This is a genomic window from Sphaerisporangium cinnabarinum, assembly GCF_055567015.1.
Genome location: NZ_JBVHRG010000006.1, coordinates 80,713 through 138,383, shown reverse-complemented (window position 1 = coordinate 138,383; position 57,671 = coordinate 80,713). Strand labels below are relative to the sequence as shown.

The 57,671-nt window shown below is 74.2% G+C and carries 39 protein-coding genes and 1 pseudogene (1 of these 40 running past the window's edge); 27 read left to right on the top strand and 13 right to left on the bottom strand.

All coding sequences use genetic code 11. From position 1 onward, the window contains the following. The 4 genes from ACZ4MO_RS10620 to csrA all read left to right on the top strand — a co-directional run. Window positions 1-750, top strand: the 3' portion of a protein-coding gene (locus ACZ4MO_RS10620) for an EscU/YscU/HrcU family type III secretion system export apparatus switch protein (protein ID WP_175007699.1). Its footprint begins 384 nt before the window's first position; only the last 750 of its 1,134 coding nucleotides appear in the window; its start codon lies off the left edge, out of view; it ends in the stop codon at window positions 748-750. Between the two features lie 106 nt (window positions 751-856). Continuing rightward, window positions 857-2,923, top strand: coding sequence for a flagellar biosynthesis protein FlhA (locus ACZ4MO_RS10615; protein ID WP_175007700.1), 2,067 nt, complete (start codon window positions 857-859; stop codon window positions 2,921-2,923). Further along, entirely contained in the window at window positions 2,895-3,746 is an 852-nt protein-coding gene (locus ACZ4MO_RS10610; RefSeq protein WP_175007701.1) for a hypothetical protein, read from the top strand. The genes ACZ4MO_RS10615 and ACZ4MO_RS10610 overlap by 29 nt, the downstream gene beginning before the upstream one ends. Window positions 3,747-3,815: 69 nt before the next feature. After that, the gene (gene csrA, locus ACZ4MO_RS10605) at window positions 3,816-4,055 is read left to right on the top strand and encodes a carbon storage regulator CsrA (protein ID WP_074808677.1); all 240 of its coding nucleotides are present in this window, start codon (window positions 3,816-3,818) and stop codon (window positions 4,053-4,055) included. 108 nt (window positions 4,056-4,163) lie between these two features. Here the strand turns inward: csrA and ACZ4MO_RS10600 are convergent, their stop codons facing one another. Together ACZ4MO_RS10600 and ACZ4MO_RS10595 are read right to left on the bottom strand one after the other, a co-directional pair. Next, entirely contained in the window at window positions 4,164-5,432 is a 1,269-nt protein-coding gene (locus tag ACZ4MO_RS10600) for a hypothetical protein (RefSeq protein ID WP_175007702.1), read from the bottom strand. A gap of 235 nt (window positions 5,433-5,667) precedes the next feature. After that, window positions 5,668-6,618: a hypothetical protein gene (locus ACZ4MO_RS10595; protein WP_175007703.1), complete on the bottom strand. Its 951-nt coding sequence runs from the start codon at window positions 6,616-6,618 to the stop codon at window positions 5,668-5,670. Between the two features lie 283 nt (window positions 6,619-6,901). On the opposite strand from ACZ4MO_RS10595, the gene ACZ4MO_RS10590 reads away from it, so the two are divergent. Continuing rightward, a complete protein-coding gene (locus ACZ4MO_RS10590; protein ID WP_074808686.1) occupies window positions 6,902-7,516 on the top strand; it encodes a hypothetical protein in 615 nt (204 codons plus the stop codon). A gap of 12 nt (window positions 7,517-7,528) precedes the next feature. Here ACZ4MO_RS10590 and ACZ4MO_RS10585 read toward each other — a convergent pair whose 3' ends face one another. Continuing rightward, window positions 7,529-10,156: a LuxR C-terminal-related transcriptional regulator gene (locus ACZ4MO_RS10585; protein WP_175007704.1), complete on the bottom strand. Its 2,628-nt coding sequence runs from the start codon at window positions 10,154-10,156 to the stop codon at window positions 7,529-7,531. A 347-nt stretch (window positions 10,157-10,503) separates the two neighbouring features. Between ACZ4MO_RS10585 and ACZ4MO_RS10580 the strand changes: the two genes are divergently transcribed. Next, the gene (locus ACZ4MO_RS10580; protein ID WP_186810328.1) at window positions 10,504-11,994 is read left to right on the top strand and encodes an ICP22 family protein; all 1,491 of its coding nucleotides are present in this window, start codon (window positions 10,504-10,506) and stop codon (window positions 11,992-11,994) included. Between the two features lie 12 nt (window positions 11,995-12,006). Here the strand turns inward: ACZ4MO_RS10580 and ACZ4MO_RS10575 are convergent, their stop codons facing one another. The 5 genes from ACZ4MO_RS10575 to ACZ4MO_RS10555 all read right to left on the bottom strand — a co-directional run bounded on the left by ACZ4MO_RS10575 (window position 12,007) and on the right by ACZ4MO_RS10555 (window position 18,380). After that, window positions 12,007-13,314 (bottom strand): alpha/beta fold hydrolase, encoded by a 1,308-nt coding sequence (locus ACZ4MO_RS10575; protein WP_175007705.1) that lies wholly within the window; start codon window positions 13,312-13,314, stop codon window positions 12,007-12,009. Between the two features lie 62 nt (window positions 13,315-13,376). Beyond that, window positions 13,377-13,886 (bottom strand): pyridoxamine 5'-phosphate oxidase family protein, encoded by a 510-nt coding sequence (locus ACZ4MO_RS10570; protein WP_175007706.1) that lies wholly within the window; start codon window positions 13,884-13,886, stop codon window positions 13,377-13,379. Between the two features lie 154 nt (window positions 13,887-14,040). Continuing rightward, window positions 14,041-15,558, bottom strand: coding sequence for a glycerol kinase GlpK (gene glpK / locus ACZ4MO_RS10565; RefSeq protein WP_175007707.1), 1,518 nt, complete (start codon window positions 15,556-15,558; stop codon window positions 14,041-14,043). A gap of 135 nt (window positions 15,559-15,693) precedes the next feature. Beyond that, on the bottom strand, window positions 15,694-16,440 hold the full coding sequence (locus ACZ4MO_RS10560) for an MIP/aquaporin family protein (RefSeq protein ID WP_240696709.1): 747 nt from the start codon (window positions 16,438-16,440) through the stop codon (window positions 15,694-15,696). A gap of 191 nt (window positions 16,441-16,631) precedes the next feature. After that, window positions 16,632-18,380, bottom strand: a complete 1,749-nt coding sequence (locus ACZ4MO_RS10555; RefSeq protein WP_175007708.1) for an FAD-dependent oxidoreductase — start codon at window positions 18,378-18,380, stop codon at window positions 16,632-16,634. A 230-nt stretch (window positions 18,381-18,610) separates the two neighbouring features. On the opposite strand from ACZ4MO_RS10555, the gene ACZ4MO_RS10550 reads away from it, so the two are divergent. Then, window positions 18,611-19,561: a sugar-binding transcriptional regulator gene (locus ACZ4MO_RS10550; RefSeq protein WP_499278821.1), complete on the top strand. Its 951-nt coding sequence runs from the start codon at window positions 18,611-18,613 to the stop codon at window positions 19,559-19,561. 71 nt (window positions 19,562-19,632) lie between these two features. Further along, complete coding sequence (locus ACZ4MO_RS10545; protein ID WP_175007710.1) at window positions 19,633-20,223, top strand: amino-acid N-acetyltransferase; 591 nt, start codon at window positions 19,633-19,635, stop codon at window positions 20,221-20,223. Here the strand turns inward: ACZ4MO_RS10545 and ACZ4MO_RS10540 are convergent. Next, window positions 20,216-21,247: a LacI family DNA-binding transcriptional regulator gene (locus ACZ4MO_RS10540; RefSeq protein ID WP_175007711.1), complete on the bottom strand. Its 1,032-nt coding sequence runs from the start codon at window positions 21,245-21,247 to the stop codon at window positions 20,216-20,218. The two genes, ACZ4MO_RS10545 and ACZ4MO_RS10540, sit on opposite strands and share 8 nt — an antisense overlap. Window positions 21,248-21,572: 325 nt before the next feature. Here ACZ4MO_RS10540 and ACZ4MO_RS10535 point away from each other — a divergent pair, with 325 nt between their 5' ends. From ACZ4MO_RS10535 to ACZ4MO_RS10520, 4 genes are all read left to right on the top strand, one after another. Beyond that, window positions 21,573-22,886 (top strand): ABC transporter substrate-binding protein, encoded by a 1,314-nt coding sequence (locus ACZ4MO_RS10535; RefSeq protein WP_175007712.1) that lies wholly within the window; start codon window positions 21,573-21,575, stop codon window positions 22,884-22,886. A 151-nt stretch (window positions 22,887-23,037) separates the two neighbouring features. After that, on the top strand, window positions 23,038-24,048 hold the full coding sequence (locus ACZ4MO_RS10530; RefSeq protein ID WP_175007713.1) for an ABC transporter permease subunit: 1,011 nt from the start codon (window positions 23,038-23,040) through the stop codon (window positions 24,046-24,048). Between the two features lies 1 nt (window position 24,049). Continuing rightward, on the top strand, window positions 24,050-24,940 hold the full coding sequence (locus ACZ4MO_RS10525; RefSeq protein ID WP_175007714.1) for an ABC transporter permease subunit: 891 nt from the start codon (window positions 24,050-24,052) through the stop codon (window positions 24,938-24,940). Between the two features lie 113 nt (window positions 24,941-25,053). Beyond that, entirely contained in the window at window positions 25,054-27,027 is a 1,974-nt protein-coding gene (locus ACZ4MO_RS10520; RefSeq protein WP_175007715.1) for a beta-L-arabinofuranosidase domain-containing protein, read from the top strand. Window positions 27,028-27,044: 17 nt separating this feature from the next. On the opposite strand, the pseudogene ACZ4MO_RS10515 reads toward ACZ4MO_RS10520, so the two are convergent. Further along, a pseudogene (locus ACZ4MO_RS10515) lies at window positions 27,045-27,907 on the bottom strand (HhH-GPD family protein); the annotation flags it as partial. 239 nt (window positions 27,908-28,146) lie between these two features. Between ACZ4MO_RS10515 and ACZ4MO_RS10510 the strand changes: the two are divergent. Further along, a complete protein-coding gene (locus ACZ4MO_RS10510; protein ID WP_175007717.1) occupies window positions 28,147-28,968 on the top strand; it encodes a hypothetical protein in 822 nt (273 codons plus the stop codon). 625 nt (window positions 28,969-29,593) lie between these two features. After that, window positions 29,594-34,246: a galactose-binding domain-containing protein gene (locus ACZ4MO_RS10505; RefSeq protein WP_354052660.1), complete on the top strand. Its 4,653-nt coding sequence runs from the start codon at window positions 29,594-29,596 to the stop codon at window positions 34,244-34,246. 574 nt (window positions 34,247-34,820) lie between these two features. Here ACZ4MO_RS10505 and ACZ4MO_RS10500 read toward each other — a convergent pair. Further along, window positions 34,821-35,543 (bottom strand): methyltransferase domain-containing protein, encoded by a 723-nt coding sequence (locus ACZ4MO_RS10500; RefSeq protein ID WP_175007718.1) that lies wholly within the window; start codon window positions 35,541-35,543, stop codon window positions 34,821-34,823. A gap of 37 nt (window positions 35,544-35,580) precedes the next feature. Beyond that, the gene (gene disA / locus ACZ4MO_RS10495; RefSeq protein ID WP_108048290.1) at window positions 35,581-36,666 is read right to left on the bottom strand and encodes a DNA integrity scanning diadenylate cyclase DisA; all 1,086 of its coding nucleotides are present in this window, start codon (window positions 36,664-36,666) and stop codon (window positions 35,581-35,583) included. Window positions 36,667-36,873: 207 nt separating this feature from the next. Here disA and ACZ4MO_RS10490 point away from each other — a divergent pair, with 207 nt between their 5' ends. Continuing rightward, window positions 36,874-39,333: a VWA domain-containing protein gene (locus tag ACZ4MO_RS10490; RefSeq protein WP_186810329.1), complete on the top strand. Its 2,460-nt coding sequence runs from the start codon at window positions 36,874-36,876 to the stop codon at window positions 39,331-39,333. Between the two features lie 50 nt (window positions 39,334-39,383). Here ACZ4MO_RS10490 and ACZ4MO_RS10485 read toward each other — a convergent pair whose 3' ends face one another. Continuing rightward, entirely contained in the window at window positions 39,384-40,847 is a 1,464-nt protein-coding gene (locus ACZ4MO_RS10485) for a DNA repair protein RadA (RefSeq protein ID WP_034654931.1), read from the bottom strand. A gap of 85 nt (window positions 40,848-40,932) precedes the next feature. Between ACZ4MO_RS10485 and ACZ4MO_RS10480 the strand changes: the two genes are divergently transcribed. From ACZ4MO_RS10480 to yjfF, 12 genes are all read left to right on the top strand, one after another. Beyond that, the gene (locus ACZ4MO_RS10480) at window positions 40,933-41,466 is read left to right on the top strand and encodes an ion channel (protein ID WP_175007720.1); all 534 of its coding nucleotides are present in this window, start codon (window positions 40,933-40,935) and stop codon (window positions 41,464-41,466) included. 509 nt (window positions 41,467-41,975) lie between these two features. Further along, window positions 41,976-45,152 (top strand): family 43 glycosylhydrolase, encoded by a 3,177-nt coding sequence (locus tag ACZ4MO_RS10475; protein ID WP_175007721.1) that lies wholly within the window; start codon window positions 41,976-41,978, stop codon window positions 45,150-45,152. 158 nt (window positions 45,153-45,310) lie between these two features. Then, the gene (locus ACZ4MO_RS10470; protein ID WP_186810330.1) at window positions 45,311-46,051 is read left to right on the top strand and encodes a hypothetical protein; all 741 of its coding nucleotides are present in this window, start codon (window positions 45,311-45,313) and stop codon (window positions 46,049-46,051) included. A gap of 79 nt (window positions 46,052-46,130) precedes the next feature. Further along, entirely contained in the window at window positions 46,131-47,006 is an 876-nt protein-coding gene (gene proC, locus ACZ4MO_RS10465; RefSeq protein ID WP_175007722.1) for a pyrroline-5-carboxylate reductase, read from the top strand. Continuing rightward, window positions 47,003-48,094 carry a LacI family DNA-binding transcriptional regulator gene (locus ACZ4MO_RS10460; protein WP_342779523.1) on the top strand — a complete coding sequence of 364 codons (1,092 nt, stop codon included), beginning with the start codon at window positions 47,003-47,005 and terminating at the stop codon, window positions 48,092-48,094. The genes proC and ACZ4MO_RS10460 overlap by 4 nt, the downstream gene beginning before the upstream one ends. A 116-nt stretch (window positions 48,095-48,210) precedes the next feature. Continuing rightward, a complete protein-coding gene (locus ACZ4MO_RS10455) occupies window positions 48,211-49,884 on the top strand; it encodes an FGGY-family carbohydrate kinase (RefSeq protein ID WP_175007723.1) in 1,674 nt (557 codons plus the stop codon). After that, window positions 49,881-50,639, top strand: a complete 759-nt coding sequence (locus ACZ4MO_RS10450; RefSeq protein WP_175007724.1) for an L-ribulose-5-phosphate 4-epimerase — start codon at window positions 49,881-49,883, stop codon at window positions 50,637-50,639. Before ACZ4MO_RS10455 ends, ACZ4MO_RS10450 begins: the two co-directional genes overlap by 4 nt. 124 nt (window positions 50,640-50,763) lie before the next feature. Next, window positions 50,764-52,272, top strand: coding sequence for an L-arabinose isomerase (gene araA, locus ACZ4MO_RS10445; RefSeq protein WP_175007725.1), 1,509 nt, complete (start codon window positions 50,764-50,766; stop codon window positions 52,270-52,272). A gap of 380 nt (window positions 52,273-52,652) precedes the next feature. Then, on the top strand, window positions 52,653-53,672 hold the full coding sequence (locus ACZ4MO_RS10440; protein ID WP_031315144.1) for an ABC transporter substrate-binding protein: 1,020 nt from the start codon (window positions 52,653-52,655) through the stop codon (window positions 53,670-53,672). Between the two features lie 237 nt (window positions 53,673-53,909). Then, window positions 53,910-55,448: an ATP-binding cassette domain-containing protein gene (locus ACZ4MO_RS10435; protein ID WP_175007726.1), complete on the top strand. Its 1,539-nt coding sequence runs from the start codon at window positions 53,910-53,912 to the stop codon at window positions 55,446-55,448. Further along, complete coding sequence (locus ACZ4MO_RS10430) at window positions 55,445-56,503, top strand: ABC transporter permease (RefSeq protein WP_108048306.1); 1,059 nt, start codon at window positions 55,445-55,447, stop codon at window positions 56,501-56,503. Before ACZ4MO_RS10435 ends, ACZ4MO_RS10430 begins: the two co-directional genes overlap by 4 nt. A gap of 83 nt (window positions 56,504-56,586) precedes the next feature. Next, on the top strand, window positions 56,587-57,564 hold the full coding sequence (yjfF, locus tag ACZ4MO_RS10425; RefSeq protein WP_074809335.1) for a galactofuranose ABC transporter, permease protein YjfF: 978 nt from the start codon (window positions 56,587-56,589) through the stop codon (window positions 57,562-57,564). Window positions 57,565-57,671: the final 107 nt, after the last annotated feature.

The window sequence follows — 57,671 nt, the reverse complement described above, 5'->3', positions numbered from 1 at the left end:
CTCAAGCGGATGTTCGGCGCGCAGGCGCTGTGGAACGGCGCCAAGGCCCTGCTCAAGACGACGGTCGTCGGCGTCGTGCTCTACGCGGTCGTCCAGTCGCTCATGCCGGTCCTCCTGGCCGCGGGCGGTCTGCCGATCGCGTCGCTGCTCGAGGCGGCGGGCTCCGGCGTGCGCTCGCTCCTGGTCTGGGCGACGGCGGCGGGCCTCACCCTCGCGCTGTTCGACCTGCTGGTGGTGGCACGGCGCAACCGCAAGAAGACGCGCATGACCAAGAAGGAGCTCAAGGACGAGCACAAGAGCACCGACGGCGACCCGCTCGTGAAGTCGCAGCGCCGGTCGATGGCGCGCTCGATGACGCGCAACCGCATGATCGCCGCCGTGGCCGACGCGGACGTCGTCGTCGTCAACCCGACCCACGTCGCGGTCGCCCTGCGGTACGAGCCGGGCCGCTCCGCGCCGCGCGTCGTCGCGAAGGGGGCCGACCACGTCGCCGCCCGCATCCGCGAGAAGGCCGAGGAGTCGCGGGTGCCGATGGTGCGCGACGTCCCGCTCGCGCGCGCCCTGCACCGGGCGTGCGACGTCGGGCAGGAGGTCCCCGTCGAGCTCTACATGGCCGTCGCGCGGGTCCTCGCGTTCGTCATGGCGCTCACGCGTCGCGGCGCGGCGGCCTCGTCGGTCCCGCACCGCATGGCCCGCCCGGCGATCGCGCCGGGCGAGTGGCCCGCCGCGGACGACGCGCAGGCCGCATGACCCGCCCCGGCCCACCGGTCGGCGCGCGCTGCGGTGGCGGCGACCTGCATAGGACCTCGCGTCAGCAGCCGCCGACGCCCCGGACCCGGAAGGACCAGCGTTCCGCGTGAAGAACCGATCCCTCGCCATGATCGCCGTACCGCTCGGCGTCGTCGGCATCGTCCTGCTGCTCGTCGTGCCGATCCCCGCGGCGATGCTCGACGTGCTCATCATCGTCAACATCCTGCTGTCGCTCGTGATCCTCCTGACGTCGATGTTCGTCAAGAAGCCGCTCGACTTCTCGGTGTTCCCGTCGCTGCTGCTCGTCGCGACGCTCTTCCGCCTGGGTCTCAACGTCGCCTCGACGCGGCTCGTGCTCGGCGACGGCTACGCGGGCGAGGTCATCGGCGCGTTCGGCCACATCGTCGTCGACGGGAACCTCGTCATCGGCATGGTCGTGTTCCTCATCCTCGTCGTCATCCAGTTCCTCGTGATCACCAAGGGCGCCGAGCGCGTGGCCGAGGTCGGGGCGCGGTTCACGCTCGACGCGATGCCCGGCAAGCAGATGGCGATCGACGCGGACCTCAACGCGGGGCTCATCAGCGAGCAGGACGCGCGGGCCCGCCGCGCCGAGATCTCCGCGGAGTCGGACTTCTACGGGGCGATGGACGGCGCGTCGAAGTTCGTCAAGGGCGACGCCATCGCGGGCATCGTCATCACGCTCATCAACCTGCTGGGCGGCATCGTGATCGGCGTGGTCATGCACGGCATGCCGGCCATGGAGGCCGTCGACACGTACTCCATCCTCACGGTGGGCGACGGGCTGGTCACCCAGGTCCCCGCGCTGCTCATGGCGGTCGCCACCGGCATGATCGTCACGCGCTCGAACTCGGGCGAGGGCGACGTCGGCTCGCAGGCATCGAGCCAGCTCGTCCAGTCCCGGCAGGCGCTCGCCATCGCGGGCGTCGCGGCGTTCGCCATGGCGCTCATCGAGGGCATGCCCAAGCTGCCCTTCCTCGTGCTCGGGGTCGGCCTGATCGTCGCGGCCCAGCAGATCAAGGCGCGCCAGCGGCGGGCCGAGGTCGCGCGCGCCGCGGCCGAGCAGATCGAGAAGGAGAGCACGCGCAGCGACGGCACGGAGGACCTCCTCGAGCAGATGCGCGTGCACGCGCTCGAGATCCTCCTCGCGCCCGACCTCGTCGACCTGGTCACCGGCGCGCACGACGACCTGCTCGGACGGGTCCGCGCCCTGCGACGCAAGATCGCGACGGACCTCGGGGTCGTCGTGCCGCCCGTCCGCACGCGCGACTCGATCGAGCTCCCGGCGTCGACCTACGCGGTGCGGATCGCCGGCGTCGAGGCCGGTCGCGGGCAGGCGCCGGCCGGCAAGGTCCTCGCGCTCGGCGACGACCTCGCCGCGCTGCCCGGGCTGGCGACCGTCGACCCGGTGTTCGGCATGGACGGCAAGTGGGTCCCGGTGGAGATGCGGCACAGCGCCGAGATGGCCGGCGCCACGGTCATCGACCGGGTCTCCGTGCTCGTCACCCACCTGTCGGCCCTCATCGCCGCGAACGCGGCGCGGCTGCTGTCCCGCGAGGACGTGCGCGTGCTCACCGACGAGGTCAAGCGGACCAACCCGTCGGCCGTCGACGAGCTCACGCCGGCCCTGCTGTCGCTCGCGGAGGTCCAGCGCGTCCTGCAGGGGCTGCTCGAGGAGCAGGTCGCCGTCAACGACCTGCCCCGGATCTACGAGGCGCTCGCGCTCGCCGCGAAGCGCTCGACCGACCCCGAGCACCTCGTCGAGGCGGCGCGCGCCGCGCTCGGTCCCGCGATCCCGGCCCGGCACACGGTCGCCGGCACGATCCGGGTCGTGACGATCGCCCCCGCCCTCGAGCAGGCGATGCTCGCGGGCCGCCAGCCCGGCGGCGAGCAGGGCACGGCGATCGTCGTGGACCCGGCACGCCTCGACGCGTTCCGGTCGTCCGTGGGCGAGCGCGTGCAGGCGGCCCGGGCCTCCGGCGAGGACGTCGTCCTCGTGTGCGCGCCGTCGTTGCGGGCGGCGGTCCGGCGCCTCGTCGCGACGCAGGTGCCCGACCTCGCCGTGCTGTCGTACACCGAGGTGACGGCGGGCAACGCGCTCATCGAGACGGTCGGGGTGGTGAACGATGCCCCGGCGATTGCGGCTCGAGGGTGAGTCCCTCGACGCGGTGCTCGCCCAGGCACGGCGGCTGCACGGCCCGGACGCGCGGATCGTCTCCGCCGAGCGGGTCATCACGGGCGGCTTCAAGGGACTCTTCGGGCGACAGCACTACGAGGTGGTGGTCGAGGTGAGCGACGCGCGGCCCCGGACCGCCGTCGGGCCGGTCCGGTTCCCCGCGGCCCGCCGGGCGGGCATCGCGGCGCTGCTCGACGACGCCGACGAGGGGGACGCGCTGCGCCCGGCGCCGACGGCCGCGGTCGAGGTCTCGACCCGGGGCGACGACTTCGCCGCCCTGCTCGACGAGCTCGTGGCCGAGACGGCGGAGCCGCCGCCCGCGCCCGTCCCCGCCTCGTCGCCACCCGCCGCGCCGGTGCTGCGCGCGGCGCCGGGGGACCTCGTGGCGCTCGTCGGGCTGGCCGCGGACGTCGTCCCGGCGGCCCGCGCGATGGCGCAGCGGGAGGGCCTGCTCACGGCCTGCGCGGGCGCGGCGACGGACGGCGACACGGTGCGCGTCGACGACCGCCGCGCGGCGACCGAGGCCCGTGCCCGCGGGGTCCGCGCGGCCCGCGCCACGGTCGTGGCCGTCGGGGTGCGCGTGGACGCGGTCGGTGCGGCGCGGGTCCTCGACGAGCTGGGCGCCGAGCAGGTCGCGGTCGTGGTCGACGCCTCGCGCAAGCCCGCCGACACCGAGCGCTGGGTCGCCGAGGTGCAGCGCCTCGTGCTGGTCCGCGCCATGGTCGTGGTCGGACGCGGGCTGACGACGACCCCGGACTCCGTCCTCGCGCTCGGGCTCCCCGAGCTCCGGCACGCAGGCTGACCCGGGCCGCGCCCGCATAGGTCTCCCGAACGGTCAGGATGACACGCGGGACGTCAGGAGGACGTGGCGATGCTGGTGCTGGGACGCAAGGTGGGAGAACGGATCCTCGTCGGCGACGACGTCGTGGTCACGGTCGTGTCGGTAGGCCGCGACGGGGTGCGCGTCGGGATCGACGCGCCCCGCGAGGTGCGGGTCCACCGTGCCGAGATCGTCGACCAGGTCGCCGCGGACAACCGCGCCGCCGCCCTCGTCGCGCCCGGCGGCGAGGCGCGCGCCCGCGCGCTGCTGGGGCTCGACGCGCGGCCCTGACGCCCCGCACGGGACGTGCGGGCCTCGGCCGACGAGGGCTCTCGTGCCCTCGGGGGTGCCCGGGCCCATCGGGAGCCCCCGTGCCGTCAGGAGGTCCGCCGTCGAGCGCTACCCGCGCCCGCCGCGGCCGTCGCGCCCGCCGCCGTGGCCCCGGTCCTGCCGGCCCGAGTCCTTGTCGGTGCGCCGGTCGTCACGGATCTGCGGCTGCGGCTTCGCCGTCCCGGGCCGGGAGGAGCCGCGTGCGTCGTCCGGCCGCGGTGCGGGACGGTCGGGCTTCGGCGGCGCCGGGCGCGTGACCGGCGGCGCCGGTCGCGCGGGCACGGGCGTCGGTGCGGGGCGAGCGGCCGGCGCCGGCTTCGGCGTGGGCTTCGGCGACGGCTTCGGCGCCGCCGGCGAGGGCTTCGGTGCGGCCGCAGGAGCGGGCGGCGGGGCCGGCGCGGGAGCCGGCGGGGTCGTCTCGCGGACGGCCGGTCCCGGCGCGGCGGGGACGACCGCCGGCAGCGGTGCGTCGACGGGCTCGTCGGCGGCGTCGCCCACCCCCGTGCCGACGGACTCGCCGACCGAGTCGTCGGCCGGCTCGTCGACGAGCTCGACGGCGGGCGCGGTCGACGGCGCGAGGCCCGTCAGCACCGGGGCGGACAGGTCGAGGCGGACGGCCGCGGCGCCGACGCCGTCGAGCGGTGCCCACCCGGTCGAGCCGGTGCCCGGGGCAGTGCCCAGGAGCACCTGCTCGGGCCGAGCCGAGACGCCGAGGCCGGGGCCGACCTCGTCCTCCGCGGGCGCGACCACGGCCCCGAACACGAGCGTCGCCGCGGAGAGCACCGCGGCGGCGCCCCAGCGCACGGAACGTCCCTGGACGCGGGAGCGCGCGCGCCCTCGCGCCACGAGCGCACGGCGCTCCCGACGCGCGAGGTCGTGCGCCGGTGCGACCGACGGCGTCGGCCGGGCCGACGGGAGCGCGCACGGGACGGCGGCGTCGCCGCTCGCGGGCGGTGCGGCCGGGACCCCCGCCGCGACGGCCCCTGCGCGGACGACCTCCCGGGACGCGGGCAGGTCGACGACGGCAGCGGTCTCGCGGAGCACGAGCAGGGCGACGCGGTCGGCCGCGAGGCGGTGGCGGTACGGCGGCACGACGACGGTGCCGTCCGCCGCCAGCGCGCGCACGGCGCGGACGGCCTCGAAGCGCACGGTGGGCGCCCAGGCGCGGCCGTCGAGCGGGCGGCGACCGGTGACGAGGTCGTCCAGGACGGCGCGCTGCGCGTCGGTCACCGCGCGCAGCGCGGCGGCCCGGTCCGTCCCCGTGACGCCCGAGGCCCGCACGTGCCGCCGGGCGTCGCGCGCGAGCCCGACGGCGTGCACGGCGACGAGGCCGGCCACCGCACGATCGTGCTCGCTCTCCGGCACCGTCGCAGCGACGACGAGCGCATCCTCGACGACCGAGCGTCGAGGCCCGGGTCCCGCGTCAGACATGTCCTGCTGCCCCCTGTGCTCCTGCGCCCGCCCTGCGGCCGCCCCCTGGTCCCCGTGCTCGCCACGGTGCGGTTCTCCTGCTCGCCGCGGCGCTGCGCCGCGGGCCTCCCGGCAGGTGCGGGTCGTGGAGCGACGTGCGCGCTCACCCGGTCTCCACGGCGTCGAGGACGATGCCGACGTCCCGCAGGTGCCGCGCCGCCAGCTCCCGGACCCGCTCGATGTGGTCGACGGTCCGGTGGCGGGGGAGACCCAGGGTCCGGGCGATCCACACAACCGTGTCATGACCCGGGAGCGGTCCGCCGCCCCCGTACGCCTCGGACATCCAGAGCGCCGCGACGCGTCCGCGGACCGGGTCCTGCGCGTGCGCCGCGTCGACGACGGACCGGACGAGCGCCGGGACCTCGACCGCGTGCAGCACGCAGTCCGCGTGCGCGTCGGTCGTGCGCGCGGAGTCGAGGGCCTCGTCGAACGACAGCGCGCCGCGCAGCACGAGCTCGTCCGCCTCCGTCACGACCATGCCCTGCCGGACGACGTCGGCCCGGTGGGCGCCGAGGCGCTCGTTGGTGGCGCGCACGGCCTCCTCGACCGAGGGGGCCGCGCCGCGCAGCGCGGCGAGCTCCGAGCGGGTGCGCGCGAGCTCGCGACGCCGACGCTGCGCGGCCACCATGCCCGACGCCGGTGCGGTCGCGTGGTCGAGGAACGAGCGGACGCGCGGGCGTGCGGTGTAGACGACGATCGCGAGGAACGAGCGCATGCTGCGCAGGTACGCGGGGTCGCGCCGGGAGCGCTCGAGCATCTCCCAGGCGGTCTCCACGACGATCGCCGCGACGTCGTCGAGGTGCTGCGCCGCGGGCACCGAGTTGGTGCGGCACAGGCGCGCCGCGATCCGGCGCCACTGCGTCGCGTGGGCGGCGAGGAGGGACGAGACCTCGGCGCGGTACCGGGTGTCGTCCTCGATCGCGACGACGCGGGCGACCTCGTCCCGGAGCGCTCCGGGGTCGTCGTCGTCCTGCGGGCCCTCGTCGACGGCGCGCACGGGACGCGCGTCGCGCGCCCGGTGCGGGCGCGGGTCGAGCAGGGTCCGGTCGGTCACGGTCCAAGCATGCGGACCCGGAGGGGCTCCTGGCGCGCCGGACACCGTCTTTCACACCGGACTTCACCCTCGGGCACCCCGGGCAGCGGGTGATCTCCGCACGCTTCGCCCGCCGCGGGTGTTTCGCGGACGTCGCCTCGGTGGGATGCTGTCCTCGGCGACGGGCTCGCCGGACGGACAGGGCAGGACGAGATCAGGAGGTGGACCGGGTGCACGCAGCGTCCTGCGCTTCGACGGCGTCGCCGTACCGGGCCGCCGACGCCCCGGGCGGGGTGGTGTCGCGGTGACCCCGGAGGAGGACGGCGCCGGCGCGCCGTGGGACGACACGACGTGGGCCATCTGGGCCGTGGGCCTCGTGGAGCCGCTCATCGACCCCGACGACCGGCTCGCGACCATGGCCGCGATGCGCGCCCAGGCGAAGGCGCACCCGCTGCGCGCCGTGACGCTCCTCGCCGGCGCCCTCACCGACCTCCTGGACTCGTTGCCCGACGACGACCCGTGGCGCCACCTGGACCCCGCGACGTTCGGCACGTACCGGGACGGCCTGGACCTGGTCCCGTCGGAGGCCGTCGTGATCGCCGAGGACATCGGCCTCGCGGCGCTCGCCCGCCCGCTCGGGCACGGCGGGGCGCGCGTCATGAGCGAGGCGCAGCACGGGTGGGAGAACGCCGCGCACGCGGCGAACGAGCTCGACGACCCCGTGCGCGTGCTCACGCGCGCCGTGGCGTGGGCAGCCTGGCGCCGCCGCGTGTACGTGGGCGAGGACAGCTACCCCGTCCTCGTCGTCTTCTCGTGGCTGCCGCGCGCGGCGCTCATCGCGGCGGGTCGCGAGATCGACGACGACCTCGCCCGTGCCGAGATGCGCGCGTCCGCGAAGATCGTCGACGACCTCGTCTGACCAGGGCGGGCCTCAGGCCCCGTCCGTGCCGCTCGCGGGCAGCGGACGCTGGGCGGGGAGGAGCCCCAGCTCGATCCCGCGCGCGAGCGCGTCCTCGCGCCGGCGCACGCCGAGCTTCCGGTAGATCGAGCGGAGCTGGCTCTTGACCGTGTTCACGGACACGGTGAGGCTCCGGGAGATGTCGATCGCGGTCGCGTGCCGCATGAGGGAGTCGAGGACGACGACCTCCCGGTCGGACAAGGGCTGCGGGAGGTCGGCCGTCGCGGCGAAGAGCTCCGGGACGGGTGCCGCGTCCCCGATGAGGCGCTGCGCCGTCTGGTCCTTGCTCCGTGCCGCCAGCTCGGCGAGCGCGAGGAGGTCGTGCCGGGCCGGGAGCGCGAGCGCGAACCGCAGCCGCCGGTCCTCGGCGACGCCGGCGAGCTTGTCCAGGGCGTCGCGCGCCTGCGTCTCCTCCTCGGCGTGCGTGAGGGCGGCGGCGAGCAGGACGGCGTGCGCGGCCCGCAGGCGGGGTGCGGCCGTCCGCGACGGCGTGTGCGCGACGAGCACGTCCCGCGCGGTGCTCCACCGGCCGGTGAGGAGGGCCACGTGGGCCTGCAGCAGCCAGGTGAGCGACGACGTCGCCGGGGCGACCTTGAGCCACGAGTGCACCGCGCCGACCTGGCCGCGCGCGAGCCCGAGCAGCCCGCTGACGTAGTCGAGGTGGTCGATGTCGCGCGCGGAGATGCGCCGGCGCCCGCGCTCGGACTCGATGTAGCGGCGCAGCCGCTCGACGCCGAGGGCCGGCTCGAACGAGACCAGGTCGACGTAGGCCTGCACGGTGGCGACGACCGGGCGGGTCTCGAGCGTCGCGACGTGCGGCCGCAGGACGTCGAGGTGGGCCTGGGCGCCGCGCGTGTCGAAGCGCTCGAGGCACACGATCGCGCGCGCGATGCGGTACAGGTGGTCGTCGCGCCCGGCGCGGACCTCGGCGTGGGGTGACGCCTCGATGACCTCGAGGTCGCGCACGGCCTCCGGCAGGTCGCCGCGGAGCGCGAGCACGAGCGCGCGCAGCGACAGACCGTAGAGCGCGCGCGGGTCCACGGCGGGGGAGCCGCCGAGGTCCTCGAGCGTGGCGAGCGCCTCGTCGTCCGCACCCGCGCGCGCGAACGACATCGCGACCTCGGCCCGGAGCCTGGGGAGCTCGCGGACGAGCTCCCGGCGCTCGTCCACGCCCAGCTCGTCGAGCGTCCGACGTGCCCGGCGCGCCGGGTCGAGGGCGCGCTGCGTCGCGTTCGTGGAGCGCAGCGCGACGCTCTCGAGCACGTCCAGGACGACGCGCTCCGCCGTCGAGGTCGTCCTCGCCCGGGGACGCAGGGCGGCCAGCGTCAGGTGGTACATCTCGATCGCCTCGGCGCGCTCCCCGGGGACGCTGTCGTGATGGATCGCGAGGGCCCCGGCGAGCAGCGGCCACCGCCGGAGCTCGGACTGCGGGAGGCTCTTGAGGACGTCGAGGCGGACCAGCGCCTGCGGCTCGAGCAGCTCGCCCCAGTGCCGCGAGACGGCCGAGGAGGCGAGCGCGAGGTCGCCCGCGTCGACCGCGTGCCGCACCGCCTCGACGGGGTAGCCGTTCGTCAGGTACCAGCGCGCGGCCGCGAGCTCCGCACGCCCCCACTCGTCCGGGTGCTCCTCGCGGACGCGCTCCGCCACGAACGCGCGCACCACGGGGAACAGGACGAAGACCCGCCCCGCGGGACGCCGCTCCCACGCGCCCAGCCCGCGCTCCTCGAGCATCCACAGCAGCTGCGGTGCCGCGGGCTCCCGGGTGAGCGCCACGGCGAGGTCGGCGGTGAGGACGTCCGCGACCGCGCACCGCCGCAGGACCTGCTCGAGCCGAGGCCGGTCGGCGCCCTCGAGCTGCTTCTCGAGGGCGGCCCGCAGCAGCTCGTCGGCGACCTGGACGTGTGCCGGGGTCCCGTGCGACCCGGCCATCTCCGCCGCGAGCATCGCGACGCGCAGGTACAGCGGCTGCCCCCCGGTGAGGACGTGCGCCTCCGCGGGGTCGAGGTCCACGCCGGCCTGGCGCAGCATGCGCGCCGTCTCGTCCCGGGTCAGCGGCAGCTGGTCGGCCGTGATGACCGTCCGGTCCAGCTCGAGCCCGATCGAGGCGGCCTCCAACGGGGAGACCGTGCTCGTCGCCACGGCGACGGAGAGGTTCGGGCACAGGCGCAGGAGTGCGAGCACGTCGTCGTGGACCGCGGCGTCCGCGACGTCCTGGTAGTCGTCGATGACGACCACGACCTCGCCGGGGACGGCGAGGAACGCGTCGGCCAGCCGGTCGGGCACGTCCTCGGCGGTGAGCTCCGCGGCTCCCAGGGCCGCCTCGAAGGCCTCGAGCCCGGCCCGCGCGGCGCGTCGCGCGACCGCGCGCCAGAGGTCCGTGCGCGTCATCTCCGGGATGACCGACAGCCAGAGGCCCGGCGTGGCCCGGCGTCGGGACCACTCGGCGAGGAGGGAGGTCTTGCCCGCCCCCGCGGGGCCCCGGACGACGCGGAGCGCCGCGTCGACCTCGAGCCGGTCGAGCAGGCGCTCGCGGACGAGCTCGGTGTGCGGCGGGCGCGGCGCCCCGTACAGACGGAACGTCGTCGTGTCCGTCACCGACATGCTGCCCTCCGTGCTTCCCCCGCTCCACGGGCGGGCGGGCGGACGGGCTGCGAACCGCGTCCGGCCACGGCTCCGCCCCCAGAGCCGGCACCGCGCCGTGATCCGCTCTCACCCTAGGCGAGGAGGTGCGCCGGTTCTCGGGGAAGCCGGGTGAAGCGCTCGAAACGGTTCGTCCCGGGCCCCGCCGGCCCGGACGAAACGGGACGCGCGCGGACGATGCGGACAGCGCGACCCGTCTCGTGCATAGGGGCCTCGGGCGCATCCACCCGCGGACGCGACCGGAGAGGAGCTGCACGCCCATGTCCCCGCACCGGGCTCGCTCGAGGACCACGCTCGCCGCGGTGCTGGTGAGCGCCGTCCTGGTCGGCACGACCGCCACGGCCCACGCCGCGCCGGTCACGCGCACCGCGACCGGTCCGGAGGTCGTGCCCGTGGCGGCGGAGACGCTCGTGCGGGTCCTGGAGAGCGGCCGGACCGACGTGGGCGGCACGGACGCGGTCCCGAGCGCGGGTGCGGACCAGGACCTGGTCCTCGACGCGGACGACGGCCCGGACCCCGGAGCGGACCAGGCGCCGGACGACGGCGCGCCCCCGGACGGCGCGACGGTCGCTCCCGTGCCGGACGGTCCGGAACCTCCCGAGGAGGGCACGCCCGCTCCGGACGCGGGCGTGTCACCGTCCGGCCCCGGTCCCGGCCCGGCGGCTCCGGACGAGAGCGAGCCGCCACCCGGCCCGGACCCCACCGCGCCCGACGGCGAGCCCGCGCCCCGCGCGGTCGTGCTGCCGCCGGTCCTCGTCCGCGCGGACGCCGAGGGCGCGGTCTACCTCGTGCCGGTGGTCGAGGGCGTGCGCTGGTCCCTGGGCGGCGAGCCGATGGCGTGCACCGTGGTCGTCGTCGACGGGTACCGGACCGTCGAGGCGCCGCGGGACGGTGGCGTCCTGCGGGCGACGGCGACGGCGGAGGACGGCCAGGTGCTGGAGCTCCCGGACGGGCAGACCGTCGGCGAGGCGGTCACCGAGCTGCACCCCGTCGTCACCGTGCTGCTCCCGGACACGCAGGACGGCCCGGGCGCGGCGGACACGTACACCGTGCCCGACGCCGAGGGCCTCGTCGTCCGCGACGCGACCGGCACGGTGCTCCCGCCCGGCAGCACGCACGCCGTCGGGGGGTACGTCGACCACGTGGCGCGCGTCGTCCTGACGCTCTCCCCGGCCGCGGGCCTGCGGCTCGCGGCGGAGGGTGAGGCGGAGCCGGTGCTGCCGGGGTCGGACGGGTCGCGCGCCGTCGAGCTCGTGTTCTCCGGCCTCACCGAGGTCCCGGCCCCGGCTCCCGTGGTCGTCGCCCCGCGCCCGGGCGCGGGGGGCGAGATCGAGGTGCCGCGCGCCGACGGCGTGGAGTACGTCCTCGACGAGCAGGTGCTCGCCCCGGGCCGCCACCCCGCGCGGGGCACGGTGACCGTGACGGCGCGCGCGCTCGACGGCTACGTCCTCGTCGGCGAGACGTCCTGGGAGCTCGCGCTCGACGGGCCTGCCGTCCCCGAGACGCCTGTCGCCCCGCCCGCGTCGCCGGCTCCGACCGCCCCGGACCCGGCACCCGCCGAGACCCCGAGCGCGTCCGGGCCGACGACGCCGGACGGGCTCGCGCTCGACCTGGAGCCGGTGGTCGGCACGGCAGACCCTTCCGGTCCCGTCGTCGTCGCCGCGGGCGGGGCGCCCGTCGCGGTCCCACCGGCCCCGCCGCGCGGCGACACCGGGTTCGACCTGCTCACGCTGCTGCTGGGCGGGGCGCTGGTGTCCGGGGCGTGGGTGCTGCGCGCGCGCCGCGACCAGACGGCCTGACGCGCCACCCCGTCAGGCGCGCGGGCCGCCGCGGGCGGCGAGCCGCTCGACGAGGCGCGCGAGCACATCGCCCGTGCGCAGGCCGTCGTGCTCGAGCTCGTTCGTCACCCACGTGCGGACGTTCCCCACGCGCTCGGCCGTCTCGAGCGAGAGCCCGGCGTCCACGAACATGTCGTCGAAGTACACCGCTGCCTCGACCGGCACCTCGTTGCTCGCGAGGACGTCGAGGTCGTACAGGTCGGGCCAGTCCTCCCGCGCGGCGAGCGCCTCCGCCGCCGCGCGGAACGGTCGGAGCGCGGCGACCTCCTCGAACATCCAGGGGTAGATCATCTCGCCGGTGAGGAGCAGCGGCCGGGCCGACGGGTCGAAGGCCGGGTCCTGCGCCCGGACCGACTCGGCGGCCCAGGCCGTCGGGCCGTCGCCCGACTGCGCGTAGATCGACTCGTGCAGCACGGCGTACAGGGGGTTGGTGCGGAACGACGTCGCGGCCGCGACCTCCGCGAGGAACGTGTCCGTCAGGGTGTCCGGCGCGTCGGGGTCGAACGCCTCGTCCACGAGCCAGTGGATGCGCTCCGGGCCGGGCTTCATGCCGAGGTCCGTGCCGAGCGACTGGAGCCGGCGCACGGTGAGCCGGTCGCCGTCGGGCAGCCGCACGTCGTCGGCCGCGAGGAGGTCCGCGACGCGCGCGAGGCGGGCCGCGTCGTCCGGGTAGCGCTCGCGGTAGGCGGCGTTCTTCGCGACGACGCGCGGCTGCGTGCGGCGGTAGACCTCGCGCGCGTCGGCCGTCAGGCCAGGCAGGCCGCCCGTCACGTAGCAGGCGGCGAGCGCCTCGGGCGCCCGCGACAGGTAGGTCATCGTGAGGAAGCCGCCGTAGGACTGGCCGAGCGACGTCCACCGCCGACCGCCGTACACCGTCCGGCGCACGTGCTCGGCGTCGGCGACGATCGCGTCCGCCCGGAAGCGGGAGAGGTACTCGGCCTGGACCGCCCCCGGGCCGCGCGCGGCGAGCGCCGCCCCGCGCACCGCCGAGGACCGGCCCGTGCCGCGCTGGTCGAGCAGCACCACCCGGTGCGTCGCGAGCGCGGTGCCGACCCAGCCGTCCGGCCCGGTCGGCCGGGGCCCCTTGCCGCCCGGGCCGCCCTGGAGGAACACGAGCAGCGGGAGGTCGTCGTGGCGCCGCACGGGGTCGACGAGCTCGCGCACGAACAGCGTGAGGCGGCGCGGGTCCGCGTCGTCGTCCCAGACGAGCGGCACCTCGAGCTCGCGGTCGGTGACGTGGATGCCGGGCAGGGTGTACGCGGTCTCGCGGGTGACGCTCACCTGGCCACCCTAGCCGCGGGGCCCGCGGGGCCCGCGGCTAGGGTGGCGTCCGACGGCACGCGTCACAGCTCGACGGTCTCGTTCTCCCCGCCGTCGTAGCGCGACCCGGTGACCTTCGCCTTGACCAGGCTGAAGAGCGTCGCGACGCGGCCGCCGGGGGAGTCCCAGTACTCCGCGGAGTCGGCGTGCAGCCGGATGAGGACCACCCCGGGCGTGTCCGGGCCGTCGGGGAACCAGGCGTCGGCGACCGTGTTCCACAGCTCGCGGATCTTGTCGCGGTCACGGACGAGCGAGGCACGCCCGGACACGGAGACCCACGACGTCGAGCCCGAGAAGGCCGCGTTCGCCGCCGAGTCGCGTGCGATCTCGGCCACCTTGTGCGAGTCGGCGGCGGCGAAGAACCACAGGTCGCCGTCGAAGTCGACGGCCTGGACGCCCATCGGCCGGCTGACGAGGCTCCCGTCGGTCGCGACGGTGGTCAGCATGGCGATCTTCTCGTCCTTGACCAGCTCACGGACCTTCCCGACCTCGTCGGAGCTCGCGTGGGGCTGCTCGTGGTGCGTGTCGGTCATGTCGTCTCCCGTCGTCGGGCCGCGGGTCGCGGCACCCTCCCGACGCTAGGCACGACGCGCGCGACTCGCCCCGTGGGAGCACGACGAGGGGGTGGGGTGCCCGACGCCGCGACGTCGCACACCCCACCCCCTCGACGGGCGGTCCCGGGACGGGCTACTGCTCCACGTCCTCGTCGACCCACTCCATCGTCTTCGTCACGGCCTTCTTCCAGTTGCGGTACAGCCGCTCGCGCTCGCCGGACTCCATCGACGGGCTCCAGCGCTTGTCCTCGGCCCAGTTGTCGATGACGTCCTGCTCGCCCTTCCAGAAGCCGACGGCGATGCCCGCGGCGTACGCGGCACCGAGCGCCGTCGTCTCGGCGACCTTGGGCCGCACGACGTCGACACCGAGCTGGTCGGCCTGGAACTGCATGAGGAGCTCGTTGGCGACCATGCCGCCGTCGACGCGCAGCTCGGTGAGGTCGACGCCCGAGTCGGCGTTCATCGCGTCGACGACCTCGCGGCTCTGGAACGCCGTCGCCTCGAGCGCGGCGCGCGCGATGTGGTTGCGGTTGACGTACCGCGTGAGGCCCACGAGCGCGCCGCGCGCGTCGGGCCGCCAGTAGGGCGCGAACAGGCCGGAGAACGCCGGCACGAAGTAGGCGCCGCCGTTGTCCTGGACCTTGCCCGCGAGCCACTCGACGTCGGGCGCGTCCTCGAACATGCCCAGGTTGTCGCGCAGCCACTGCACCAGCGAGCCTGTCACGGCGATCGAGCCCTCGAGCGCGTACACCGCGGGCGCGTCGCCGATCTTGTAGCAGACCGTGGTGAGCAGGCCGTTCTTGCTCATGACCTTCTCCGTGCCCGTGTTGAGCAGCAGGAAGTTGCCGGTGCCGTACGTGTTCTTGGCCTGGCCGACCTCGAAGCACGCCTGGCCGAACGTGGCTGCCTGCTGGTCGCCGAGGATGCCGGCGATCGGGACGCCGGGGACGAGGCCGCGCGGGCGCCCGTGGCCGTACACCTCGGACGACGACCGGATCTCGGGGAGCATCGACAGCGGGATGCCCATGTCGGCGGCGATGTCCTCGCGCCAGGAGAGCGTGTCGAGGTCCATGAGCATCGTGCGCGACGCGTTGGTCACGTCGGTGACGTGCACGCCGCCCTCGGTGCCGCCCGTCATGTTCCACAGCACCCACGTGTCGGTGTTGCCGAACAGCAGGTCGCCCTTCTCGGCCTTCTCGCGCGCACCCTCGACGTTGTCGAGGATCCACTTGATCTTCGGGCCCGAGAAGTAGGTGGCGAGCGGCAGACCGACGATCGACTTGTACTTCTCGGGGCCCTCGGCGCCGCCGAGCTCGTCGACGATCTTCTGGGTGCGCGTGTCCTGCCAGACGATGGCGTTGTAGACGGGCTTGCCCGTGGTCCTGTCCCAGACGACGGCCGTCTCGCGCTGGTTCGTGATGCCGACGGCCGCGATGTCCTCGTGCGTGAGGTTGCCTCGGGTGAGGGCGAGACCGACGACCTCGCGCACGTTGTTCCAGATCTGCTCGGGGTTGTGCTCGACCCAGCCCGCGCGCGGGAAGATCTGGTCGTGCTCGAGCTGCCCGGTGGAGTAGATCTCCCCGGAGTGGTTGAAGACGATGGCCCGGGAGCTCGTGGTCCCCTGGTCGATGGCGAGAACGTAGTCGGCCATGGTGCGTTCAGTCCTTCACGTCGGTGTGGGTGTGGTTGCGGCGTAGTGCCCGGCGCCCGACGGCGCGGGTCGCGTGACCGGGGAGGCCCCCGGCTCCCCGGTCACGCGGGGGAGAGGTCCGGTCGTCCGGGTCGGTCAGACCCAGGCGGCCCCGAGCAGGCCGGCGAGGACGCCGCCGACCAGCGGACCGGCGACCGGGACCCAGGCGTAGGCCCAGTCGCTCGAGCCCTTGCCCCGGATCGGCAGCACCGCGTGCGCGATGCGGGGACCGAGGTCACGGGCAGGGTTGATGGCGTAGCCGGTGGGACCACCGAGGCTCGCGCCGATACCGACCACGATGAGCGCGACCGCGAGCGGCCCCAGGCCGGACGGGGTCTTGCCGGACGCCACGACGAAGAACACGAGCACGAACGTCGCGATGACCTCCGTGACGAAGTTCCACGCGTAGGAGCGGATCTCGGGGCCGGTGGAGAACACCGCGAGCTTGGTCGCGCCGGGCGCGTCCTCGTCGAAGTGCTTCTTGTACGCCAGGAACGCCAGCACGGCGCCGACGAAGGCACCGATCATCTGGGCCCCGAAGTACAGGAACATGTTGCCGACCGTCGGCTCGATCGTCGCCGTCACGAGCCCCTCGGGCCCGGTCACGGAGAAGAACGGCTCCTGGGCGGTGAAGAGACCGATGGTCACGGCCGGGTTGAGGTGCGCACCCGACTTGTAGGCCACGTACACGCCGGCGAAGACCGCGAGACCCCATCCGAAGTTGATGAGGAGCCAGCCGCCGTTGAAGCCCTTGGTCCTCGGGAGGACGACGTTCGCGACGACGCCCGCGCCGAGGAGGATCAGTGTCGCCGTGCCGAGTATCTCGGACCAGAAGGCGTTCATGAGGAGTTGATCCATCGTGCTCTCTCTTTCGTGGTGGACTTCTCTGTCTCAACCGTCCCGGCGCACCTGAGCGCCGGGTCCTCGGGTCGGTCCGCCGTCGGCGTGGCGCCCCGTGGGGTCGGTGTGCGGGGCCCCGGGGGCCGACCCGACGGTCGGCAGCCCCGGGGCTCGCTCGCGACGATGTGCAGCTGTCAGGTCGTGCGGAGCGGCTGGAGGGGGGACACGTCGGGCGCCTCCAGCCGGGTGCGCTCGGCGGACGCGTCGTCGGGCTCCTGCTCGGCGGCGGCCTCGGCCTCCGCGCGGGCGGTGTAGCTCGCGATCTCGGCGTCGCGCGTCGCGTCGTCCCACCCGAGGATCTCGGCGGCGACGGCCGCGATCTCGGGCAGCGCGGCGAGGCCCCGGTCGGGCACCTCGTAGTTGAGCCGCGTCCGGTGCAGCAGCAGGTCCTCGAGGTGCAGCGCCCCCTCGTGGGAGACGCCGTACGCGATCTCCGCGCGCAGGTAGGCCGGCGCGTGCTCGAGCGGGCGGGCGAGGTCCGGCTGCGCCTCGCACAGCTCGACGAGCTCGCGCAGGTTCGACCCGTACCGGTGCAGGAGGTGGTCGACCATGGCCGGGGTCCAGCCGTACCGGGACGCCCAGGGCCGTGCCTGGCGGCGCACGGCGTCGAGGCCGACGGCGCCGAGCAGCGGGATCTTGTGCGTGATCGACGGCAGGGCGCTCGCGCGCTGGCCGATCGCGAAGTCCACCGCGTCCTTCGCCATGACGCGGTAGGTGGTGAGCTTGCCGCCGGCGATGACCGTGAGGCCCGGGGTCGGGGAGGCGACCGTGTGCTCGCGCGAGACCTTCGCGGAGCTGGTGCCCTCCTTGGTGCCCGGCTGGAGCAGCGGCCGCAGGCCCGCCCAGGTGCCGATGATGTCGTCGCGCGTGAGGGGGTGGGCGAGCACGGCGTTCGCGTGCTCGAGCACGTAGTCGATGTCGGCCGCGGTCGCGACGGGGTGCTGGAGCTCCTGCTCCCACGGGGTGTCGGTCGTGCCGATGACCCAGTAGCGGGACCACGGGATGACGAACAGGACCGACTTCTCGGTCTGCAGGATCAGCCCGACCTGGCCCTTGATGCGCTCGCGCGGCACGACGATGTGGATGCCCTTGGACGCGAGGACCCGCAGCCCGCCCTCGCTGCCCGCGAGCGCCTCGGTGTCCTCGGTCCAGACGCCGGTCGCGTTGATGACGGCGCGTGCCCGGACGGTGATCTCGCGGCCCGTCTCGAGGTCCTGGAGCACGGCGCCGTTCACGGCGCCGGTCGAGCCCTTGGTGAGCGAGACGACCTGTGTGCGGGAGGCCGCGTGCGCGCCGTACGACGCGGCGGTGCGCACGAGCGTCGAGACGAGGCGGGAATCGTCGACCGACGCGTCCCAGTACTGGACGGCGCCGACGGCCGCGTCGTGCGCGAGGTCGGGGAACTTCTTCTCCATGCGGCTGCGCGACAGGTGCCGGTGCAGCGGCATCGCGCGGCGTCCGGGGGCGACGCTCGCGAGCGTGTCGTACAGCGCGATGCCCGCGCCGACGTAGGCACGCTCCCACACGCGGTGCTCGAGGGGGTACAGGAAGGGAACGGGACGCACGAGGTGCGGCGCGATCTCCTTGAGCAGGAGGTCGCGCTCCGTGAGCGCCTCCTTGACCAGGTGGAAGTCGAGCATCTGCAGGTACCGCAGGCCGCCGTGCACGAGCTTGCTCGACCGGCTCGACGTCCCTGCCGACCAGTCCTGCGCCTCGACGATCGCGGTGGAGAGCCCGCGCGTGACCGCGTCGAGCGCGATCCCGGCGCCGGTGACGCCGCCGCCGATCACGAGGACGTCGAGCTCGGCGTCCGCGCTGGTGCTGGCCTCGAGCGCGGCGAGCGCCTGCCGCCGGGAGTCCGCGGTGAGTCTCGTGGATGCCATCCGTCTTCCTCTCTCGTCCCTCGGTGCTGCGGCACGCCGCGGGACGATCGCGCCCACGGTGCGCTCACAGCGACGGTCCCACGCCCGACCAGGGTGCGCGAGCGGGAACCGCCGTGCGCGCACCGGGGTCTCCGGCGCGGAGGCACACGGTCCAGACCACCACGCCCCGAACGCCCGCGCAACCGTCGTGCACGAACGTGCAGAATGGGGGTGACGGGAAGGAGATCGTGATGGTCGATCGGGAGCAGGACGTCCTGCGCGCGGCGTCGATGTACTACCTCCAGGACATGAAGATGGAGGCGATCGCCAAGCACCTGCACACGTCGCGGTCCACCGTGTCGCGGCTGGTGAAGCGGGCGCGCGACACGGGCCTGGTGGAGATCTCGCTGCGGCCCGCGCGCAGCCGCGGACCGGGGCTCGGGCAGCACCTCGCGAGCACGTGGGGGATCGACGCCTACGTGGTCCCCGTGCCGGACCAGGCGCCGCAGGTCGAGCGGCTCGAGCAGGTCGCGCTGACGACCGCGCGCCTGCTGTCGACGTGGTTCGACTCCGACATGATCCTCGGGATCGCGTGGGGCACGACGCTCTCCGCCGTGTCCCGGCACCTGCCCCGCAAGCCGACCCGGGGGAGCGCCGTCGTGCAGCTCAACGGGGCGGCGAACACGCGCACCTCGGGGGTGCACTACGCGGGCGACCTCATCGCGGGCTTCGGCAGCGCCTTCGACGCCCACGTGCACCATTTCCCAGTGCCCGCGTTCTTCGACTACGCGGAGACGAAGCGCGCGATGTGGCGCGAGCGGTCCGTGCGGCGCGTGCTCGACGTGCAGCACCGCGCGGACATCGCGCTGTTCTCGGTCGGGGCCGTCGCGGGCGGCGTGCCGTCGCACGTGTACTCCGCGGGGTACCTCGACCCCGACGACGTCGCCGTCCTCGACGCCGAGGGCGTCGTCGGCGACGTCTGCACCGTGTTCCTCCGGGCGGACGGGACCTACCGCGACATCGCGCTCAACGAGCGGGCGACGGGGCCGGCGCCCGAGGAGCTGCGGCGCGTTCCGCGGCGGGTGTGCGCCGTCGCGGGGGACAACAAGGTGGCACCGCTGCGCGCGGCGCTGCGCGCGGGGGTGGTGACCGACCTCGTCGTCGACGAGATCACCGCGGCCCACCTCGTCGGGGGCTCCTGAGGCCCGGAGCGCAGGTATGCGGCCCGGTGCATGACTATGCACCGAGTGGCTCCCGCGCGTACAGTGTCGCGGTGCCCACGACCTCCGCCGTCCGTGTCCGTCCCGCCCTGCCCGCGGACGTGCGGGCGGTGCGTGCGCTCGTGCAGCCCTACGCCGAGGACCGGATCCTCCTCGCCAAGGAGATGGTCGGCTACTACGAGGCGGTCCAGGAGTTCGTCGTCGCCGAGGTGCCGGACCCGGACGCGGCGGACGGCGAGGACGTGCGGCGCGTCGTCGGGTGCGGGGCGCTGCACGTCATGTGGGACGACCTCGCGGAGATCCGCACGCTCGCGGTGGACCCGGCCTGGCGCGGGCACCGCGTCGGGCACGTGCTCGTGGTCGAGCTCGTCGAGCGCGCCCGGGCGCTCGGCCTGCGGCGCGTGTTCTGCCTGACGTTCGAGGTCGACTTCTTCCGCGCGCACGGCTTCCGCACCATCGAGGGGACGCCCGTGTCCCCCGAGGTGTACGCAGAGCTCCTGCGCTCGCACGACGACGGCGTCGCGGAGTTCCTCGACCTCGCGCGCGTGAAGCCCAACACGCTGGGCAACACGCGCATGCTGCTCGACCTCGACGACGTCGACGACCGCGGCAGCGGCGCCACCGCGGACGCCGTGCTCAGCTGATCGGGACCGTCGACGCGCGGGTCACCACGCGGCAGGGGAGCTCCTCGACGCCCGGGCGCACCGTGCCGTCGATCGCGGCGAAGAGGCGCTGCGCCGCGACGCGCCCGAGCCGCTCGAGGTTCATGTCGACGCTCGTGAGCTGGGGGCGGGCGTTCGTCGTGAGCACCTCCCAGTTGTCGAACCCGATGACCGACACCTCGCCCGGCACGTCGCGGCCGAGCTCGCGCAGCGCGTCGAGCACGCCGCGAGCGATCTGGTCGGAGCCGCAGAAGAACGCGTCGACGTCGCCGTGCTGCTCGACGATCATGCGCGCCGCGCCGCGTCCCCAGCCCTCGCTCCACGAGCCGAAGAACGTCTGCCCGCCGACGAGCTCGAGCCCGGCGGCGGCCACCGCGGCCTCGGCGCCCGCCGCGCGGTCCTGCGCGGCCTTGTACCCGGGGTCGCCCGAGACGTGCGCGACCCGGCGGCGCCCGCACGAGAGCAGGTGCTCGACGGCGAGGCGGCCCGCACCCACGTTGTCCGCGGTGATCGACACATCGGAGAGGTCCTCCGACGGCGCGTAGGCGTAGACGACCGGGACGGGGACGTCGGCGCTGAGCGGGGGGCGCGGGTCGGTCCGCGACCCCACGACGATGAGGCCGTCCACGCGCCGGGAGAGCAGGGCGCGCACGTGGTGCTGCTCGCGGATGGCGTCGCCGCGCGCGTCGCAGAGGAAGACCGACACGCGGCCCGCCCCGAACGCGTCCTCGGCCCCCATGAGGACCGGGATCGAGAACCGGCCCTCGAGGTCGCTCGTGAGGAGGCCCACCGTGCCCGTGCGGCCCTTGAGCAGTCCGCGGGCGAGCGCGTTGGGCGCGAACGACAGGCGCTCGGCGGCCTCGAGGACGCGCAGGCGGGTCTCGGCCTTGACCTGGTCGCGGCCGTTGATCGCCTTGGACGCGGTCGCGATGGACACGCCGGCGAGGCGTGCGACGTCGGTGAGGGTCGCCGCGCGCGGCGAGGCGCTCCCGCTCTGGGTCGTCATGAGGCCGTTCCCCCTCCTGCCGGTGCGCTGCGCTGCGCCCTCGACGATCGAGCCGTGATCGAACTGTAACCCGCTGCCCTGCTTGACGAGGCTATCGCGCTGCCATACATTCAGAAAACCTTTTCGGTTAGTTTCGGCGCCAGGCGACGACGCGAGCATCCGGCTCACGGTCGACGTCAGGACATCGAACACTAGCCGCCTGAGGGGAGTGTCGGCCACGTGGAGCGCGCCGCAGCGCGACACCGTGACCGAAAACGTGTTCGCCCGAAGCGCGGGCACGGGGCGCAGGTGCAACGGCTCGAAGACGAGTACGAGGAGACACGAGATGACACACCACCGCGGGACCTCGTGGAAGAGGTCCGTGGCCACGACGACGCTCGCCGGCCTCGTCGCACTGGGGCTCGCCGCGTGCGGGTCCGCCTCCGGCGGCGACGACGCCGCGACGGGCGGCACGGGGGAGGGAGGCGTCGAGGGTGTCGACGACGGCAGCACGCTCACCCTGTGGACGCGCGCACCGCTCGAGAAGCAGGCGAAGCTCCTGGTGGACGCGTACAACGCGAGCCACGAGAACGAGGTCGAGCTCACCATCGTCCCCAACGACGACTACGTGGCGAAGGTCGGTGCCGCCGCGGGCAGCGGCGGTCTGCCGGACCTGTTCGCTGCCGACATCGTGTACGTGCCGAACTGGGTCGAGCAGGGCCTCTACCAGGACGTCACCGGGCGCATCGACCAGCTCGACTTCGCGGACAAGATCAACCCGGGCCACCTCGAGGCCGGCACCTACGAGGACCAGGAGTACATCCTCCCGTTCGTCCTCGACGTCTCCGTCCTCTTCTACAACAAGGACCTCTACGAGCAGGCGGGCCTCGACCCCGAGGCGCCGCCGACGTCGCTCGCCGAGTTCGCGGAGCAGGCCAAGGCCGTCGACGCGCTCGGCGGCGGGGTGGACGGCACGTTCTTCGGGGGCAACTGCGGCGGGTGCCTCGTCTTCACGTGGTTCCCGTCGATCTGGGCCGCGGACGAGGACGTCCTCGGCGACGCCGGCGCCGAGTCGCTCCTGGCGAGCGACACCGCGCAGGACGTGTACGCCGTCTACAAGGACCTCGTCGACTCCGACGCGGTCGGCGCGGGCACGCGCGACGAGACGGGCGCCACGTGGGTCGCCCCCTTCCAGGAGGGCAAGGTCGGCGTCATGCCGTACCCGGCGACGCTCCTGTCGACGGCCGACGAGACGGTGGACGTCGGCGTCGCGCCGATCCCCGGTCCCGACGGCGGCGGGTCGACCTTCGTGGGCGGCGACGGCATCGGCATCTCCAAGGACAGCGAGAAGTCGGACCAGGCGTGGAACTTCCTGTCCTGGATGATGTCCGAGGACGCCCAGGTGCAGGTGCTCGCCAAGAACGGCGACGTCGTGTCCCGCGCCGACCTGGTCGACAACGAGTTCTCGTCCGCCGACCCGCGCGTCATGACGATCAACGAGATCGCGAGCCAGGGCCGCACGCCCGTCGCGCGCAACTTCCAGCAGGCGTTCAACGCGCCGAACAGCCCGTGGCTCACGCTCGTGCGCAACGCCGTGTTCGGCGACGGCTCGAGCATCGAGCCGGACAACGAGGAGATCACGGCGGTCCTGTCGCAGTGAGGCCCCGGGAGGTTCCGGCGCCGCCGGCGACCTCCCGCGGGTCCACCGACCGACCACCGACCCGGTCGACCACGGTGCTCGCCGCCGCCCGCAGGCCGTGCGGCGGCGAGCCCGGTCCGGCTTCCCTCGCCCCCGTCCCAGGAGACCAGCCATGTCCGTGCAGTCCGCGCCCTCGACGCCGCCACCGCCCGTGCCGCACGGCCCGGCGGCCCGCGGGCCCGTCCCGAGCGACGACCGACCGCCCCGCGCCGGCGGGACCGAGGGCGCCGCGCGCCGTCGTCGACCCGGACGGTCGCAGTCCGCCCGCGGGTGGGCCTACGCCGCGCCGACGGCCGTGTTCGTCCTCGTCCTCTTCGTCCTGCCGGTGCTGCTCGTCGGCCAGATGTCGGCGTCCGACTGGCCGCTCCTGGCGGGCAACCGCGGCGTGAACTTCCCCGACAACTTCCGCGACGCCGTCGAGAACCGGTTCTTCTGGGACTCCGTCGTCTTCACCCTGAAGTACACGGTCATCGCCACCGTGCTCCTCATCGCGCTGGGGCTCGGGTTCGCGCTCCTGGTGCAGGAGTCGAGCCGGTGGAAGAGCTTCCTGCGCACGTCCATCCTCGTGCCGAGCGCGCTGGGCCTCGCGTCCGCGTCCCTCCTCTTCTACGCGCTGTACTCACCGCAGGTGGGGCCGATCTCGCCGCTGCTGGAGCGCCTGGGGATCGTCGACCAGCCCGTCTCGTTCCTCGGGTCGCCCGACGGCGCGCTCTGGTCGACGGTGTTCCTCATCGTCTGGCGCTTCGCCGGCTTCTACATGCTGCTGCTCATGGTGGGCCTCCAGGGCATCCCGCACGAGGTGTACGAGGCGGCGCGCATGGACGGCGCCAACCGGTGGCAGACGTTCGCGCGCGTGACCGTCCCGCTGCTGCGCCCGTCGCTCGCGCTCTGCACGATCCTCTGCGTCACGGGGTCGCTGCTCGCGTTCGACCAGTTCTACATCCTCACCAAGGGCGGGCCGGACAACAGCACCATCACCGTCGTCCAGCTCGTCTACAACATCGCCTTCCAGGGGCAGAACGACCTGGGCGTGGCCGCCGCGCTGTCGATCATCGTGCTCGCGGCCCTCGTGCTCATCAACGTCGCGCAGGTCCGTGGCATGCGCGCACCCGAGGAGAAGTGACATGGCCGTCACGGCAACCGCCCCCGTCCGCCCCGCGCCCGGTGCACGTCCCGCGCCGGCTCCTCGTGCCCGCATCGCGGGCATCCTCACGCGCACCCCGTACTGGGTGCTCACCGGGGGGCTCGCGATCGTCTTCCTCTTCCCGCTGGTGTGGGCCGGCGTGGCGTCGTTCTCGCCGCAGCCCGGCAGCAACCAGGTCGACGGCTGGGGCTTCGGCAACTACGTGACGCTCGCGGGCTACCAGGCCGGCATCGGCCAGTACCTGTGGAACTCCGTCGTCGTCTCCGGGCTCACGGTGCTCTTCACGCTCACCGTCTCGCTGCTCGGCGGGTTCGCGTTCGCACGGTTCCGGTTCCCCGGGCGCGACGTCCTGTTCCTCGTGACGCTCGCGATCCTCATGGTGCCGTACGCGACGCTCCTCATCCCGCTCTACGTGCTGCTCAACACGCTGCACCTGCAGAACTCGCTGCTCGGACTGGCGCTGGTCCTCACGATGTTCCAGCTCCCGTTCGCGACGTTCATGATGCGTATCTCGTTCGAGTCCGTCCCGCGCGAGCTCGACGAGGCGGCGATGGTCGACGGGTGCTCGTCCTTCGGGGCGCTGCGCCGCGTGCTCGTCCCCGCGGTCAAGCCCGGGCTCATCACCGTGGGCCTGTTCGCGTTCCTCGCCGCGTGGAACGACTTCGTGGCGCCGCTCATCCTCATCACCGACTCGACGAAGGCGCCGCTGCCGCTCGCGGTCGCCAACATGCGCCAGCAGGTCATGGGGATCGTCGACTACGGCGCGACCCAGGCGGGCGTCGTCGTGCTCGCGGCGCCGTGCATCGTCCTGTTCCTGCTGCTCCAGCGCCACTACGTGCGCGGCTTCATGTCCGGGGCGCTGAAGGGATGACGACGACGCACGTCCCCGACCTCGACCTCGCCCCGCGGCCTACCGATCCGACGCCGTCCGGCGTCGTCCCCGACGAACGACGAGGCGACCCCGTCGCCTCGGGAGGTGCTGCCATGACCACGACCCCGACCGTGCCCCGGACGACGGGGACCGGTGCCCGCCCGACCGACGGCGGACGCCCGGTCGTCCCCGCGACCGGGCGGCTGCAGCCGCTCGGGCTGGCGCAGGTGCGCATCACGGGCGGGTTCTGGGGCGAGCGCCAGGAGGTCAACCGGACCGCGACGCTCGCGCACATCGAGCACTGGCTCGAGGCCGAGGGCTGGCTCGGCAACTTCGACGCGGTCGTGCGCGGCGACGTCGCGACGACGCGGCGAGGCCGCGAGTTCAGCGACTCCGAGGTGTACAAGCTGCTCGAGGCGATGGCCTGGGAGCTCGGGCGCCGGCCCGACGACGCCCTCGAGCGCCGCTTCGCCGCGATCGTCGAGCGCGTCGCCGCGGCGCAGGCACCCGACGGGTACCTGTGCACGCGGTTCGGCCACCCGGGCCAGCCCGCCCGGTACACGGACCTCGAGTGGGGCCACGAGCTCTACGTGCAGGGCCACCTCCTGCAGGCGGCCGTCGCGCGCGTGCGCACCGGCCACCCCGACGACCTCCTCGTCGAGGTCGCGCGGCGCTCCGCCGACCACGTGTGCGAGACGTTCGGGCCCGACGGCATCCAGGGCGTGTGCGGGCACGCGGAGGTCGAGGTGGCGCTCGCGGAGCTCGGGCGCGCGCTCGACGAGCCGCGCTACGTGCGCCAGGCGGCGCTCTTCGTCGAGCGCCGTGGGCGCGGCACGCTCGCGGACATCGAGTGGGGCCGCTCGTACTACCAGGACGACGTCCCGGTGCGCGAGGCCACGGTGTTCCGGGGCCACGCGGTGCGCGCGAACTACCTCGCCGCGGGGGCCGTCGACGTGGCCGTGGAGACCGGGGACGACGAGCTCGTCGCCGCGGTCGCGCGGCAGTGGGAGCGCACGCAGGCCGCGCGCACCTACGTCACCGGCGGGCAGGGGTCGCACCACCAGGACGAGGCGTTCGGCGACGACTTCGTGCTGCCGCCGGACCGCGCCTACTCGGAGACGTGCGCGTCGATCGGGTCGGTCATGGTCGCGTGGCGCCTCCTGCTCGCGCAGGGCGACGCACGCTACGCCGACGTCGTGGAGCGCGCCCTGTTCAACGTCGTCGCGACGTCGCCCGCGCACGACGGCCGCGCCTTCTACTACGCGAACACGCTCCACCAGCGTGTCCCGGGCGAGCCGGCCGCGCCGGACCAGGTGAGCAAGCGTGCCGAGTCGTCGCTGCGCGCGCCGTGGTTCGAGGTGTCGTGCTGCCCGCCCAACGTCGCGCGCACGTTCGCGAGCCTCGCCGGGTACCTCGCCACCGTCGACGACGGCGGGGTGCAGCTCCACCAGTACGCGCCGAGCGAGGTCCGCGCCACGCTCCCGTCGGGAGAGCCGGTCGCGCTCGACGTCGAGACGGACTACCCGGCCACGGGCCGCGTCCGCGTGCGCGTCGTCGAGGCGCCGGAGCGGTGGGCGCTCACGCTCCGCGTCCCCGCGTGGTCGGGCTCGGGGCTGCTCGTGGTCGACGACGGCCCGGCCCGCCACGTGCCCGCGGGCACCGTCGCGGTGCCGGACCTGCGGTCGGGGAGCGTCGTCACGCTCGACCTCGACGTCGCGCCCCGGTTCCTCGTGCCCGACGACCGGATCGACGCCGTGCGCGGGTGCGTGGCCGTGCAGCGGGGCCCCGAGGTCCTGTGCGTGGAGTCGGTGGACCTGCCCGGTGGCCGCGACGTCGCGGACCTGCGCGTCGACGTCGCCGTCGCGCCGCGCGAGGAGGACGGGCACGTCGTCGTCCGCGGGCTGCTCGTCGACCCGGCGCCCGGCCCGTGGCCGTACGCGCCCCTGCACGGCGGTGCCCCGGGCCGGACCGGGTCCGTGCGCGCCGGGGTCGCCCCGGCGGAGCCCGTCGACGTGCGGCTCGTGCCGTACCACGACTGGGCGGGCCGGGGCCCGTCGACGATGCGCGTGTGGCTCCCGACCGTCTGACGCCGGGTCAGGCGGGGAGCCGGTAGAGCACCCCGCCCGGCCCGTCGACCTGCTCGACGAGCCCGTCCTCGACGAGGCTCGCGACGCACCGGTCGAGCTGCGCGGCGTCGTGCCACACCTCGGCCACGACGCCGCGCGGCACCGGACCCGGCGCGTCGCGCAGCGCGGCCATGACCCGGCCCCGCGCCTGCCGGTCGGTGCCCGCCCAGGCCTGCGTGCGGCGTCGGGCCGCGTGCTCGTCGCCCGGGCGCCCGGCCAGGCGCCACGCGCACGCGTCGCGGACGGGGCAGACGCCGCAGCGGGGCGCGCGCGCCGTGCAGACGAGCGCACCGAGCTCCATCGACGCGGCCGCCCACAGCACCGCGTCGTCGTCGTCGGTCGGCGCGACCGCGGCGGCGGTCGCGCGCTCCGCGGCCGTGTACGACGGCGCCGGCAGCGCCACGCCCCCGACCGCCCGCGCCAGGACGCGGCGCACGTTCGTGTCGACGACGACCGCGCGGCGCCCGTGCGCGAACGCGGTGACCGCCGCGGCGGTGTACTCGCCGACCCCCGGCAGGGCGCGCAGCGCCTCCTCGCCGCGGGGCACCTCGCCCTCGTGCCGCTCGACGATCGCCCGGGCGCACTCCTGCAGGCGCAGCGCGCGCCGCGGGTAGCCCAGCCGGCCCCACGCGCGCAGCACGTCGGCGGTCGGTGCGGCGGCGAGGTCGGCCGGCTCGGGCCAGCGCTCCATCCACGCCCGCCAGGCCGGCTCGACCCGCACGACCGGCGTCTGCTGCAGCATGACCTCGCTCACCAGCACGCCCCACGCGGTGCGGTCCGCGGCCCGCCACGGCAGGTCGCGGGCCGCCTCGCCGAACCAGCGCCCGACGGCGTCGCGCAGCCCCGCGTGCGGGTCCCCGGGCACGGTCGAGAGCGCGGTCGAGCGCGCCGTGCGGACGGGGTCGTCGGCGCGCGCCGGGCGGGGGGTGGGGGCTGCCACGGGTGGTGGGTCCTCGGGAGGGTCGGGGTCGGCCGCACTCATTGTGCCCCGACCTGGGTCGCCGTCGGCGCGGCACCGGCCCCGCGGGGTGGCCTCGCGGCTAGCGTGGTCCCGACCAGCACGAGCACGACGGAGGACCCGTGAGCACGCCGCGGACCGACCGCACCCCGAGGCCGAGCACCCGCCCGAGCGCCGGGCCGGGCGCGCCCACGCGCGCCGCCCTGGTACGGCGTCGGCTCGTCGCGCTCCTCCTCCTCGTGGCGCTCGTCGTCGGCCTCGTGCTGCTCGGCCAGGTGGCCGTCCGCGCCGTCGGGCCGCTGCTGAGCGGCGACGCGAGCGCCGAGGAGGGCAAGTCCCCGCCCCCCACGCCCGAGGCCGCAGGCCCGCCCCGCGACTGCACGGCGGCGTCGCTCGAGCTCGCCGTGACCACCAACGCCGCCGAGTACGAGCCCGGTCGCGCCGTGCAGCTCGACGTGACCGTCCGGCAGTCCGGCGGGCGGCCGTGCCTCGTCGACGGGTCGGACGCGGGCCGTCAGGTGCTCGTCTACTCGGGCGACGAGCTCGTGTGGTCGTCGGCCCACTGCGGGTCGACCGAGCGCCTGCTCCTCATGAGCACGGGCGACGAGGACCCGTCGCGGCTCGTGCGGTGGGACCGCCACCGGTCGGTCGAGGGCTGCGCGCCCGACCAGCCCGAGGTCGACCCCGGCACGTACACGGCGGTGGTGAGCATCGCCGGGGTCGACGGCGCGACGAGCGAGCCCGTGACCTTCACCCTGCTCGCACCGCCCGCCCCCACGCCGGACCCGGCCGAGACCACTGCACCGGGCGACGGCACCGCACCCGCTGAGTCCACCGCCCCGGCGGACGGGACCGCCCCTCCCACCGAGGAGACGGCTCCCGCGGACGGGACGGCTCCCGCGGAGGGCGCCGCGCCGCCGGACGCGACGACCGACGGGGCGTAGCGCCGAGCCTGCTCCGGGGGCGACCTCGCACCCTCCGGCCCGCTGCCGGCCGGGCCTTCCCGGCTCCTCCCTGCGCCCGTCATCGCCCGTACCCTTCCTCGCCGGCCCGTCGACCCACCCGCGGCGCTCCGCCCGCGAGGGGGGCGGGGCGGCCGCACCCGACCCGGTCACTCGACGAAACAGATGGCATGACGTTTTCGGAGTCTGCTCCTGTCGATGGCTCTGCGGGTCGATGAGATCGCGTCGCAGAGGTCGATATCGCAGCGAGCAGAAGGAGTATCTGCCAGCCGGGCCTCCGCGCGCCCGGTCCGTGGCGCCGCGAACTCGATACCGAAAACCATTGCGGTCGACGCTCCTGGCTGGTTGACTGGCTCGCGACTGGCGACCTCATCGCGGAGGGAGCGGGGGCCACGAGCCCCGGGTCCGGGACTTCCGCGGCGCGGCGCGAGCCGGCACGACGATCGTGTCCACGCGTCCCGCAGCGGGGCGGGCGGACGAGGCAGTCCACCCGCGCGACGCGTGGCGCCGTCGTCGTCCCGGACCTGTTCCGGTTCCCGATGGAGAGGACTTGGTGATGTCGGGGAGAGCGTGGAGAAGGGTCGTCGCCTCGGCGATGACAGGTGCGATGGCCGCCACCGGCGTCGCACTGGCACCGGCGGCACAGGCCGACGTGGTGCCGGGGAACGAGAGCGACATCGGTGTCTACACCGACGGCACGACGGACTCGATGGACATCGGCGACCCGGTCTACAGGAACCTGGACCAGGTCGCCGCCGCCCTCGAGCCGGGCGTCCCGTGGACCGCGGGCTCGATGCACGGGTCGATCTTCGAGAAGGACCTGGCCGCGGGCGGCACCGACTACTACCTCGACCGCGTGCTCGGGGTGAGCGGGACGGCGAGCAACGGCGTGCTCCAGACGCGCGGCAGGTCGCTGTACCTGCGGGGCAACAGCAACTGGGCGGTCATGGGGTTCGCGGGCTCCGCGTTCGCGGGTGGGCCGAACAACCTCGGCAACCTCTACACCGTGACCGTGCCCGGGCAGACGATCACCGAGGTCGGGGCGCAGCGCTTCAACGCGCCGAGCCACGCGAAGGCGCGCTACACCGTCGGGACGACGGGCGTCGTCGCGGACCTCAAGAAGCTCATCACGTACGACAACGTGGCGCTGTCCGCGCTGACGTTCACCAACCCCGGCGCGAGCGACGTGACCTTCACGGTGCGCGCGTCCTCGCCGCTCGCGACGGCAGCAGCCGACGCGGCCGACGAGCTGACGGGGACCCGCACGCTGACGAGCGGGTCGAACAACGGGCTCGTGGACACGCCGTGGTCCACCGTGACGGTGGGGCTCAAGGCCCCGGGGTTCGAGCGCACGGGGACCAACCTCGACCGCGAGGTCACGGTGCCGGCGGGCGGCTCGGTCGACCTGTCGGTGCTCGGCGTGCTGTCCAGCGACACGCTCCCCGAGTCGGTGGAGAGCTTCCACGAGTACGCCGCGCTGACCCCCGCGGAGGCGTTCCGCACGGGCGTCACGGAGTTCAACCGGCAGTGGGCGGAGGACATCCCGTACATCGACGTCCCGGACGAGGCGATCGAGAAGGCGATCGTCTACCGCTGGTGGGGCGAGCGGTACAACAGCCTGGACGCGAACGAGCCCGGCTACGTGTACCAGTACCCGACGACCATCGAGGGCGTGAACCTCTACCAGAACTCGGTGGCGCTCACGCAGCCCATGCACCTGCAGGACACCAAGTGGATCCGCAACCCGTACCTCGGGTACGGGCAGGTGCTCAACATCGGTGAGCTCTCCGGGGCGTCGGCGTTCCTCGACAGCCCGGGCCACACGAGCTGGAACAACCACTACTCGCAGTACCTCGGCACCGCGGGCCTCGAGGCGTACAACGTGCACGGCGGCGGTCCGGCGGTCGCCGAGCGCTTCGCGACGTACTTCGAGGGCGACGGCACCGGGCAGCTCGAGCACTACGACGGCAACGACGACAAGCTCATCGCGTACGACACCAACTACATGCCGGGCAACGACTCCGACGCGATCAGCTTCGGGTACCCCAAGGTCGACGCGGGGGCGCCGGGCGCGCGGACGATCGAGCGCCCGGAGTCCGCGTACGTGTGGGGCGCGTTCGACGCCGCCCGCCAGCTCTACGCGATGGCGGGGGCGGACCCGGAGAAGGTCGCGGAGATGGGGCAGACCGCCGACGAGATCCGGGACGCCATCCTCGGGCGGCTGTGGAGCGAGGAGACGCGCATGTTCCTCGCGGGGACGTCGCACGGCGCGACGTCGGGCGGGAACCAGAACCCGCTGAGCCAGGCCGAGCGCGACCTCATCCCGGCGAAGGAGTCGAACCTCTACGACATCTACGCCGAGAACCTCATCCCGGTCGAGGACGCCGACACGTACGTCGACGGGTTCCGCTTCCTGCGCTACGGGGACAACTTCCCGATCTTCCCGTTCTACACGGCCAACCAGTACGACCGGGCCAAGTACGGCATCGGGGGGTCGAACAACTTCTCCAACATCAACTTCACGGTCCAGTACCGGGGCGTGCGGTCCGCGCTGCGGCACTACGACCCCGACCACACCTACGTCACGCCCGAGTACGCGGCGAAGCTCCTCGACTGGATGGCGTGGAGCATCTACCCGAACGGCGACGCCCTCGTCCCCAACCAGGCCGAGTACTACTCGAACTGGAACGCGAGCACGCAGACGTTCAACCGCAACAACCCGAACCACGTGATGCTCGGCAACATGAACTACATCTACGTCGAGGACATGGGCGGCATCCAGCCGCGGTCGGACGACAAGATCGAGCTCTGGCCGATCGACCTCGGGTACGACCACTTCATGGTCAACAACCTGCGGTACCACGGCACCGACGTGACGATCGTCTGGGACGAGGACGGCTCGCACTACGGCCTCGGCGAGGGATACAGCCTCTTCGTCGACGGTGAGCGCAAGGCCGCGGCCGACGGGCTCGGCCGGTTCGTCTACGACCCGGCGGCCAACGAGGTCGTGGAGTCGGACGAGGGCCTCGCGGTCCAGGTCGTCGCCGACGAGGGCGCCGCCGTGCCCACGGCCGTGGACACCCCGATCGAGGACGAGCGCGTCGTGTCGTACCTGAGGACGGCCGGCATCGACCTCACCGAGGACGCCGACAACCTCGCGCGCGGCGCGGAGCTGTCGTCGTCGGCCACCCAGCAGGGTGCGCGCCCGACCCCGTGGCGCCAGTTCCACACGCCGGGCTGGAGCACGGGCTCGATGAACTACACGCCGGGCGCGATCAAGGAGACCGAGCGGCCCGTGTCGCTCGACGCGGTCACGGACGGCAGCACCGCCAACGAGCCTTTCTGGGGCAACTACGGCACGGAGGGCGACACGGGCTACGTGGAGCTCGACCTGGGCGAGCCGACGACGTTCGACAACGTCAAGGTCTGGTTCGTCAGCGACCGGCAGGCGGGCGGGTACCGCGAGCCGCTGCGGTACTCGGTCCAGGTGCCCGACGGGTCCGGCGGCTGGACGACCGTGCCGGACGCGTTCAAGGCGCCCAAGGTCCCCGGGCCCAAGTTCAACGAGGCGCTGTTCGAGGCCGTGACGGCGGACAAGGTCCGGGTCGCGTTCACGAACACGCCGTCGTCCTGGACGGCGATCTCGGAGATCCAGGTCTTCGACTCGGGCCGCGAGGTGCCCGAGGTCGTCAACGACGCCCCGGCGGTCGGGGTGAACGTCGACCGGTCGAAGGACGGGAACCTCTCCACCACGCTCGTCGGCACGGTGACCGACGACGGGATCCCGGAGGACGGGACGCTCACCTACGGGTGGTCGACGGTCTCCGCGCCCGACGGGGCGAGCGTCATCTTCGGTGCTGCCGACGCCCTCACCACGACGGTGACGGGCACGGCCCCGGGGGTGTACACCTTCCGGCTCACGGCGTCCGACGGCGAGCTCACGACCGAGCGCGACGTCGAGGTCGAGCTCACCGAGAAGGCGACGTCCGCCGAGTTCGGGACGCTCGCGACCGTCACGACGAGCGGGTCCGCCTCCTGGGAGAACCCGCTCCGGGTCAACGAGCCCTCGACGCCCGCGAGCTCGAACCCCGGTGCGGGCAACGGCTGGGGCACGTGGGGGCAGCCCGCGAACGGCACGAGCGCGCAGAACGCCGCGTGGATCCGGTACGCGTGGGAGTCGCCCGTGCTGGTCGCGTCGACCGACATCTACTGGTACGACGACAACGGTGGGACGCGCATGCCGCGTGCGGACACCTACACGGTCGAGCACTCGCAGAACGGCACCGACTGGACGCCCGTCACCCTGACCGAGGGCTCCACGTACGCGGACGCGCTCCAGCGCAACGCGTACAACCACCTGGAGTTCGAGCCCGTCGAGGCCAGCTACCTGCGGGTCCGGATCACGGGCGTGCAGACCGGCGGCGCCGGCACCGGCATCCTGCGGTGGCGCGTCAACGGCGACACCGTCGACTCCGTGGCGAGCCCCGTGATCCTGCGGACCGTCACGGGCGAGGTGCCGGAGCTTCCCTCGACGCTCGACGTCGTGTACTCGAGCGGGCGCCGCGGTGCCGTCGAGTTCACGTGGCAGCCGATCACGCCCGCCATGGTCGCCGAGACCAACGTCGAGCCGTTCACCGTCTACGGCACCAACACGACCTACGGCCTCATCGCCGAGGCCCAGGTGTACGTGCGGCCGGAGAGCTCGCAGGGCGGCATCTCCGTCCAGGGCGCCGAGCAGTTCGAGCAGAGCGTCGACGTCGGCGAGCAGCCGTGGCTGCCCACCAGGGTCCTCGTCTCCTACAACGACGGCTCGCGCGACAACCAGGCCGTCGGGGTCGAGTGGGACTTCGACGAGAGCGTCGTCGAGACGCCGGGCGTGTACGTCGTCCGGGGCGACCTCGTCCTCCCGGACTACGTCAGCACGGCCGGCACCACGACGACGACGCTCACGCTCACCGTGGGCGACGGCGCTCCCACGGGCCCGGCCGTCACGGTGACGACCGAGACCCGCTGCCTCGCCGGCAAGGTCTACGTCGCGGTCCGCGCGCAGAACGACGACGACGCGCCCCTCACGGTGCGCCTCGACACGCCGTTCGGCACCAGGACCGTCAACGGCGTCGAGCCGGGGAAGAACGCCTACCAGTCGTTCGCCTCCCGCGGGTCCTCCGTCGAGGCCGGTGAGGTCACGGTCGTGGCCACCGACGCCGGGGGGAGGTCGACGACCGTCACGGAGCAGTACGACGCCCGCTCCTGCGGCTGACCCGCAGCGCGCGTCGCACCACCGTCTCGCCCCGGTCCGTCCCCACGGACCGGGGCGAGACCCGTCTGCGAGGGAGAACCGTGGTCCGCCGAGGTAGAGCCCTGGTCCGCCGAGGTAGAGCCGTGGTCGTGCGAGGTAGAGCCGCGGTCACGCTGCCCGACGGCGTGTGGTTGCGTGGGGTGGGCGGGGTGGGTGGTGGTGCCGCGTCTACCATCCGCCGCTCGTTCCTCGCGGCTCCCGCCAGGCCCGCCGCGACGCGGCACCACCACCCACCCCGCCCGGCGTCGTCTCGCCCTGGTCTTGGCTCGCCCGGGCGACCGCCCGGGATCGCGGATCCGCATGTGCAACGCCCTGGACGTCCAGCGAGAACGAGAGCACCACGGTCTTCGACTGTGGGATCGCGGCCATCCGTCGTCGATGGACGTTCTCCTTCAGCGGACCAGGGTTCTACCTCGGCGGGCCAGGGTTCCACCTCGGCGGGCCAGGGCTCTACCTCGCGCGACCAGGGTTCTACCTCGGCCAACCACGGCTCTACCTCGCGCTACCAGTGCTCCCTCGGCGGGGCGGGGACGTGTCAGCGGCGGGCCAGGGCCCAGCGGAAGGTGTTGCGCAGCAGGTAGGAGCCGTCGGGGCGCCGGAACGGCCGTGCGGCGCGGAGCACGTCGGGACGGAGCTCGGCGCGCAGCTCGTCCGACTCGCCGAACATGATCGCGGCGACGACCTCGTCCGCGTCGGCGAGCGCCATCGGCGCGTCCGCGACCCCTTCCGCGACCGGGGTGAAGCCGTGCTCGGCGAGGAGCGCGCCGAGGTGTCCCTCCTCGCGGCTCTCGTCGCTCGCCTCGTGGTCCTCGTCCGCGACCGCGCGCTCGAGGACGGTCAAATCGTTCAGCGCGTCCTCGGCCCACGTCGCGACGGCGACCAGCTCGCCGACGCGGCGGCACTCGCTGAGCGTCCTCGCGACGTCGGTGAAGGCGAGCGCGTTGACGAGCGTCACGAGGTCGAAGGAGTCGTCGGGCCAGGGGAGGCGCTCCGCCTGCGCGACGCGCAGGTCCGCGTCCGGGCTGCGGCGCCGGGCGGCGTCGACCATCCCCGCGGCGGCGTCGCACCCGGCGGCGTCGGCCCCGCGGGCCACGGCCAGGGCGACGAGCTCGCCCGTGCCGCACCCGACGTCGAGCACGCGGGAGCCCGGCCCGACGCCCGCGGCGTCGAGGATCGCCCGCTGGGCGGGCTCGGCGGCGGGCGCCCACCAGCGCGCCCAGGCGTCGGCCAGTGCCGACCACTCGTCGACGTGGTCCACGGTCCCCTCCGTGTGCGTCGTGCGGACGGTCGGAGCGTCAGACGTAGCGCTCGAGGATGCTCGACTCCGCGAGCCGGGACAGGCCCTCGCGCACGGCGCGGGCCCGCTGCTCGCCGACGCCGTCGACGGTCATGAGGTCGTCGATGCTCGCCGCGAGGAGCTTCTGCAGGCCGCCGAAGTGCGCCACGAGCCGGTCGATGATCGTCGCGGGCAGGCGCGGCACCTTCGACAGGAGGCGGTACCCGTGCGGGGCGACCGCGGCGTCGAGCGCGTCGCCGCCGCCCGGCAGGTCGAGCACGCGGCCGATCTGACCGAGGTCGAGCAGCTGCGTGGAGTCGAGGCCGCCGAGGGCCTTCTGCACGTCCGCGAGCGAGCGGTCCTTGCGGCCGAGGTCGACGTAGTCCCGGATGACGAACTCGCGGTCCGAGCCGATGCCGCCGATGAGCTCGTCGAGCTGGAGCGCGAGGAGGCGGCCGTCGGTGCCGAGCTCGATGACGTAGCCGGCGATCTCCTCGGAGATGCGCGCGACCATCTCGAGGCGCTGCACGACGGCGCAGACGTCGCGCACCGTGACCAGGTCCTCGATCTCGAGCGCGGACAGCGTGCCGGACACCTCGTCGAGGCGCGCGCGGTAGCGCTCGAGCGTCGCGAGCGCCTGGTTGGCGCGCGACAGGATGGTGTCGGAGTCCTCCAGGACGTGGCGCTGTCCGCCGACGTACAGCGCGACGATCCGCATCGACTGGCTCACCGAGATGACGGGGAAGCCGCTCTGCTTCGCCACGCGCTCGGCCGTGCGGTGCCGCGTCCCGGACTCGGTCGTCTCGATCGTCGGGTCCGGCAGGAGCTGGACGGCGGCGCGGAGGATGCGGTTGGCGTCGCGGTCGAGCACGACGGCGCCGTCCATCTTCGACAGCTCGCGCAGCCGCGTCGCGGAGAACCCGACGTCGAGCTGGAAACCGCCCGAGCACATCTCCTCGACGACCTTGTCCAGGCCCAGCACGATGAGCGCGCCGGTCCGGCCGCGCAGGATGCGCTCGAGACCGTCACGGAGCTCGGTGCCCGGTGCCACGGCGGCGAGGGTCTCCCGGAGCAGCTCGTCGGGGTGCGCGGGGGAGTTGGCCACGGTCGAATCCTACGCTGCGAGCCCATCGCCACCCTCGGGAAACCCCCGGGACACGCCACAAAGCGGTCACGATCCGGTCTCGGTGCGTGCGACGGGGCGCCGGGCGGCGACGCGCGCGGAGCGCGGCCGTCTGGGGTGGCCGAACGTCGTGGCCTCCGTCACAGTGTGGAGGTCGAGCAGTCCGCGAGCGGTCCCCGGGAGAAGCCCATGCCACGTCGTCGGTCGTCCGAGCGCGTCCGCAGGTCCGCCGCGGCAGGCGCCGCATTCGTCCTCGTCGCCCTGACGGCGCTCGCGACGGGGACGCCCGCGACCGCGGACGTCCCGGCCCCCGGCGAGGGCGAGGCGGTCGTGACGGTGCGGGTCGGGGGCGACCGGGTCGCGACCCGGGAGGTCGCGCCGCTGCCGGGCGTCGTCCTCGGGCTGTACGCGGACGCGACCGCGACCGAGCCCGTGGACCCGGGCTGGGGCCTGTGCACGGCGGACGCCGACGGCGACTGCTCCTTCGTCGTGCCCGACACGGGGGAGGGCGGTGCCAACGCGGGGGCCCGGTTCGTCGTCCGGCAGGTGTCGGCACCCGACGGCTGGTACACCAACCCGACCTTGCGGACGGGAGCGGGGAGCGGGTCGGGCTCCGTCGCGCGGCCGTACGAGTTCCTCACGCCGCCGCTCGCGGCGGGGCAGACGGTCAGCTCGCTCGCCGCGACACCGACGTTCATGTTCGGCAGCGCCGGCAGCGGTCGACCCGAGACCGACTCGGAGGGCGTGTGGCAGCAGTCCCGCACGAACCCGGCGTTCGCCGCGCAGTGCGGGGTCGACGTCGCGCTCGTCCTCGACCTCTCGGCGTCCCTCGGGAGCCAGGTGGCGAACCTCAAGGCCGCGACCGACTCGATCGCCGACGCGCTCGTCGGGACCCCGTCGCGCATGGCGGTCTTCTCGTTCGACGGGACGTCGCCCGCGACGAACGGCGCGAACTTCCCGGCGCTCGTCCCCGTGTCGACGCAGCCGGGCGCGGACGCGTTCAAGGCCCGGTACGCGGGGTGGGGGACGGGGTCCGGGACCAACTGGGACCAGGCCCTGTGGTCCGTCGCGCAGGCCGCGCCGGACTACCAGGTCGTCGTCCTGCTCACCGACGGCAACCCGACGCGGTTCAGCGCCGACCCGCTGCTCGGCAGCGGCGGCACCACGCACTTCCGGGACGTCGAGAACGGGATCTACTCCGCCGACGCCGTCAAGGCGCGGGGGTCCCGGCTCCTCGCGCTCGGGGTCGGGAGCGGCATCGACGACGTGACGCGCCTGAACCTGCGGGCGCTCTCCGGCGAGACCTTCTACGAGGGCGACGACCCGCGGTCGGCCGACTACTTCGACCTCGCCGACTTCGAGTCCGCGGGGTCCGCGCTCCGGGACGTGCTCCTCTCGGGCTGCGCGTCGCGGCTGACCGTGACGAAGGAGCTCGTCCCCGCGGAGAACCTCGGCGAGGACGTCACGGGCGCGGTGCCCGCGGGGCCGGGGTGGGAGATCTCGGCCGGCACGGCGACGGCCGGGGTCACGGTCACGCCGCCGACGCAGACGACGCCCGACGACGGGACCGGCAGCGTCGTGTTCGACGTCGACTACGGGGCGGAGCCGCAGCCCGCGTCGCTCACCGTCGCGGAGACGCAGCAGGACGGCTACGACCTGGTCACCGCCGCCGGCGCGAACGCCGTGTGCGTCGACAAGCTCGCGCAGGACGCGCCGGTCGCCGTCGAGAGCTCCGGGGCCACCGGCTTCACGGTCGACCTCCCGCCGTCGGGGTTCGTGAGCTGCACGATCCGCAACCGGCCGCAGTCCGCGGTCGTCGTCGACAAGACGTGGGTCGTCCGCGGCGAGGTCTACGCCGAGGGCGAGCAGCCGGAGGGCCTGGAGGCCGCGCTCACGCTCACCGGGCCCGACGGCGCCGCGCCGAGCGCCCAGCCGTGGGGCACCGAGCGGGGCGGGTACGCGGGCGCGCAGGAGGTCGTCGTGGACGAGACGACGACCCTCCCCGCGGGCTGCGTCCTCACCGGTGCGCGCGTGACGACGGTCGACGGGGAGGCGGTCGACGAGGCGCTGCCCTTCACGACGACCGCGGGGTCGCCGACGCGGGAGGTGGGCGTTACGAACGAGGTCGTGTGCCCGCCGATGCTCACGCTGGTCAAGGAGGTCGTCAACGACGACGGCGGCACCGCCGCGCCCGCGGACTGGACGCTCACGGCGTCCGGGTCCCCCGAGACCGGCGACCTCGTCGTCACCGGGGCGTCGGGGAGCGACGACGTCACGGCGGTGCCCGTCGAGGAGGGGGCGTACGCGCTGGCCGAGGAGGGTCCCGCCGGCTACACCGCGCTCGGGTGGGAGTGCGTCGACGGGGAGGGCGCGGCGCTCGCCGTCGAGGACGACGTCGTCGACATCGGGCCCGACGACGCCGTGACGTGCACCGTGACCAACGACGACGACCTCGCGCCCACGACGCCGGCGCCCGAGCCCTCCGAGCCGGGAGCCACGGCCGCGCCCGGCCCCGGTGGCGGCGGCCCGCTCGCGACGACGGGCGCGAGCGTCGCGCTGCTCACGGTGCTGGCCGGCCTGGCGGTGGCCGTCGGCACGGGGACGGTCCTGGTGGTGCGGCGTCGGCGCTCGGCCGGAGCTCAGGGCTGACGACCGCGGCCGGGCAGCGGTCGGGGGCTGTCCGGCCGCGGCCCGGGCGCTCAGCTCCGCGCGAGCTCGACCGCCTCGCCGAGGTGCCGCGCCGGGTGGATGGTCATGCCCTCGACGGGGCGCGGGAACGACCCCCGCGGCACGACGGCGCGCGTGAAGCCGAGGCGCGCGGCCTCGGCCAGCCTGCGGTCGAGGCCGGCGACCGGGCGGATGTCCCCGGCGAGGCCGACCTCGCCGAACGCGACGGTGCCCTGCGGGAGGGCCTCGTCCTCCCGCGCGGACAGGACGGCGAGCGCGATCGAGAGGTCGGCGGCCGGCTCGGTCACCTTGGCGCCGCCCACGGTCGACGCGTAGACGTCCTGGTCGACGAGCCGCACGCCCGCGTGGCGGTGCATGACGGCGAGGATCATCGCGAGGCGGCTCGAGTCGACGCCGCTCGTGGTGCGGCGCGGGTTCGTCAGCGAGCTCGGCACGACCAGCGACTGGATCTCGAGCGCGAGCGGGCGGCGGCCCTCGAGCGTCACGGTGACGCACGTTCCGGGCACGCCCGCGCCGGTGTGGGAGAGGAAGAGGCCGCTCGGGTCGGCGAGCCCCACGATCCCGTTCTCGGTGAGGTCGAAGCACCCGACCTCGTCGGTGGGCCCGTAGCGGTTCTTCACCGCGCGGACGAGGCGCAGGCGCGAGTGGCGGTCGCCCTCGAACTGGCACACGACGTCGACGAGGTGCTCGAGCGTGCGCGGGCCGGCGACCGAGCCGTCCTTCGTGACGTGCCCGACGAGGATCACGGGCAGGTCGCGGGCCTTCGCCGCGGCGATGAGCGACGCCGCGACCTCGCGCACCTGGCTCACACCGCCGGGCGCTCCCTCGACCTGCGCGGACGCGATGGTCTGTACCGAGTCGACCACCAGCAGGTCGGGCTCCGTGGCCTCGATGTGCCCGAGGACGGTCGCCAGGTCCGTCTCTGCCGCGAGCAGCAGCCCGGGCGCGAGGGCGCCGACGCGCTCGGCGCGCAGCCGCACCTGCCCGGCCGACTCCTCGCCCGTGACGTAGAGGACGCGCCGCGGGACGGGGGCGGGCCGCGCCGCCTCCGCGGGCGCGCGCTCTCCGGCGGGCCGGACCGTCGGCAGGTCGGAGCCGCCCGCGGCGACGTTGCTCGCCACGGCGAGCAGGAGCGTCGACTTGCCGACGCCGGGCTCCCCGGCGAGGAGCACGACGGCACCCGGGACGATGCCGCCGCCGAGCACGCGGTCGAACTCGGACACGCCGGTGGGCGTGGCGCGCGCGGCCTCGACGCTGATCTCGCCGATGGGGCGCGCGGGGGAGCGCGTGGGCGACACGGCCGTGGTGCGGGGGCCCGAGGCGGCCGGGGCGTCCTCCGTCACCGTGCCCCACTCCTGGCACTCGCCGCACCGGCCCACCCACTTCGCGGTGGTCCACCCGCACTCGCTGCAGCGGTAGGCGGGGCGGGCTCGCTTGGCGGCCGCGGAGCGGGCCGCGGTGGTCGACGACGTCACGCGCCCCAACCTAGCCAGCACCCCTGACACCGGCACGCCGCCGGCACGCCGCGACGAGCGGGCGCCGGCGCGGGATGCTGGGCCCATGCGCAAGCGCGGCCTCTCGCACGACAGCCCGTGGTGGACGCCGATCCTCACGGTGACCTCGACGGTTGCGTGCCTGACGGTCTACTACGGCGTGCCCCTGCCCGACGACGCGCCCGAGGTGGTCCAGCTCGTCTCCTTCGGCATCGGGCTGGCGCTGCTGTGCGGGCTCCTCGTGGTCCAGGTGCGCCGCCAGCTCCGCGCGTGGGAGACGCCGAGCGTGCGGGTCCAGTCCGTCATGGGCCTGCTGCTGCCGGTCGTGACGTTCTTCGCGCTCGTCTACTACCTCCTCGCCGACCAGTTCGTGGGGATCGAGAACCGGACCGACGCGCTCTACTTCGCCGTCGTGACGCTCGGGACGGTCGGGTACGGCGACGTCCACCCCATGGGCGAGGCCGCGAAGATGGTGGCGATGGTCCAGATCGTGCTGGACCTCGTCGTCGTCGGCGTCCTGGTGTCCATCGCCACGTCTCGCGCCCGCGCCCGGGCGGAGCGCCGCGAGCGTGCAGAGCGCGCCGAAAACCACGCAGACTGATCTTTCGTCGGCAGGCTCTCCTCGTCCTGACGGCCAGGCGTCCGTGCGGCGGAAACCCAGGCCTTTCCTTCGGTGCACCGAGGACGCCCCACGCGGCCGTGCGGGCGGTGCTCCACCTCCACCCCGAAAACCATTGCGAAGCGGTTTCCGTCTGTGGCATGGTCGGCACGACGACCGGCTCGACGACGAGAGGTGGACGCCCGTGACGACGCGAGCGCGACGACGGCCCGCACCACGCACCGCCGCGGTGCGAGCCGCTCTCGGCCCGCCCGCCACCTGACCACGGGACCGCCACGGCGGTGCCCGGCGGTGACGCGTCCGACCCCCGCCCACGGGGGCGTCACCGCCGTCCCGCACGCCCGTACCGACCGTCGGACCGTCCGCCCTGCCCGCCGGCACGGGCTCCACGACCGTGCGCCCCGGGGGCCGAGGGAACTCCCGGGGCGCACGACCTCCACGCAGGACCCGCAGGCCGCGCCGACGCGGCCCGACCGTCAGGAGACCAGCCCATGACCGACAGGACCAGCACCCGGCCCTCCCGCGGGCGGAGCCCCGCGCGGGGGGTCGTCGCGAGCGTCGTGGGCGGCGCCCTCGCGCTCACCGGGATCGCCGCGACCACGGCCCCGGCCGCCACGGCGGCGGAGCCCTCCACGTTCACGAGCACGGAGAACCCGATCCTCGGGGACGGGAGCTACTACTCGGCCGACCCGGCCCCGCTCGTCGTGCCCGCGGGCGCGCCCGGGAACGCCACGGGCGCCGACCAGCTCTACGTCTACACCGGCCACGACGAGGCCGGTCCGCGGCAGAACGACTTCATCATGAACGAGTGGGGTGCGTTCGTGACGAGCGACGTCGACGCGGGAGAGTGGACGCACCACCCGTCCCTCATGCGCCCGGAGGAGGTCTTCGACTGGGCGACGCCGGGGCGCGCCTACGCGGGCCAGGTCGTGCAGGGCGTGGACGGGCGCTACTACTGGTACGTCCCCGTGCACGAGGCGGACAGCCCGGCGAGCGACGCGTTCGGCATCGGCGTCGCGGTCTCGGAGTCCCCGACGGGCCCCTGGACGGACCACGTGGGCGCTCCGATCATCTCCCAGCGCGTCCCGACGCCGAACACGATCCACAACATCGACCCGACGGTCCTCGTGGACGGCGAGGGCGACGACGCCCGCGTCTACGTCTGGTGGGGCAGCTTCTCGAACCTGCGCATGCTCGAGCTGGGCCGGGACATGAGAACGCCGGTCGGCCAGGTCCGCACGGTCACGGGCCTCACCGGCTTCTTCGAGGCGGCGTGGGCGTTCGAGCGCGAGGGCACCTACTACATGGCCTACGCGGGGAACGACGCCGGCCCGACGTCCGCGTGCACCCCCGCCAGCTACCACGCGTGCATCGCGTACGGCACGGCGTCGTCGCCGGAGGGTCCGTGGACCTACCGCGGCACGGTCCTCGCCCCGGTGTCCTCCACCACGAGCCACCCGGGCATCCTCGAGTTCGACGGCGAGTGGTGGATCGCGTACCACACCGCGGACGCCGAGGGCGGCAACCACTTCCGCCGCTCCGTCGCGATCGACCGGGTCGAGTGGGACGACACGCAGTCGCCGCCGCGGATGAAGCAGGTCGTCACGACGCCGGAGAAGGTCCGGGACACGACCCCGCGCGCGAACGTCGCGCAGGAGGCGACGGTCACGGTCTCCAACGAGCCCGTGCCGACGCAGTACTGGAAGAAGGCGCTCAACGACGAGATCGTGCGGCCGAACCCGCTGCCCCCGGACATGTGGGGCACGTGGACGGGGAACAACCCGGCCCAGCAGTGGGTCCAGTACACGTGGGACCAGCCGGTGCGGGTCGCGGGCTCGCAGATCGAGTTCTGGAACGACCAGCCGCAGGGCACGGGCGTCGGCGTCGCGGCGCCCGCGTCGTGGCGCATCCAGTACTGGGACGCGGCCGACGGCGGCGCGTGGGTCGACGTGCGCGACCCGAGCGGCTACGGCACCGGGACGAACGGCTTCCAGGAGACGACGTTCGAGCCGGTCACGACGACCCAGGTGCGCGCGGTCCTCGACGCCTCGACCAACGGCAGCACCTACTCGGCGGTGGCCGTCGAGGAGTGGAAGGTCCTGGCGGAGCAGCCCGCCGCCGTCGAGCCGCCCGGCGCGACGGTCGAGGTGGGCGAGACGGACCTGCCCAGGACCGTCCCGGTGACCTACCCCGACGGGGAGACGCTCCACGTCCCGGCGTTCTGGGACGCCGTCGGGGCCGACGACGTCGCCGCCCCGGGCGCGTTCACGGTCGACGGGTCGGTGCTCGGGTACGCGGGCGGACGGGTGACGACGGGCGTCACGGTGGTCCCGGCGGAGCCGGCACCGGGCGACGAGACGCCCCCGACGCTCACCCTCACGCCGCTCGGCAGCGCGGGCAGCGGCGGCTGGTTCCGCTCGGACGTGCGCGTGCGCGTCGACGGCACCGACGACTCGGGCGGGCGCGTGGTGCTCACCACGCGTGTCGACGACGGTGCGCCCGTCGTCACGGACCCGGTGCGGACGGCCGAGGTCGCGGTGGCCGGGGACGGCGAGCACCGTGTCGTGGCGACGGCCGCGGACCGCGCGGGCAACCTCTCCGAGGAGGTGTCGCTCGACGTGCGGATCGACCGGGTGGCGCCGGTCAGCAGCGGCGTGCTCGACGCCGCGGCGCGCACCGTGACGGTCACGGCGACCGACGCGACCTCGGGCGTCGCGCGCGTCGAGTACGCGATCGGCACCGGGGCGTGGCGGACGTACGACGGTCCGGTGGCCCCGCCGGACACGAACCAGCACCGCGTGTCGTTCCGCGCGGTGGACGCGGCGGGCAACGCGGAGACGCCGAAGGTCGTCACGGTCCCGGCGGACGTCTCCGGCCCGCTCACGGGGAACGTCGCGTCGATCGCGACGGCGAGCGCGTCGTACACCGCCGGGTGGAACAGCGTGGGCGCGCTCAACGACGGCGCCGACCCGGCGAACCCGAGCCAGGCCCAGATCTGGGGCACGTGGTCCGGGACGCGCCCGGCCACCCAGTGGGTCCGGTACGACTGGTCCCGGCCCGTCCGCCTCACGGGCGCCGAGCTGAAGTTCTGGCGGGACTCGAACCCGGGCACCGGGGACGGCGTCGTCCGCCCCGACGCGTGGGCGCTCGAGTACTGGGACGAGGCGGCGCAGGCGTGGGCTCCGGTGGCGAACCCCTCCGGGTACGGCACGAGCACGACCGCCTTCAACACGGTCGCCTTCGACCCGGTCACCACCTCGCGGCTGCGGGCGACGTTCACGGCGAACGGCAACGGCAGCACGTACTCCGCCGTCGCGGTCACGGAGTGGCGCGTGTTCGCGGACGACCCGGGCACGGGCGGCCCCGGGCCGGACCTCCCCGTCACGGTGACGGCGCAGCCGCGCTGCCTCGCCGGGAAGGCGTACGTCGCGGTCGTCGCGAGCCACGAGCACGACGGCCCGGTCGACCTGGTCGTCGAGACCCCCTACGGCACGCGCGAGTTCCCCGCCGTCGCCCCGGGTCGGAGCGCGTACCAGTCGTTCGCGGTGCGCGCGGCGGACGTCCCGGCGGGCGGCGTCGTCGTCCGGGCGGCTGCGACGGTCGACGGCGCGGCGGTCACGTCGGAGACGACGGCGGAGCACACCGGGCTGGGCTGCGGACGACAGTGACGACGGGCGGGTGAACCCGCCCGGCGCGTGCCCGACACCCCGCGCCATCGCGGGGGTTCGGGCACGCGCGCGTCCTACGCTGGGCCGCGGGGCCCCGGGGCCACGGCCCGGAGGGTCGGCGGCCCACGAGGACCACCCAGAGCAGAGAGGTGCGCGCGATGAGCCAGCCGCCCGGCGGGGGCACGCCAGGACGGGCCGCCACCCCGGCGCGCCCAGGGGCGAGGGCGGGCGCGGCGGGTCCGTCGGGTCCCCGCCGCCCCGTCGACGCGACGGGCGCGCGGGACCGGCGGCACTCCCGCCCCCCGTCGGCGGCGGTGTACCGGCGCCGACGGCTCGTCGTGCTGGTCGGCCTCCTGGTCGTCGTGGGCCTCGTGCTGGCGCTCCTCGCCTGGGTGTGGCCGGGTTTCGCCCGCTCGGACGCCGGGGCGGACCCCGAGCCGACGGTCACCGTCACCGCCGACCCGCCGACGCCGACGCTCGAGCCCGTGGCACGCACCGGCACGACCGCGTTCGCGCAGGCGCTCCCGGACTCCGTGCTCGACCTCGTGCTGCGCAGCGACTCGGCGACGGACGCGTGGACCGCCGCGCGCGCCCTCGAGGCGTACCAGCTCGAGTACGCCGACGGCGAGGGGGACGACGCGACCCGGGTCACCGTCGTCGCGGGCCAGTGGCCGACGTCCGCGGAGGCGGAGGCCGCCGCGGACGACCTCGTCGCCGCAGCGGGCACCCCCACGGACGAGGGCGACGTCGAGGTCGCCGGGGAGGTCGCGGGCCGGTACGCCGTGACCGACGCGGGCGACGGCCGGGCCACCGTCACGTGGCGCAACGACACGGCCGTCCTCCAGGCGACGGGGCCCGCCGACGTCGTGGCCGACGTCTACGCCGCCTTCCCGCTCTGAGCCGCGGCGCCCCCGCGACGGCCCGCACCCTCCGGGTGCGCGAGAATGCCCTTCACCGACCACCGGGAGCTGATCGTCCATGACCGACCTGCCGACCCCGCCCGCGCCCCGGCTCGCCGTCCTCGGCACGGGCGTCATGGGCGAGACCGTCCTCGCGGGTGCGCTCGCGTCGGGGTGGCGTCCCGACGACGTCGTCGCGACGGTCCGCCGGCCCGAGCGCGCCGAGGAGCTCGCCGCGCGCCACGGCGTCCGGACGTCGCGCGACAACGTCGAGGCCGTGCGCGGCGCCGGGGTCGTCGTCGTCGCCGTGAAGCCGAAGGACGTCGGCGCGCTGCTCGCCGAGGTCCACGACGCGGTGGGCGCGGGGGCGGTCGTCGTGAGCGTCGTCGTCGGCCTCCCGACCTCCTTCTACGAGGAGCGGCTGCCCGCGGGCACCGCCGTCGTGCGGGTCATGCCGAACACGCCGTCCGTCGTCGGCGCCGGCGTGAGCGCCGTGAGCGGCGGCAGCGCCGCGGACGACGACGACGTCGCGCTCGTCGAGCGGCTGCTCGCCGCGACGGGCCTCGTCGTGCGCGTCGCGGAGAAGGACCAGGACGCCGTCGGCGCGCTCTCCGGCTCCGGGCCCGCCTACGTCTTCTACGTCATCGACGCGCTCGCCGAGGCGGGGGTGCTGCTCGGCCTCACGCGCGCGACGGCGCTCGAGCTCGCGACCGCGACCGTGCACGGCGCGGCCACGATGCTGCGCGAGACGGGCGAGCACCCGGCGATCGCGCGCGAGCGCGTCTCGTCGCCGGGCGGCACGACGGTCGCGGCCCTGCGCCGTCTCGACGCGGGCGGGGTGCGCGCGGCGTTCCTCGACGCGCTCGAGGCCGCGCGCGACCGTTCGTCCGAGCTCGCGGCGGCGCTCGCGGACGCCCCGGCGCCGCGCGCGGGGACCGAGGGGGCCGGGTCGTGAGCGACGGGCCGTCGCCCCGCACGCGCCCGCCCGCGATGTCGGACGTCGCGCGGCTCGCCGGCGTCTCGCACCAGACGGTGTCCCGCGTGCTCAACGACCACCCGAGCGTGCGACCCGAGACCCGCGACCGCGTCCTCGACGCGATCGCGACCCTCGGCTACCGCCGCAACAGCGCGGCGCGCGCGCTCGTCACGATGCGCTCGGGCACGATCGGCGTGGTCACCACCGGCTCCGCGCTGTACGGGCCGACGTCGACCCTCATCGCGGTCGAGGAGGCCGCGCGCGAGCAGGGCTACTTCGTGAGCGTCGCGACGATCCGGCGCTACGACGCCGACACGATGCACCGCGTGCTCGAGCACTTCATGGACCAGGGCGTCGAGGGCATCGTGGTCATCGCGCCGCAGACGGACGTCGCGGCGGCGGTGGACTCGTTCCGCGCGCCCGTCCCCGTCATCATGATCGCCGCGCGCGACCTGCCCGCGGACGGCGAGGCGACCGACGTCGTGCGCCCCGGGGCCGGGGCGCTCGGCGCGCCCGGGGCGATCCTCTCCATCGCCGTGGACCAGCGGCTGGGTGCCCGGGTCGCGACGGAGCACCTGCTCGGGCTCGGCCACCGCACGGTCCTCCACCTGTCGGGGCCGCTCGACTGGTTCGACGCGCGCGAGCGCGAGACGGGGTGGCGCGCCGCGCTCGAGGAGCACGACGCCCCGGTGCCCGAGCCGGTGCGGGGCGACTGGTCGTCGGACCGTGGGTACGCCGTCGGGCGCGAGCTCGCGGCCGCGGTCCGCGCGGGCGACGGCCCGACGGCGGTGTTCGCGGGCAACGACCAGCTCGCGCTCGGCCTGCTGCGCGCGTTCTGGGAGCAGGGCGTGCGGGTGCCGGCGGACGTCTCGGTGGTCGGGTTCGACGACGTCGCGGGGGCGGGCCACTTCATCCCGCCGCTGACGACGGTGCGTCAGCCGTTCGGGTCCTTGGGGCGCCGGTGCATGGGGATGATGATCGACGCGCTGGCGGGCGCCACGGTCCGCCCCGTCTCGATCCCGCCCGAGCTCATGGTGCGCGAGAGCACGGGCACGCCGCGCGACTGACCGCGTGCCCCTCCCGGCGGGCGCGCGGAGGGGAGTTGGCCTCGCCGGTTGTGAGCGCTAACATTCGAGGGACACTCAACGACCGAGGCGCGACGCCGCGACGAGGAGAAGCAGCAATGGTGCAGCAGGACGAGGTCGGGCGCCGACGGGCGGCCGTCGTGGCGGGGGACACCGCGCTCGGGATCGAGCTCGGGTCGACGCGGATCAAGGCGTGCCTCGTGGACGGCGACGGCACGCCGCTCGCGAGCGGGAGCCATGCGTGGGAGAACCGGTTCGAGGACGGCACGTGGACCTACCCGCTCGACGCCGTCGAGACCGGGCTGCGCGAGTGCTACGCGCGCCTCGTGGCCGACGTCGAGGAGCGGTACGGCGTGCGTCCCACGACGTACGGGGCGCTCGGCGTCTCCGCGATGATGCACGGCTACCTCGCGTTCGACACCGACGGCGAGCTGCTCGTCCCGTTCCGCACGTGGCGCAACACGTCGACCGGGCCGGCCGCCGCCGAGCTCACCGGGCTGCTCGGGTACAACGTCCCGCTGCGCTGGTCGGTCGCGCACTGGTACCAGGCGATCCTCGACGCCGAGCCCCACGCGGCGCGCGTCGCGTCGCTCACGACGCTCGCCGGGTACGTGCACCGGCGCCTCACGGGCCGTCACGTGCTCGGCGTCGGCGACGCGTCCGGCATGTTCCCGGTCGACCCGGCGACGCGTGACTACGACCACGCGCTCCTCGCGCTCGTGGACGAGCGCGCCGCGACGCACCGGGCCGGGCCGAAGCTCGCCGAGCTGCTGCCGGACGTCCTCGTCGCGGGCGAGGACGCCGGGCGTCTGACCGCCGAGGGCGCGGCCTGGCTCGACCCCACCGGGTCGTTGGAGCCCGGCGTCCTGCTGTGCCCGCCCGAGGGCGACGCGGGCACGGGCATGGTCGCGACGAACGCCGTCGCGCCGCGCACGGGCAACGTCAGCGCGGGCACGAGCATCTTCGCGATGGTCGTGCTCGAGGGTCCGCTCGCCGCCGTGCACCACGAGCTCGACCTCGTCACGACGCCGGCGGGCGACCTCGTCGCGATGGTCCACTGCAACAACGGCGCGAGCGAGCTCGACGCGTGGGCCGGCCTGCTCGGCGAGCTCGCCGCGGCCGTCGGCAGCACCGCGAACCCGGACGACGTCTTCGGCGCGCTGTTCCGCGCCGCGCTCGACGGCGACGCCGACGGCGGCGGGCTGCTCGCGTACAACTACCTGGCCGGGGAGCCGATCACCGGGCTCGACGAGGGGCGGCCCCTCGTCGTCCGCACGCCCGGCAGCCGCCTGACGCTCGCCAACTTCGCGCGGGCGCAGGTGTACGGCGCGTTCGGGACCCTCGCGCTCGGGATGCGCGTGCTCGCGGGGGAGGGCGTCCGGATCGACGGGATGCTCGCCCACGGCGGGATGTTCCGTACCGCGGGCGTCGCGCAGCGGCTGCTCGCCGCCGCGATCGGCGCGCCGGTGAGCGTCGGGCGCACGGCGGGCGAGGGCGGTGCATGGGGCATCGCGGTCCTCGCGGGCTACGCGCGCGACCGGGCGTCGTCGGGCGCCGCGTCCGGCTCGACGGACGGTGCCGCCGCCCTCGACCTCGGTGCGTACCTGCGCGAGCACGTCTTCGCGACGGCCGAGACCGTGACGGTCGAGCCCGACCCCGCGGACGTCGCCGGCTTCGCCGCGTACCTCGAGCGGTACGCGGCCGGCCTCGCCGTGGAACGCGCCGCGGTGACAGCGCTGCCCACCCGTACCGATGGAGAGGACCTCGCATGAGCACGCCCACCCCCGCCCCGGACGGGACGGCCGCGCGCCCCGTCGTCCCGGCGGTGCCCGCGCACCTGCGCGACGCCGTCGACGCCGCCAAGGAGCGCGTCGCCGCGCTGCACGCCGAGCTGCCCCGTTGGGAGCTCGTCGTGTGGACGGCGGGCAACGTGTCCGAGCGCGTCCGGGACGCCACGCGTCCCGACGGCGCGGGCGACCTGCTCGTCATCAAGCCGTCGGGCGTCGCGTACGACGACATCACCCCCGGCGCGATGGTCGTGTGCGACCTCGACGGGGCCCTCGTCGAGGGCGACCGGTCGCCGTCGTCGGACACGGCGGCGCACGCGTACGTGTACCGCCACCTGCCCGAGGTGGGCGGGGTGGTGCACACGCACTCGACCTACGCGACGGCCTGGGCCGCGCGCGGCGAGCCGGTGCCGTGCGTCCTGACGATGATGGCCGACGAGTTCGGGGGCGACATCCCCGTGGGGCCGTTCGCGCTCATCGGGGACGACTCGATCGGGCGCGGCATCGTCGAGACGCTGCGCGAGTCGCGCAGCCCCGCGGTCCTCATGCGCAACCACGGCCCGTTCACCATCGGCAAGGACGCGCGCGCGGCGGTCAAGGCGGCCGTCATGTGCGAGGAGGTCGCCCGCACCGTGCACGTCAGCCGCCAGCTCGGCGAGCCCACGCGCATCGCGCAGGACGACGTCGACGCGCTCTACGCGCGCTACCAGCACGTCTACGGGCAGCAGCCCGCGCGCTGACCGGCGGGCCGCCCCGACCCGGTCGTCCGGGCCCGGCGGCGCACCCGGCACGACACGGAGCACGACCATCGGGACAGGACCGCAGCGGTGCGGCCCTCGCCCACGACACGAGAGATGGACCGACATGAGCAAGCCCTACGCGGACCGCGAGATCTGGTTCCTCACCGGTAGCCAGGACCTGTACGGAGAGGAGACGCTGCGGCAGGTCGCCGAGCAGTCGCAGGAGGTCGCGCGCGCCCTCGACGCGTCGCCGGACGTCCCGGCCACCGTCGTCTGGAAGCCCGTCCTCAAAGACGCCGGCGCGATCCGCCGCGCGATGCTCGACGCCAACGCCGACGACCGCGTGCTCGGCGTCGTGACGTGGATGCACACGTTCAGCCCCGCGAAGATGTGGATCGGTGGTCTCGACCAGCTCCGCAAGCCGCTCCTGCACCTGCACACGCAGGCGAACGTCGAGCTGCCGTGGGACACGATCGACTTCGACTTCATGAACCTCAACCAGGCCGCGCACGGCGACCGCGAGTACGCGTACGTCGCGACGCGGCTCGGGGTGGCGCGCACGACGGTCGTCGGGCACGTCTCGAACCCGGCCGTGACGGCGCGCGTCGGCTCGTGGGTGCGCGGTGCCGCCGGGTGGGCGGCGACGCACGAGCTGCGCCTCGCGCGCTTCGGCGACAACATGCGCAACGTCGCGGTGACGGAGGGCGACAAGACCGAGGCGGAGCTCCGGTTCGGTGTGAGCGTGAACACGTGGGGAGTGAACGACCTCGTGCGCGCGGTCGAGGAGGTCTCCGAGGCCGATGTCGACGCGCTCGTCGCGGAGTACGAGGACCTCTACGACGTGGTCCCCGAGCTGCGCAAGGACGGCGACCGGCACGCCTCGCTGCGGTATGCCGCCCGGCAGGAGATCGCGCTCGAGACGTTCCTCGAGTCCGTGGGCGCCAAGGCGTTCACGACGAACTTCGAGGACCTGGGCGACCTGCGCCAGCTCCCCGGCATCGCCGTGCAGCGCCTCATGTCCAAGGGCTACGGGTTCGGGGCCGAGGGCGACTGGAAGACGGCCGTGCTCGTGCGCGCCGCGAAGGTCATGGGCGCAGGGCTGCCCGGCGGCGCGTCGCTCATGGAGGACTACACCTACGACCTCACGCCCGGGAGCGAGAAGATCCTCGGCGCCCACATGCTCGAGATCTGCCCGTCGCTCACGACGTCGAAGCCCCGGGTCGAGATCCACCCGCTCGGCATCGGTGGCAAGGAGGACCCGGTCCGCATGGTGTTCGACGCCGACCCGGGCGTCGGCGTCGTCGTGTCCCTCGCGGACATGCGCGACCGCTTCCGGCTCACGGCGAACGTCGTGGACGTCGTCCCGCCGAGCGCGCCGCTGCCGCACCTGCCCGTGGCTCGCGCGGTGTGGGAGCCGCGGCCGGACTTCGCGACGTCCGCGGAGGCCTGGCTGACGGCGGGCGGCGCGCACCACACGGTGCTCTCGACGGCCGCGGGGATCGACGCGTTCGAGGTCTTCGCGGACATCGCGCGCACGGAGCTCCTGGTCATCGACGAGGGCACGACGCGTCGGGGCTTCCGCGACCAGGTGCGGTGGAACCAGGTCTACTACCGCCTCGCGCAGGGCCTCTGAGGCTCGGGGGAGCCGTCCCCGCACGGTCCGGTCCTGGCTGACGGCCGTGACCGAACCGTGACGGGGCGGCGGCTTCCCCTGGAGCAGTGTGAGCGCTAACATCGTTTCTCGGGAGGGTGTGAGCGATCACATCTGCAGGCCCAGGGTCTCGCCCTTCGCCTCGCTCCGCACCACGGGCACGTCGCAGTGCCGAGCGGTGACCGAAACGGTTACCGAACGGTGATGTGGAACGCCGGGTGGGGGCTTGCGGGAGGGGGCCTGACACCGCTAGACATTGACACAAGCAAACATGTATCAACAAGAGTCAACAGTCCGATGAGGGGCTGGCACGACCGACGGTCCTCGGCACGGCGCCGGGGTCGCATCTCAAGGAGGAGAGCATGTTCAGCACGACCAAGGCGCGCACGCGTCTGACGGGTGTCCTCGCCGGCGTGGCGGTCCTCGCGCTCGCGGCGTGCAGCAGCGGGGGCGGCAGCACGGACGGCAGCAGCAACGACGCGGGCGGCGACGGCGGCGGTGGCGGCGACACGATCTCCGTCGGCTTCTCGCAGGTCGGCGCCGAGTCCGGCTGGCGCGCGGCGAACACCAAGTCCATCCAGGACACGCTCACGGCCGAGAACGGCTTCGACCTCAAGTTCTCCGACGCGCAGCAGAAGCAGGAGAACCAGATCCAGGCGATCCGCTCCTACATCGCGCAGGGCGTCGACGTCATCGCGTTCTCCCCGGTCGTCGAGTCCGGCTGGGACGCCGTGCTCGAGGAGGCCAAGCAGGCCGGCATCCCCGTGATCCTCACCGACCGCGCGGTCGACTCCGAGGACGACACCCTCTACGAGTCGTTCATCGGCTCCGACTTCGTCCTCGAGGGCGAGATGGCCGGTGACTGGGTCTCCGAGAACCTCGCGACCGAGCCCATCAACGTGGTCGAGCTCCAGGGCACCACGGGCGCCGCGCCCGCGATCGACCGCAAGACCGGCTTCGAGAACGCCACGGCGGACAACCCCAACGTGACGATCATCGACTCCCAGACCGGCAACTTCACGCGTGCCGAGGGCAAGACGGTCATGGAGGGCTTCCTCCAGGCGCACGACGACATCGACCTCGTCTACGCGCACAACGACGACATGGGCCTCGGCGCCATCGAGGCCATCGAGGCCGCCGGTCTCGTCCCGGGCGAGGACATCAAGATCGTCACCGTCGACGCGGTCAAGGACGGCATGCAGGCGCTCGCCGACGGCAAGATCAACTTCATCGTCGAGTGCAACCCGCTGCTCGGCCCGGACCTGGCCGACATCATCAAGAAGGTCGTCGCGGGCGAGGAGGTCGAGAAGCGCATCGTCGTCAAGGACGAGTCCTTCACGCAGGAGCAGGCGATCGAGGCGCTCCCGACGCGCGAGTACTGAGCGCACCGAGCGCGCCGAGCGGACCGCCCGGGACGACCCGGGCACCCGCTCCGCACCGCCCCGGCGGGGGCGGTCGACGCCGACCGGCCCCGCCACCACGGACGGGTCGCGCGCCGGGAGAGCACGTCTCCCCGGCGCGCGGCCGACGCACCACCGCCGGCTTGCCGACGTCGCCGGCGTCCTGAGGCGCCCCGGGGCCCGGCAGCCCCGTCGCCACCGCTGCACGGAAGGTCACCCATGACTACCGCCGTCCCCGACGGTCGGCCCGTCGTCGAGATGACCGGGATCTCGATCGAGTTCCCGGGCGTCAAGGCGCTCGACGGAGTCGACCTCACGCTCCGGCCCGGAGAGGTCCACGCCCTCATGGGCGAGAACGGCGCCGGCAAGTCGACGCTCATCAAGGCGCTCACCGGCGTCTACTCGATCGACTCCGGTCGCATCCTCGTCGACGGCGCCGAGCACACGTTCTCGGGCCCGGGCGAGGCCCAGGCCGCCGGCGTCTCGCCGGTGTACCAGGAGGTCAACCTCTGCGAGAACCTCTCGGTCGCCGAGAACATCATGCTCGGCCACGAGCCGCGTCGCCTCGGTGCGATCGACTGGCGGGCCACGCGCCGTCGGGCGGGGGAGATGCTCGCGCGTCTCAACCTCGACATCGACCCGGCGTCCTCGCTCTCGAGCCACTCCCTCGCCGTGCAGCAGCTCGTGGCGATCTGCCGCGCGCTCGTCGTCGAGTGCAAGGTGCTCATCCTCGACGAGCCGACGTCCAGCCTCGACGCGGACGAGGTCGCCCAGCTGTTCGCCGTCGTGCGGCGCCTGCGCGACGAGGGCGTCGCGATCCTCTTCGTCTCGCACTTCCTCGAGCAGGTGTACGAGATCTCCGACCGCATGACCGTGCTGCGCAACGGGAAGCTCGTCGGCGAGTACGTCACCGCCGAGCTGCCGCGCCTCGAGCTCGTCTCCAAGATGATCGGCACCTCGCTCGAGGTGCTCGAGGAGCTCGAGGAGGCGCCCAAGCGCTCGGTCGCCGACCGCGACGCGACGCCGTTCGTCCAGGCGCTCGGCGTCGGCCGCAAGGGCTCGGTGCAGCCGTTCGACCTCGACGTCTACCCGGGCGAGGTCGTCGGGCTCGCGGGCCTCCTCGGCTCGGGCCGCACCGAGCTCGCCCGCCTGCTCGCGGGCGCGGACCGCGCGGACAGCGGCCAGGTCCGCATCGGCGGCGCGCTCGCCCGGCTGCGCACGCCGCGCAGCGCGATGCAGCGCAAGATCGCGTTCTCCTCGGAGCACCGCAAGGCCGAGGGCATCGTGGGCGACCTGACGATCCGCGAGAACATCGTGCTCGGGCTCCAGGCGGAGCGCGGGTGGGCCCGGCGCCTGCCGCGCAAGCAGGTCGACGAGATCGTCGAGAAGTACATCAGCGCGCTCGCGATCCGCCCCGCCAACCCGGACGCGCTCATCAAGAACCTCTCGGGCGGCAACCAGCAGAAGGTGCTCCTCGCGCGCTGGCTCGCGACGGCGCCCAAGCTCCTCATCCTCGACGAGCCGACGCGCGGCATCGACGTCGGGGCGAAGGCCGAGATCCAGAAGCTCGTCGCCCAGCTCTCGGGCGAGGGCATGTCGGTCGTGTTCATCTCGGCCGAGCTCGAGGAGGTGCTGCGGCTCAGCCACCGCATCGCCGTCATGCGCGACCGCGTCAAGGTCGCGGAGATCACCAACGACGAGGACGTCACGGTCGAGGACGTCGTCGAGCTCATCGCGAGCGGAGGGCAGGAGTCATGAGCACCACGGCACCCGCCTGGCAGCGCGTCGTCCAGCACCGGCTCTTCTGGCCGATCGTCGCGCTGGTCGTGCTGCTGGCGGTCAACACGGTCAACCGGCCGAGCTTTCTGTCCATCCGGCTGCAGGACGGGCACCTCTTCGGGTCGCTCGTCAACCTGCTGAAGAACGGTGCGCCGCTGCTGCTCGTCGCGCTCGGCATGACCCTCGTCATCGCGACGCGCGGCATCGACCTGTCGGTCGGCGCGGTGGTCGCGATCTCCGGGGCCGTCGCGCTGAGCTTCATCGCGTCGTCGCCCACGCCGGACAGCCTGACGACCGTCCTCGTCGCCGTGGGGATCGCGCTCGCGCTGTCCTTCGTCCTCGGCGTGTGGAACGGGTTCCTCGTCTCCGTCCTCGGGATCCAGCCCATCATCGCGACGCTCGTGCTCATGACCGCCGGCCGCGGCGTCGCGATGCTCATCACGAACGGGCAGATCACCACGGTCAACAGCGCACCCTTCAAGTCCATCGGGTCCGGGTTCTGGTTCGGCGTCCCCGTGGCGGTCGTGCTCGCGGGGATCGTCTTCGCGGCCGTCGCGCTCCTCACCCGCCGCACCGCGCTCGGCATGCTCATCGAGTCCGTCGGGATCAACCCCGAGGCGAGCCGCCTCGCGGGCGTCAAGGCGCGCAGCATCATCTGGACCGTCTACGCGGTGTGCGCCCTCTTCGCGGGCCTCGCCGGCCTCATGATCTCCTCGAGCACCATGGCGGCCGACGCCAACAACGCCGGGCTCTTCATCGAGCTCGACGCGATCCTCGCCGTCGTCATCGGCGGCACGTCGCTCGCGGGCGGGAAGTTCTCGCTCTCCGGCACCCTGGTCGGCGTCCTCATCATCCAGACGCTCACCCTCACGGTGACCATGCTCGGCATCTCGCCGTCCGTCACGCCCCTGTTCAAGGCGATCGTCGTCATCGCGGTCTGCCTCGCGCAGTCCCCGAAGGTGCGCGACCTGGTCGCCGCCCGACGACGTCGCGCGGCCCCGACGGCCGCCGCGGCCGCGGAGGTGAGCGCCTGATGTCCGCCGTGCAGACCCCTGCCCCGACCTCTCCGCCCGACCCCCGGGGCGCCGAGACCGCCGCCCCCGGAGGCCGACCGACCATGACCGAGCGACTCACGAGCCGCGTGCGCCTCGACCGGCGCTACCTCCCGGTCCTCGGCACGTTCGCGGTGCTGGCGCTCATGCTCGTCGTGGGCGGGAGCCGCTACGAGAACTTCCTCTCGGCCCGCGTCATCTCCAACCTGTTCATCAACAACTCGTTCCTCATCGTGCTCGCGGTCGGGATGACCTTCGTCATCCTCACCGGCGGCATCGACCTCTCCGTGGGTGCCGTGGTGGCGCTGTCGGGCATCACGACGGCGTCGCTCCTCCAGAGCGGGTGGCCGGTCGCGGTGGTGCTCGTCATCGCGGTCCTCATCGGCACCGTGCTGGGGCTCGCCGTCGGGCTCATGGTCCACGTGTTCGACATCCAGCCGTTCATCGCGACGCTCGCCGCGATGTTCCTCGCGCGCGGCCTGTGCTACGTCATCAGCCTCCAGTCCATCCCGATCACGAACGAGTCGTTCGTGGCGCTCGCGGGCTGGAGCCAGGAGATCGGCGACGGCTGGCGCCTGACGACGGCGGTCATCATCGCCCTCGTCGTCGTCGCGATCGCGTTCTACGTGCTCCACTACACGCAGTTCGGCCGCACCGTCTACGCGATCGGCGGGGGCGAGCAGTCGGCGATGCTCATGGGCCTGCCCGTCGCGCGCACGAAGGTGCTCGTGTACGTGGTGAGCGGCACGTGCGCCGGCATCGGCGGCCTGCTGTTCGCGATGTTCTCGCGGTCCGGCTACTCGCTCACGGGCGTCGGCATGGAGCTCGACGCGATCGCGGCGGTCGTCATCGGCGGGACGCTCCTCACGGGCGGGACGGGCTTCGTGCTCGGGTCCGTGCTCGGCGTGCTCGTGCTGGGCCTCATCCAGACGATCATCACGTTCGAGGGCACCCTCAGCTCGTGGTGGACGAAGATCGTCATCGGCGTGCTGCTGCTGGTCTTCGTGATCCTGCAGCGCGTCCTCGTCGTCAGGCGGAGGTGAGCCGGCGGCACCGGCCCCGCCGCGGGCGTCCACGTGACGCCCGCGGCGGGGGTGGAGGAGGTTGGAGGATTCCATGGACTAACGCACAGCAGCACACAACGCGGAGA

Coding starts and splice junctions, on each gene's coding strand:
- ACZ4MO_RS10530 (WP_175007713.1), top strand. CDS start 23,038: ATGTCCGTGCAGTCCGCGCCCTCGACGCCGCCACCGCCCGTGCCGCAC.
- ACZ4MO_RS10470 (WP_186810330.1), top strand. CDS start 45,311: ATGAGCCAGCCGCCCGGCGGGGGCACGCCAGGACGGGCCGCCACCCCG.
- ACZ4MO_RS10435 (WP_175007726.1), top strand. CDS start 53,910: ATGACTACCGCCGTCCCCGACGGTCGGCCCGTCGTCGAGATGACCGGG.
- ACZ4MO_RS10455 (WP_175007723.1), top strand. CDS start 48,211: ATGGTGCAGCAGGACGAGGTCGGGCGCCGACGGGCGGCCGTCGTGGCG.
- ACZ4MO_RS10430 (WP_108048306.1), top strand. CDS start 55,445: ATGAGCACCACGGCACCCGCCTGGCAGCGCGTCGTCCAGCACCGGCTC.
- ACZ4MO_RS10440 (WP_031315144.1), top strand. CDS start 52,653: ATGTTCAGCACGACCAAGGCGCGCACGCGTCTGACGGGTGTCCTCGCC.
- ACZ4MO_RS10560 (WP_240696709.1), bottom strand. CDS start 16,440: ATGAACGCCTTCTGGTCCGAGATACTCGGCACGGCGACACTGATCCTC.
- ACZ4MO_RS10570 (WP_175007706.1), bottom strand. CDS start 13,886: ATGACCGACACGCACCACGAGCAGCCCCACGCGAGCTCCGACGAGGTC.
- ACZ4MO_RS10535 (WP_175007712.1), top strand. CDS start 21,573: ATGACACACCACCGCGGGACCTCGTGGAAGAGGTCCGTGGCCACGACG.
- ACZ4MO_RS10520 (WP_175007715.1), top strand. CDS start 25,054: ATGACCACGACCCCGACCGTGCCCCGGACGACGGGGACCGGTGCCCGC.
- araA (WP_175007725.1), top strand. CDS start 50,764: ATGAGCAAGCCCTACGCGGACCGCGAGATCTGGTTCCTCACCGGTAGC.
- ACZ4MO_RS10540 (WP_175007711.1), bottom strand. CDS start 21,247: ATGACGACCCAGAGCGGGAGCGCCTCGCCGCGCGCGGCGACCCTCACC.
- glpK (WP_175007707.1), bottom strand. CDS start 15,558: ATGGCCGACTACGTTCTCGCCATCGACCAGGGGACCACGAGCTCCCGG.
- ACZ4MO_RS10475 (WP_175007721.1), top strand. CDS start 41,976: ATGACCGACAGGACCAGCACCCGGCCCTCCCGCGGGCGGAGCCCCGCG.
- ACZ4MO_RS10450 (WP_175007724.1), top strand. CDS start 49,881: ATGAGCACGCCCACCCCCGCCCCGGACGGGACGGCCGCGCGCCCCGTC.
- ACZ4MO_RS10585 (WP_175007704.1), bottom strand. CDS start 10,156: ATGTCGGTGACGGACACGACGACGTTCCGTCTGTACGGGGCGCCGCGC.
- ACZ4MO_RS10555 (WP_175007708.1), bottom strand. CDS start 18,380: ATGGCATCCACGAGACTCACCGCGGACTCCCGGCGGCAGGCGCTCGCC.
- ACZ4MO_RS10610 (WP_175007701.1), top strand. CDS start 2,895: ATGCCCCGGCGATTGCGGCTCGAGGGTGAGTCCCTCGACGCGGTGCTC.
- ACZ4MO_RS10505 (WP_354052660.1), top strand. CDS start 29,594: ATGGCCGCCACCGGCGTCGCACTGGCACCGGCGGCACAGGCCGACGTG.
- ACZ4MO_RS10490 (WP_186810329.1), top strand. CDS start 36,874: ATGCCACGTCGTCGGTCGTCCGAGCGCGTCCGCAGGTCCGCCGCGGCA.
- ACZ4MO_RS10480 (WP_175007720.1), top strand. CDS start 40,933: ATGCGCAAGCGCGGCCTCTCGCACGACAGCCCGTGGTGGACGCCGATC.
- ACZ4MO_RS10550 (WP_499278821.1), top strand. CDS start 18,611: ATGGTCGATCGGGAGCAGGACGTCCTGCGCGCGGCGTCGATGTACTAC.
- csrA (WP_074808677.1), top strand. CDS start 3,816: ATGCTGGTGCTGGGACGCAAGGTGGGAGAACGGATCCTCGTCGGCGAC.
- proC (WP_175007722.1), top strand. CDS start 46,131: ATGACCGACCTGCCGACCCCGCCCGCGCCCCGGCTCGCCGTCCTCGGC.
- yjfF (WP_074809335.1), top strand. CDS start 56,587: ATGACCGAGCGACTCACGAGCCGCGTGCGCCTCGACCGGCGCTACCTC.
- ACZ4MO_RS10525 (WP_175007714.1), top strand. CDS start 24,050: ATGGCCGTCACGGCAACCGCCCCCGTCCGCCCCGCGCCCGGTGCACGT.